Origin of the sequence: Paenibacillus sp. LHD-38 (assembly GCF_031157315.1) — a bacterium.
In the GTDB taxonomy this organism is placed as follows: Bacteria; Bacillota; Bacilli; order Paenibacillales; family Paenibacillaceae; genus Pristimantibacillus.
This window is the reverse complement of record NZ_JAVIFU010000027.1, coordinates 1-57,671: the sequence shown is the minus strand read 5'-3', so window position 1 is coordinate 57,671 and position 57,671 is coordinate 1. Positions and strand designations below refer to the sequence as shown.

The 57,671-nt window shown below is 47.1% G+C and carries 48 protein-coding genes, 2 pseudogenes and 1 riboswitch (1 of these 51 running past the window's edge); of the genes and pseudogenes, 7 read left to right on the top strand and 43 right to left on the bottom strand.

The features are described 5' to 3' along the window. From RCO25_RS21660 to RCO25_RS21605, 12 genes are all read right to left on the bottom strand, one after another. Positions 1 to 437: the start of a glycosyl hydrolase gene (locus tag RCO25_RS21660; RefSeq protein ID WP_308998214.1), read on the bottom strand. The gene continues 1,042 nt to the left of window position 1, outside the view; only the first 437 of its 1,479 coding nucleotides appear in the window; the start codon lies at positions 435 to 437; its stop codon lies off the left edge, out of view. Next, positions 434 to 1,492, bottom strand: coding sequence for an SGNH/GDSL hydrolase family protein (locus tag RCO25_RS21655; protein WP_308998213.1), 1,059 nt, complete (start codon positions 1,490 to 1,492; stop codon positions 434 to 436). Before RCO25_RS21655 ends, RCO25_RS21660 begins: the two co-directional genes overlap by 4 nt. Before the next feature lie 96 nt (positions 1,493 to 1,588). Then, positions 1,589 to 2,623: a glycosyl hydrolase gene (locus RCO25_RS21650; protein ID WP_308998212.1), complete on the bottom strand. Its 1,035-nt coding sequence runs from the start codon at positions 2,621 to 2,623 to the stop codon at positions 1,589 to 1,591. Positions 2,624 to 2,691: 68 nt separating this feature from the next. Continuing rightward, positions 2,692 to 3,693, bottom strand: coding sequence for a carbohydrate ABC transporter permease (locus RCO25_RS21645; protein ID WP_308998211.1), 1,002 nt, complete (start codon positions 3,691 to 3,693; stop codon positions 2,692 to 2,694). A gap of 26 nt (positions 3,694 to 3,719) precedes the next feature. Beyond that, entirely contained in the window at positions 3,720 to 4,619 is a 900-nt protein-coding gene (locus tag RCO25_RS21640) for a carbohydrate ABC transporter permease (protein WP_308998210.1), read from the bottom strand. Then, positions 4,616 to 7,195, bottom strand: a complete 2,580-nt coding sequence (locus tag RCO25_RS21635; RefSeq protein WP_308998209.1) for a DUF5696 domain-containing protein — start codon at positions 7,193 to 7,195, stop codon at positions 4,616 to 4,618. Before RCO25_RS21635 ends, RCO25_RS21640 begins: the two co-directional genes overlap by 4 nt. A 13-nt stretch (positions 7,196 to 7,208) precedes the next feature. After that, the gene (locus RCO25_RS21630; protein ID WP_308998208.1) at positions 7,209 to 7,829 is read right to left on the bottom strand and encodes a Yip1 family protein; all 621 of its coding nucleotides are present in this window, start codon (positions 7,827 to 7,829) and stop codon (positions 7,209 to 7,211) included. Next, positions 7,826 to 9,319, bottom strand: a complete 1,494-nt coding sequence (locus RCO25_RS21625) for an NHL repeat-containing protein (protein ID WP_308998207.1) — start codon at positions 9,317 to 9,319, stop codon at positions 7,826 to 7,828. Before RCO25_RS21625 ends, RCO25_RS21630 begins: the two co-directional genes overlap by 4 nt. A 14-nt stretch (positions 9,320 to 9,333) precedes the next feature. Further along, positions 9,334 to 10,200: a carbohydrate ABC transporter permease gene (locus RCO25_RS21620; RefSeq protein WP_308998206.1), complete on the bottom strand. Its 867-nt coding sequence runs from the start codon at positions 10,198 to 10,200 to the stop codon at positions 9,334 to 9,336. A gap of 4 nt (positions 10,201 to 10,204) precedes the next feature. After that, positions 10,205 to 11,128 (bottom strand): carbohydrate ABC transporter permease, encoded by a 924-nt coding sequence (locus tag RCO25_RS21615; protein ID WP_308998205.1) that lies wholly within the window; start codon positions 11,126 to 11,128, stop codon positions 10,205 to 10,207. After that, a complete protein-coding gene (locus tag RCO25_RS21610) occupies positions 11,128 to 14,031 on the bottom strand; it encodes an extracellular solute-binding protein (RefSeq protein WP_374992141.1) in 2,904 nt (967 codons plus the stop codon). The genes RCO25_RS21615 and RCO25_RS21610 overlap by 1 nt, the downstream gene beginning before the upstream one ends. A 210-nt stretch (positions 14,032 to 14,241) precedes the next feature. Beyond that, positions 14,242 to 15,603, bottom strand: coding sequence for an ABC transporter substrate-binding protein (locus RCO25_RS21605; RefSeq protein ID WP_308998203.1), 1,362 nt, complete (start codon positions 15,601 to 15,603; stop codon positions 14,242 to 14,244). Positions 15,604 to 16,010: 407 nt separating this feature from the next. Here RCO25_RS21605 and RCO25_RS21600 point away from each other — a divergent pair, with 407 nt between their 5' ends. Further along, positions 16,011 to 17,015, top strand: a complete 1,005-nt coding sequence (locus tag RCO25_RS21600; RefSeq protein WP_308998202.1) for a LacI family DNA-binding transcriptional regulator — start codon at positions 16,011 to 16,013, stop codon at positions 17,013 to 17,015. Positions 17,016 to 17,081: 66 nt separating this feature from the next. Here the strand turns inward: RCO25_RS21600 and RCO25_RS21595 are convergent. The 12 genes and pseudogenes from RCO25_RS21595 to RCO25_RS21540 all read right to left on the bottom strand — a co-directional run. Continuing rightward, positions 17,082 to 17,474, bottom strand: a pseudogene (locus RCO25_RS21595) (hypothetical protein); the annotation flags it as partial. A gap of 18 nt (positions 17,475 to 17,492) precedes the next feature. Continuing rightward, a complete protein-coding gene (locus RCO25_RS21590; RefSeq protein ID WP_308998200.1) occupies positions 17,493 to 18,059 on the bottom strand; it encodes a cellulase family glycosylhydrolase in 567 nt (188 codons plus the stop codon). A 123-nt stretch (positions 18,060 to 18,182) separates the two neighbouring features. Continuing rightward, positions 18,183 to 18,824, bottom strand: coding sequence for an HNH endonuclease (locus tag RCO25_RS21585; RefSeq protein ID WP_308998199.1), 642 nt, complete (start codon positions 18,822 to 18,824; stop codon positions 18,183 to 18,185). Between the two features lie 113 nt (positions 18,825 to 18,937). Next, entirely contained in the window at positions 18,938 to 19,624 is a 687-nt protein-coding gene (locus tag RCO25_RS21580) for an ECF transporter S component (RefSeq protein ID WP_308998198.1), read from the bottom strand. Further along, the gene (locus RCO25_RS21575) at positions 19,612 to 21,261 is read right to left on the bottom strand and encodes an ABC transporter ATP-binding protein (RefSeq protein WP_308998197.1); all 1,650 of its coding nucleotides are present in this window, start codon (positions 21,259 to 21,261) and stop codon (positions 19,612 to 19,614) included. The genes RCO25_RS21580 and RCO25_RS21575 overlap by 13 nt, the downstream gene beginning before the upstream one ends. Then, on the bottom strand, positions 21,243 to 22,121 hold the full coding sequence (locus tag RCO25_RS21570) for an energy-coupling factor transporter transmembrane component T (RefSeq protein WP_308998196.1): 879 nt from the start codon (positions 22,119 to 22,121) through the stop codon (positions 21,243 to 21,245). Before RCO25_RS21570 ends, RCO25_RS21575 begins: the two co-directional genes overlap by 19 nt. Continuing rightward, positions 22,118 to 22,912, bottom strand: a complete 795-nt coding sequence (locus RCO25_RS21565; protein WP_308998195.1) for a DUF4430 domain-containing protein — start codon at positions 22,910 to 22,912, stop codon at positions 22,118 to 22,120. The genes RCO25_RS21570 and RCO25_RS21565 overlap by 4 nt, the downstream gene beginning before the upstream one ends. Before the next feature lie 202 nt (positions 22,913 to 23,114). Continuing rightward, a riboswitch (cobalamin riboswitch) is annotated at positions 23,115 to 23,314 on the bottom strand. 50 nt (positions 23,315 to 23,364) lie between these two features. Then, positions 23,365 to 24,807 (bottom strand): lincomycin efflux MFS transporter Lmr(B), encoded by a 1,443-nt coding sequence (gene lmr(B), locus RCO25_RS21560; RefSeq protein WP_308998234.1) that lies wholly within the window; start codon positions 24,805 to 24,807, stop codon positions 23,365 to 23,367. A 55-nt stretch (positions 24,808 to 24,862) separates the two neighbouring features. Then, the gene (locus RCO25_RS21555) at positions 24,863 to 25,447 is read right to left on the bottom strand and encodes a TetR/AcrR family transcriptional regulator (RefSeq protein ID WP_308998194.1); all 585 of its coding nucleotides are present in this window, start codon (positions 25,445 to 25,447) and stop codon (positions 24,863 to 24,865) included. A gap of 254 nt (positions 25,448 to 25,701) precedes the next feature. Next, entirely contained in the window at positions 25,702 to 26,328 is a 627-nt protein-coding gene (locus tag RCO25_RS21550; RefSeq protein WP_308998193.1) for an FMN-dependent NADH-azoreductase, read from the bottom strand. 159 nt (positions 26,329 to 26,487) lie between these two features. Then, complete coding sequence (locus tag RCO25_RS21545; protein WP_308998192.1) at positions 26,488 to 27,147, bottom strand: response regulator; 660 nt, start codon at positions 27,145 to 27,147, stop codon at positions 26,488 to 26,490. 9 nt (positions 27,148 to 27,156) lie between these two features. After that, positions 27,157 to 28,809 (bottom strand): GAF domain-containing sensor histidine kinase, encoded by a 1,653-nt coding sequence (locus RCO25_RS21540; protein ID WP_308998191.1) that lies wholly within the window; start codon positions 28,807 to 28,809, stop codon positions 27,157 to 27,159. A 402-nt stretch (positions 28,810 to 29,211) separates the two neighbouring features. On the opposite strand from RCO25_RS21540, the gene RCO25_RS21535 reads away from it, so the two are divergent. The 3 genes and pseudogenes from RCO25_RS21535 to RCO25_RS21525 all read left to right on the top strand — a co-directional run bounded on the left by RCO25_RS21535 (position 29,212) and on the right by RCO25_RS21525 (position 30,824). After that, entirely contained in the window at positions 29,212 to 30,153 is a 942-nt protein-coding gene (locus RCO25_RS21535) for a ribose-phosphate diphosphokinase (protein WP_308998190.1), read from the top strand. Between the two features lie 137 nt (positions 30,154 to 30,290). Next, complete coding sequence (locus RCO25_RS21530; RefSeq protein ID WP_308998189.1) at positions 30,291 to 30,509, top strand: GerAB/ArcD/ProY family transporter; 219 nt, start codon at positions 30,291 to 30,293, stop codon at positions 30,507 to 30,509. Then, a pseudogene (locus RCO25_RS21525) lies at positions 30,496 to 30,824 on the top strand (Ger(x)C family spore germination C-terminal domain-containing protein). The gene RCO25_RS21530 and the pseudogene RCO25_RS21525 overlap by 14 nt, the downstream one beginning before the upstream one ends. 62 nt (positions 30,825 to 30,886) lie before the next feature. Here the strand turns inward: RCO25_RS21525 and RCO25_RS21520 are convergent. The 3 genes from RCO25_RS21520 to RCO25_RS21510 form a co-directional block, all read right to left on the bottom strand. Next, entirely contained in the window at positions 30,887 to 31,654 is a 768-nt protein-coding gene (locus RCO25_RS21520) for a DUF3891 family protein (RefSeq protein WP_308998187.1), read from the bottom strand. Between the two features lie 27 nt (positions 31,655 to 31,681). Next, positions 31,682 to 32,002 (bottom strand): chorismate mutase, encoded by a 321-nt coding sequence (locus RCO25_RS21515; protein ID WP_308998186.1) that lies wholly within the window; start codon positions 32,000 to 32,002, stop codon positions 31,682 to 31,684. 269 nt (positions 32,003 to 32,271) lie between these two features. After that, on the bottom strand, positions 32,272 to 33,594 hold the full coding sequence (locus RCO25_RS21510; protein WP_308998185.1) for a family 4 glycosyl hydrolase: 1,323 nt from the start codon (positions 33,592 to 33,594) through the stop codon (positions 32,272 to 32,274). 96 nt (positions 33,595 to 33,690) lie between these two features. Here RCO25_RS21510 and RCO25_RS21505 point away from each other — a divergent pair, with 96 nt between their 5' ends. Continuing rightward, the gene (locus tag RCO25_RS21505; RefSeq protein WP_308998184.1) at positions 33,691 to 34,641 is read left to right on the top strand and encodes an AraC family transcriptional regulator; all 951 of its coding nucleotides are present in this window, start codon (positions 33,691 to 33,693) and stop codon (positions 34,639 to 34,641) included. Here the strand turns inward: RCO25_RS21505 and RCO25_RS21500 are convergent. The 11 genes from RCO25_RS21500 to RCO25_RS21450 all read right to left on the bottom strand — a co-directional run bounded on the left by RCO25_RS21500 (position 34,628) and on the right by RCO25_RS21450 (position 49,394). Then, the gene (locus tag RCO25_RS21500; RefSeq protein WP_308998183.1) at positions 34,628 to 36,241 is read right to left on the bottom strand and encodes an alpha-amylase family protein; all 1,614 of its coding nucleotides are present in this window, start codon (positions 36,239 to 36,241) and stop codon (positions 34,628 to 34,630) included. The two genes, RCO25_RS21505 and RCO25_RS21500, sit on opposite strands and share 14 nt — an antisense overlap. A 222-nt stretch (positions 36,242 to 36,463) precedes the next feature. Next, positions 36,464 to 37,594: an LLM class flavin-dependent oxidoreductase gene (locus RCO25_RS21495; RefSeq protein ID WP_308998182.1), complete on the bottom strand. Its 1,131-nt coding sequence runs from the start codon at positions 37,592 to 37,594 to the stop codon at positions 36,464 to 36,466. A gap of 185 nt (positions 37,595 to 37,779) precedes the next feature. Continuing rightward, positions 37,780 to 39,777 (bottom strand): beta-galactosidase, encoded by a 1,998-nt coding sequence (locus RCO25_RS21490; protein WP_308998181.1) that lies wholly within the window; start codon positions 39,775 to 39,777, stop codon positions 37,780 to 37,782. Between the two features lie 36 nt (positions 39,778 to 39,813). Further along, a complete protein-coding gene (locus RCO25_RS21485; protein WP_308998180.1) occupies positions 39,814 to 40,641 on the bottom strand; it encodes a carbohydrate ABC transporter permease in 828 nt (275 codons plus the stop codon). After that, a complete protein-coding gene (locus RCO25_RS21480) occupies positions 40,638 to 41,522 on the bottom strand; it encodes a carbohydrate ABC transporter permease (protein WP_308998179.1) in 885 nt (294 codons plus the stop codon). The genes RCO25_RS21485 and RCO25_RS21480 overlap by 4 nt, the downstream gene beginning before the upstream one ends. Positions 41,523 to 41,610: 88 nt before the next feature. Further along, positions 41,611 to 42,906, bottom strand: a complete 1,296-nt coding sequence (locus RCO25_RS21475; RefSeq protein WP_308998178.1) for an ABC transporter substrate-binding protein — start codon at positions 42,904 to 42,906, stop codon at positions 41,611 to 41,613. Between the two features lie 101 nt (positions 42,907 to 43,007). Beyond that, a complete protein-coding gene (locus RCO25_RS21470) occupies positions 43,008 to 44,069 on the bottom strand; it encodes a response regulator transcription factor (protein ID WP_308998177.1) in 1,062 nt (353 codons plus the stop codon). Further along, positions 44,044 to 45,843 carry a sensor histidine kinase gene (locus RCO25_RS21465; RefSeq protein ID WP_308998176.1) on the bottom strand — a complete coding sequence of 600 codons (1,800 nt, stop codon included), beginning with the start codon at positions 45,841 to 45,843 and terminating at the stop codon, positions 44,044 to 44,046. Before RCO25_RS21465 ends, RCO25_RS21470 begins: the two co-directional genes overlap by 26 nt. 88 nt (positions 45,844 to 45,931) lie before the next feature. After that, positions 45,932 to 47,275, bottom strand: a complete 1,344-nt coding sequence (locus RCO25_RS21460) for a glycoside hydrolase family 30 protein (protein WP_308998175.1) — start codon at positions 47,273 to 47,275, stop codon at positions 45,932 to 45,934. 443 nt (positions 47,276 to 47,718) lie between these two features. Further along, a complete protein-coding gene (locus tag RCO25_RS21455; protein WP_308998174.1) occupies positions 47,719 to 48,585 on the bottom strand; it encodes a sugar phosphate isomerase/epimerase family protein in 867 nt (288 codons plus the stop codon). Continuing rightward, complete coding sequence (locus RCO25_RS21450) at positions 48,585 to 49,394, bottom strand: phytanoyl-CoA dioxygenase family protein (RefSeq protein WP_308998173.1); 810 nt, start codon at positions 49,392 to 49,394, stop codon at positions 48,585 to 48,587. The genes RCO25_RS21455 and RCO25_RS21450 overlap by 1 nt, the downstream gene beginning before the upstream one ends. Positions 49,395 to 49,526: 132 nt before the next feature. Here RCO25_RS21450 and RCO25_RS21445 point away from each other — a divergent pair, with 132 nt between their 5' ends. Continuing rightward, a complete protein-coding gene (locus tag RCO25_RS21445; protein ID WP_308998172.1) occupies positions 49,527 to 50,357 on the top strand; it encodes a helix-turn-helix domain-containing protein in 831 nt (276 codons plus the stop codon). Positions 50,358 to 50,741: 384 nt separating this feature from the next. Here the strand turns inward: RCO25_RS21445 and RCO25_RS21440 are convergent, their stop codons facing one another. The 3 genes from RCO25_RS21440 to RCO25_RS21430 all read right to left on the bottom strand — a co-directional run bounded on the left by RCO25_RS21440 (position 50,742) and on the right by RCO25_RS21430 (position 54,527). Then, on the bottom strand, positions 50,742 to 51,119 hold the full coding sequence (locus tag RCO25_RS21440; RefSeq protein WP_308998171.1) for a nucleoside/nucleotide kinase family protein: 378 nt from the start codon (positions 51,117 to 51,119) through the stop codon (positions 50,742 to 50,744). Positions 51,120 to 51,275: 156 nt separating this feature from the next. After that, positions 51,276 to 52,874, bottom strand: coding sequence for a GMC oxidoreductase (locus RCO25_RS21435; RefSeq protein ID WP_308998170.1), 1,599 nt, complete (start codon positions 52,872 to 52,874; stop codon positions 51,276 to 51,278). Between the two features lie 48 nt (positions 52,875 to 52,922). After that, on the bottom strand, positions 52,923 to 54,527 hold the full coding sequence (locus RCO25_RS21430; protein ID WP_308998169.1) for a GMC oxidoreductase: 1,605 nt from the start codon (positions 54,525 to 54,527) through the stop codon (positions 52,923 to 52,925). 128 nt (positions 54,528 to 54,655) lie between these two features. Between RCO25_RS21430 and RCO25_RS21425 the strand changes: the two genes are divergently transcribed. Then, positions 54,656 to 55,420: a ThuA domain-containing protein gene (locus tag RCO25_RS21425; RefSeq protein WP_308998168.1), complete on the top strand. Its 765-nt coding sequence runs from the start codon at positions 54,656 to 54,658 to the stop codon at positions 55,418 to 55,420. Positions 55,421 to 56,021: 601 nt separating this feature from the next. Here RCO25_RS21425 and RCO25_RS21420 read toward each other — a convergent pair. Both RCO25_RS21420 and RCO25_RS21415 read right to left on the bottom strand, forming a co-directional pair. Beyond that, complete coding sequence (locus RCO25_RS21420) at positions 56,022 to 56,324, bottom strand: VOC family protein (RefSeq protein ID WP_308998167.1); 303 nt, start codon at positions 56,322 to 56,324, stop codon at positions 56,022 to 56,024. Between the two features lie 251 nt (positions 56,325 to 56,575). Continuing rightward, on the bottom strand, positions 56,576 to 57,040 hold the full coding sequence (locus RCO25_RS21415) for a hypothetical protein (RefSeq protein WP_308998166.1): 465 nt from the start codon (positions 57,038 to 57,040) through the stop codon (positions 56,576 to 56,578). Between the last annotated feature and the right edge of the window lie 631 nt (positions 57,041 to 57,671).

The following is a 57,671-nucleotide window of genomic DNA, read 5'->3' as shown; positions in this document are numbered from 1 at the left end:
GTCAAGCTAATCGTATTAGAGCCTTCTCTCAAAAGCATCTTCCCTGCTTTGAGCTCCGTGAATCTTTCAATTGGCTGTAAAACCAACTCACCATGCGGCTCTTCATTTAAGGTGAGACCAGCCACTTTATTTCCATTTGGAGAACGGTAGCTTACCCACACATTGTATAATGCCGTTTTGGGCACTTCAACCTGCATCGTTAACTGGTCCTGCTCATCGGTAAAATCGGTGACAAATCCAGTGCCAGAGAAGCCCTCTGCTTCTTGAGAAACCACGGTTCCCGTTAGCTGCCCAACCTCAGCCTCATAGATCATCGCAACGGGCTCTTGCTTCTTTAGCGGATCAGGAAGCCCAAACACTGCAGCTGAGCCTAACAGTGCTATACCTGCAGCGACCGTGATGCCGATTACGATTCGCTTGTTCTTCACAGCGGTCACTTTATAATCCCTACCTTCGCAAGACGAAAGTTGGCGCCTGTACAATCGGGGCGGTTGCCATGAATCACCTCAAGCTCGAAGCGGTGCTGGTCAAGAGGCCATTCATCTCCAAAAAAGCTAAGTCGATACCAGCCGTCGTCTCCAACCCATGACGGTCTTTCCCGTTCCGTCAATTGCCATTCCCCATCGTTCATTCGATACCGAAATTCTGCAGAGCTTCTCCCAAAATCGAAGCCAAGCACGAGCCCTCTCCCCTCAAATGAGAAAGAGAGCTTCGCCCCGACAGCCGACGTCTCAAGCACTTGATCGATCCATTCCAGATGCGGCCATCTCCGAATCGTCCAAGGACCATTCGTTTGGATATGCTCGAAAGGCAGTGCAGAAACCTCATCCCAACACAGGTCATCAAGCGGCTTTGAAAGCAGGCGTGAAACCTGGTCGGCCTGCGTGGCGTGTTCTCCTTCCGATAATTCCTTCGCGAGAAAGGAAATGACGCTTTGACCATAGCTCAAGCTGCCTCTGCTTGTCGGATGAAGTCCGTCAAGCAGCCATTCTTCAAAGCGGAGCTTGCCTTTCCTCACCTCCTTCAGAGCATATAGTCCCATCCATATCGAGCCGATTTGATAATGTTCGGCTAAACGTTCGAATTCGCTAATCGTATCCGGTACCAAGCCATCCTGAATCGAATCATACATGCTCTGTGAATACGTGTATACGATAACAACATCGCGATGACCATCAGCAAGCAGCTGTCTGATCAGCCCTTCTCTTGTACGGTTACGCTTCAAGGTAGGCTCGCCTTCATCATTGACCGCATATTCAATAAAAACCAAATCGCAACGGGTATCGATTAAGTCCCGCTTGGCGCGAAAGACGGCTAAATCGCTGCCCGTTGCTCCGATTGCCGCATTTTCGACCGTTATGCGCGTTTCCTGAAATTCCTCCGTGAGCCAGGCAATGACCGGCTCCGGCCAGTTGTGGCGAGGCCTTGCATCGGTGATCGAGCCTCCGATAAAACCCACTGTTAAGCTTCCCTCTAGGATTTTGCGCCGCATGTGTTGCAGCTTGCTCCTGTGATTCCATATAGACAAAGTCATCAATGACAAACTCCTTAAGAAGTATTAGGCCTTACCGAGCCTTGCCGCCATACGCTAATCCCGCAGCGGGTAGTTCTGAAGATCTGGCAGCTCGTCCTTCGTTAAGGAAAACGGGTGATGGTAAAATTTAATAAGCTGATCTCGCTCCGTATGCTTCTCGGCATACACTCTGCGGCCATCCACCGTATCGTAGACAAAAGTGCCGTACCACGTGCAATTCCATGCCCAAAGGGTTTGATCCCGCAGCATGAGATCTGGATCAGGAATCGGCCCGTTTTCGGACAAAGCGATTATTTTGTTCATCTTCGTGTAAGAAAGAGCCGTCTGAAAACGCTCGAGCTGCGACTCGTAATTTCGATCAGGAGGATAAATATCTTCACCAATAATGTCGACGTATTCGTCGCCCGGATACCAATCCGCATGTTGGCCGTTCCACACCCAAATCAAATGATTCAGCTTATGCATGTTCGTCATTCGGTCATACATCAGCTTCCACAGCCGAACGCATGGGTCCGCCCCCTTCGCCCCCCACCAAAACCAGCCTCCCGATGCCTCATGCAGCGGTCTCCACAGCACTGGCACGCCTGCATCCTGCAGCCTTTTCAGCTGGGTGGAAATCGCGTCGATATCCCTTATGAGCAGCTTATAATCCTCGGAATCTTCATCAGTCATCGCCTTCTGAACGTCAAACTTCGTTGCTTTCGTATAAAAGCCGCTGCCCCATGTTCTGTCCGGCGGCAAATCAATTAAATCCTTAGGCGCATTCCAATGCCAGCAAAAGGTGACAATCCCTCCGCTTTGCCACCAATCGATGGCGATATCGGTATCGGAGCATTCTGCCCCGCGCTCTGTGCGCGAGGGTGAATAATTCATGAAATCGAAGCCGTATACGGCTGGATATTTCCCCGTAACTTCATGCAAGATTTCGAGCTCCGGTGTAGACACTACACCGATTTGCTGGCCGGTCAGTATGCGGCTTCCATAAATGTCGCACAAATACGTCATCAGCCTTTTGGCATTTTCATCAGCATTCGGATTTATAAGCTCTGGCACTACATTAAAACGAGATTGTCTCTCCGCATTCAGCATTTATGCTTTCTCACCTTTCTCGTTGTCTTCTATTCATGTTTATCATTCTATGCACAGCAAGCGATGCGCTAACCGATAATGCCGCTGCGCTCGACACTCTCAACAAAATAACGCTGAACGACCAAATACAGGATGATGAGCGGAATAATGGCTAGTAAAATGCCCGTATCAATAATCATCGCCACATGGTTCGGATCGGCCTTAACGTTGGCTCCGCTTCCCACACCTATCAATCCTGGAATCAATGCATTTGCTTGGGCAGATAACGTCGATATTTTAATCGGCATGAGAGCAGATTCACTCATGAATAAGGAAGTGAAAAAGGTATCGTTATATTGCCAAACGAAGCAAAACAATACGACCGTAATAATCGGCGGCACTGCGTTTGGCAGCATGATTTTTAAAAATGTTTTCACGCCGCCGGCACCGTCGATCAATGCGGCTTCCTCGATCTCCTTAGGCATTCCTTTAAAAAACTGACGGAAAATATAAATGAACAATCCTGCTTTCAGTCCGATCGCGGTCGCCGAAGTAATGATCGAAGGCCAATACGTATTCAGCAAATTAACGCCTTCCTTGCCGGTAAATAAATGTAGCAATCCAAGAATGTCAAAACTTCTAAAATGAAGATACATTGGTACCATCAGAGTGCTTGTCGGAACAAGTATCGTTAGGATGACCAAAGCGAACAACACGTTGCTGCCCGGGAAGGAAAACCGGGCAAAGCCGTAACCTGCCAGTGCGCAGGAAGCAGTAGTTAGCAGCGTGGTCACGATGACGAATACCAATGTATTCCCGATCAGTGGAAAATAGTTCAGGATTTCCATGGCCATCTTTATGTTGTCGAGTGTAAAGTTGACGGGCACCATGTAAATCGTTGGGTTGTAAATATCGATTTTGTCTTTGAAAGCTACAGAAAACTTCATAAGCAGCGGGTAAATAATGATGAACGATATTCCGATAACAAGTGCATAACGAAAAATGGCGTACAAGGTATCGATCGTCTTATTTTTCATTTTCAGCAGCCGATATTTATTGTCCTCAGTACGAACGGCTTGTGAAGCTTCCATATGCAGCTTCCTCCTTTGCAATTAACTCAGTTGTAATGCACTCTTCTCGATAGCAGCACGCCGATTATGACCAAAATGACGCTTATGATTATCGTGTAAATCCAAGACATTGCCGCGCTGAGTCCGAAGTTTTGCGTCGTGAATGCAGTGGAGAAAATCATATCGGTCACTGCGCTGCCTGTAAATGAATCAATAATTGTATAGATGACATTCGTCAGGATGAGCGGGCTCACTAACGGGAAAGTAATTTTCCAAAACGATTCGTAGGCGGTCGCCCCTTCCATCTTGGCTACCTCATACATCGCTCCTGGAACAGATTGCAGAGCAGCAAGGAAAATAAGAATCTGAACACCCGAGCTCGTAATAATGTCATATATTCTTGTAATGGCTTGAACGATATAGTCAACGAAAGAAATCGGCAGCCCGATATCGCTTAGGATCATGACCATTGACATGATATTGTAAGTAGAAGAGGTTTCACCCATTTCGTTGACGACGGTTGAATCGCCAACCAAATTGATTAATCCCGCCGTCTCGGCTGCCGATATCGCATTGGAGGCGAGTATGACCGGCAGAAAAAATATGGCTCGGGCGACTACTCTGCCCCGGAACTTCTGATTTAGAAGCGTAGCAGAGAATAGGCTGAAAAATAAGATCATCGGCACGTTTAGCACCATTTCCGATACCGATTGCGTCAAAATCCGATTAAAAGTAGCATCCACGAACAAGGCTTCTTTAAAGTTGGCCCAGCCCACCGGCTCCAGCATAAAACCGCTTGGATCTACCGTTAATTTGCTAAAGCTAAATCGGATGGATTGGATCAGCGGCGTCGCGAACATGAATACGAATCCAAGCAACCATGGGAAAATAAATGCCACTCCTAGAAGTGAGCGCTTGTGCCGTAAGGCTAGCTTATATCCGTTCATGAACGCTCACCCCCTACCCAATAGTTTTGAGCTTCGATCGTATTGCCATTAACGTTGACTTTTTTGTCGGTGTAATTAATGATAATCGATTGCCCATTGCTGTATTGCACCTCAACTACGCCTTCTTGATGGCGGATATGGTTCACCATTTGTTCGGCTTCTACCCCGGAGAGGACTCCACTCACTTCCTTGTACATCGACACCGCTTGCTCGTACCAGTCTTTGTAATAGGTAGAGAACAACGCGTCAAAATGAGTGAATTTCAATTTCGAAGACGATTCATAGCTCCATGCAAAATGCGGTGCCGAGCCAAGCTCGATAGACCGAAGCAGCTGACGCTGCAAATCCTGTTCGTCATCCAGGTTAACCGCGCCGCCGGAATAATCCAAATAACCGTGAATGACCATCTGATAAAAAGGAACTTCCTCATCCGTAATGACGAAACCGCTCGATGCCGTCGGCACATTAATCAGATGATCTGCGAATGGCCAAGCATAAGCATTGCCTCCGGAAAGCATCGTCTGGTCGACACGCTCTTCGATGTTTCCAAGCTGATCCTGAACAATTTTTTTGGCCGTTTCGCGTTGAATCACTCTGCTTGAGCGATAATCCGAGCTTAGCAGGCCGCCGAGGTCGCGAAGCGCTAATCCTTGCATGCCAAGCGATTCATACTTATTCATAAAAGTATCCACGTAATAAGGAAGCTTTGCCGGCGATAACAAATAGTAGGAGCCTAGCATCCTGTCCATTCGACTCAGCGCCCTATTGTATGGATATAGCTCCGCTTCTTCGCGCGTAACGAACCTTGAAGCGTCGGAGGAAGGCGCAAACCCGCCGTCGTCATGATAAATTTGTTGGAATGCGACATCCGGGAACAACATCCCGCCCGACTGTTCCAGCTGGTTGGATAAATCGATAAAATCCGATTTGTTCCCAAGCTCGCGGTCTACTTTCAGCCTAACAGGCGTTTGATGATTGACGCCGTTGCCGAACCAGCCCGTATACCGCATCATCAGCCGTTCGATTCCGTCTGATTTCAATTGCTCAGCCATTTGCGAGGCTTGCTCAAAGGAGGTCATTGAAATGACGGAGCTGTAAGGCACGCCAAGAAAGGATTTTCTTTTGTCGACGGTTCCTAGAATATCCAGATAGAAAGGAAGTTTTTGATCTTCCTTTATAGGCTGAAGCTTATCCTCCTCTACGAGTCTGTCACGGTAAAGCTCTGCCATTCCCGAATAGCTCGCCTTGTCGCCCGAGAGAAAGCTATAGCGGATTTGAATATCGCCTTTATAAATCTCTTCATTCAGCAGCTGGATCTCTTGGATGGTAGAACCCGTATAAAGTTCCAGCTCGTCTTCACCGCGCAGCGCGTAGCTGCTGTGAATATAATTGTAGGAATTTTTTTTGCCGCTGATATCAGCCGATATGCTGGCGACCGCATCGCCTTCCTCAATAACGGCAAACCATGCCGCGCTGCCTGCCTTCATTCCGAATACAGGCATTCGGGCGCTCTCGCTCACTTGGCCCCGCCTGAAGCTGTTATCGTTCGGATCAAAGCCATACACCTTCTGCACGTATTGCTCTTCCTTCACTTTGCCGTTGTTTAAATGGATCAGACTGCCCGTCCCGTCCGGCACGAACATGTAGCCTTCATTCTCTTTATCCGCAGCTCCAAAAAAGTTAAGCAGTTCTATGCTGCGAATTTGATATTCTCCGCTTTCTTTGACTTGATTGACCGGAACGGATGCAACCAGCGAGCCGCCGTCAATTCGGTATTCTAAAGGAATAACGAAATTCGGCTTGGACGATACGCCTGCGCTTGCGCCGCCATTTTCCTCATTGTCAAAAGCTAGATCTTCCTCGGTATAGCCCGCCTTCGCAAAAGCAGCCGTCATTTTGTTCAGAACGAGCTGCTTGGAGACCTGCGCGTCCAAGCGCTCTAATATTTCCGGATTATCCTCTTTCGGATAATAGCGAAGCCCGACATATTTGGCCGTAGTTTTATCAAGCTTGGAGAGCACCTTCTCTTCCATTCTGGTTTTGCTTATATATTTCGGCAAAGCATCTACGCCGATTGAAGTATCGCCAATTGTATACGTAATGCGAATCCCGTTCTCAATGCTTTCGGCCGTAAACTGCTTATTGCCGATGCTTTGCGAGAAGTTGGTGAAGGTATCCAATGTGCCGACGGCATCACGGAATAAAACCGTCAATTGCGATGATAATATCTCCTTCTCAAAGCCTGAAGCGACAGTATCCGCACTCCGATTAGGCGGATTGCTATACCAAACCTGGCCTTGCTGCTTATCCCTTACAGCCACCTCCGTCGTTTCAGCGTTAAAATACAACGATAATTCAGAGTTGTCTGCCACAAGCTTCATTCCCGGTAAGCCTTGTGATGAATCCGGCAATGCCTTTATCGCGCTTCCTGTCTCTAATTCGGTTGTCATTTTCATATAAGTGGCTGCTTCAATGGCTTTAACTCCACGACTCGTAAACCATATTGCGGAGCAGACGGCAATACAAATGGCTGCGGTACAGGCCAGCACCGCAACCAGCATTTTACGATTTTTCACGGGGCGGCCTCCTTTACGTACGGAAAATGAGTTCTCGGTAAATGTTAATGAAAAAATCCGCCATTTGCTGGAGCATACTTAACACCAGCGTTCCTAGAAATACGATGATTCCCATGACAATGACCGTCAGCGCCATCGTTATCATCGTTTTTAACGCGGAATACTGATGCACGGTCATCGTCCCCACAAACAGCAGCGCTAAAAACCATATGGTTGATATCGTCATCATCAAATAATAAAAAGCCGTTTCTTCCTTAACCATAAACCGGCTGGCAATCGTCATAGGCACGTAGATGATCACTAGTGGAACTAGCGCATAGCCTGTTGCCATCACGATTTCCTTAAACTTTCCTTCCCCATCCATCAATGTGGTAATTGCCCAGTTGGATAAACACCACAGAAAGAAAGGAAATACGATCGTCACCAGCTGCGTCAAGCTATTCAAATAACGCGGATCATTATAGTTGACGAGAAACCCGGCAAACTGATTTCTCAAAATAACGGCAATGATGACCAGCAGCAAAAAAGTCAAGGCAACCTTTACTTTTCCTTTGCTGTCATACTTCATATCCCAGAAGCCGTCGAACGGATGTACGATGACGTGCAGCGGAAACTTGATGAAATCCTGCTTCATAGCGTTTTGCCCTCCTTAAGGGTTTGCGAAGCGAAGTTCGAAATGGTAAGCTTCCTCTTTTTTCTGCGCGAGTTTACCAATTTGAACGCCAGCCATGCTGCTGCTATGACCATCAGTACCGTCAGAAATGTTCCAAAATGCTCTTTCATAACTTCCCTGCGATATCTTTTGTACGCAACAGAATAACTCTCCCGGTCTATGCCGAGCTTGAAGTATTTCAGCGCTTCGCCGTTCTTCTTTTCCATTAGCAGAGATTTGCCTATGCCTATATAGGCAATATCATAGTTACTGTTTAATCGCAGCACTTCTTGCCATAACGGTACCGCCTGCTTATCTTCGCCGTTGTAGTGCAGCTTCACGGCCTCATTTACGCTGGAGCCAAATTTCGTCGGCTCGAAGACGACGATGTTGCTTTTGCCGCGGTCAAGCACAAGCTGTTTTTCTCCCAAATGCTCGACAGCTACCGGAATTTTAAAGGTACCAGTCTGGTTTCCTTTGCCACCGTATACATAGAGCAAATCGCCCTCGTCATTATAGGTGAATACCTTACCTTGATTCGCGTCAAGGACACTGTACATACCGTTCCCTAGCACCTTTACATCGATTAGCTTCGACGGTCCGACGGAAATACGGTAACGAATATCGCCTACGACATCGAAGTAGCCAAACCGCTTCAGCACGTCCTCACCTGAAGGATTAAGCCTTTTTACCGGTTCCTTGGAATCCGGATCAATATTAGTTGCATATACAAACCCTTTGGCATCAATGTCAATATTCGAAAACTCTGTTGGAATGAACAGTACCATTTGGGCCTTCTGGGCTTTGGTCGAAAGCAAGCGCCACAACACTTCCGTATAGTCGTGCTGAACTTTGTTTGTACCGACATAACCGATAAATTGACCTTTTTCATCAAACTGCATAATGCCTTCGTAAATGCCTTGGGCTACGACATAGATCCTTTTGGCTCGGTCCACCGTCACCTTTAGCGGGATGAATTTAAAATCCTTTGGCAAAACATCGGAAGTAGGCTGCTCAATGGTTCTTAGCCATTCGCCGTCCTTCGAAAGCACGACAATACGGCCGTTATCCGTATCTGCAATATAAAGATTTTCCTCGTCGTCAACAAACAGCCCCGACGGATTTTTAAAACCTACCGTTTCCCCGTCTTTCTCGTACCCGTTAATCAAGCGTTGAACCTTCCACTGGTCGTTTAAGCTGACGATGCGACCGTTACCGCTGTCTACGACATAGATCATGCCGCCTGAAGAGACGACCATATCGCTTGGCTCGACAAAGTCGCCTATGCCAATATCTGCTCCGGATATCGAAAGTTTAGGTACGTATGCCGCAGGAGCCGGAACGGCTTCTTCCCAAAAGTTATAATTGTAGCTCTCATATGGCGTCGACGCAGCAGACGCCGGTGCAGGCGCTGCATGAATGAACAATAGGGAAGCCGCCGCGATGACGAGAAACCATTTTTTCGCTGACATGTGCGTTTCCCCCTTTAATCTTTCATTCCAGAAGTAGCCATCGTTTCAATGATTCGGCTTTGCGAGAATACAAACAGCGTAATGGGAACGCTCATCAGAATAAGCGCTACCGCTGCTGCGGCACCCGCGCGGGCTATGCCCCCTGCTACAACCTGGTTAGCGGCAAAGTGAAGCGATTTAAGCTGCTCGCTGTAAATGAAACCATTGCCGTCGCTGCCCCAAAGAATTTGAAACAGCAAAATAATAAGCGTCAACCATGCCGGTTTTACATTCGGCATGACAATGGTCCAGAAAATGCGGTATTCGCTCGCTCCGTCGATTTTTGCCGCTTCAAGCAGCACATCGGGAATTTGTTCCATGAATTGTTTCATTAAATAAAGACCAAGCGAATAAGCGAATGCCGGAATGATGACTGCCCAATACGTGTCGATCAGGCCTAACCATGACATAATCATATAGTTTGGTATAGCGGTAACGGCTGGCGTGAACATCAGTGATAGAACTACGATGCTGAACAAAAAGTTTTTACCCGGAAACTTATGCTTGGCAAGCGGATAAGCGGCAGCCGAAGCGAGCAGGACATGCCCGATTATTCCCATGCCCGTAATGAAAACGGTATTGAAAATGTATCGCGAGAACGGAACCCATGAGTTGCCCAGCAAACTGAATAAGTCAATGAAATTATTCATGGTCGGATTGCGGACAAATAGTGTTGGAGGGAACATAAAGATTTCATCCAACGGTTTGAAAGCATTGTTGATGGCGTAGATAAGCGGCACAATCATGAATGCTCCAAACGCGGTCAGTAAAACGAATAACGAGAAACTGCCCCAAAACGATCGATTGACCCGTTTTCTCGGGATTCGAAGAGAGAAGTTCATGTACTCATTCACCTACCCTGCGTAGAAGTTTTTGAACGATGAGATTCGATCCCACCATAATCATGAATAAGACAGAAGCAATGGCAGAGGCGTAACCCATTTCGAAACGGGTAGTTCCGAAATCGATCAAATGAGTAACAATCGTTTCGGCCGCATAGTTCACGCTTGGAAAACCTGCGAGAGCTATTGAAACGTCTGCAACCGCAAAGGCGGTCGTAATCTGAATGACGGCTCCGAACATGAGCTGCGGACGCATCGAAGGCAATGTGATATACCAAAGCTCTTGCCAACGGTTTCTAACGCCGTCCACGGCCCCCGCCTCGTACAGCGTTCTATCGACCGTTTGCAGTCCGGCAATAAAAGCAAGGAAGCCTGTTCCTAAGCTGAGCCACAGTTGGACGAGGATAATGATCGGCAAGATATAATCCTCGGTTTTCAACCACTGCAGCGGCTCCAGTATAAAGCCAAACTTGAGCAAAAGTCCGTTGGCAATGCCATAGCGGTCACCGGAGAAGATCATAAGCCATATGAAATATACGTTTCCGGAAATGGACGGCGCATAAAATACGAGCGTCATGACCGCTCTGAGCTTCGGTGACAGTTCATTAATAATCCAAGCAAAAACAAAACAAGCGATATAACTGATAGGCCCGGTAATGACGGCGAACAGCAGCGTGTTCTTCACTGCAATGAGAAACACGTCATCCTCTAGAAATAATCGCGTATAATTTTGCCATCCGACAAATCTTGGAAACTCGAGCATATTAAAGTACGTAAAGCTAAGTACAACCGACACCAAAACCGGCAGCACGGTGAACACGGCGAACAACACCATGTACGGCGCCAGTAAAAAATAGGAATGCTTATTGGCTTTCACTTCCCGCAACTTCAGGTTCCACCAATTTTGCACGCTTGACCCTCCCCTCATTATTGCGGTAACCCGAACTCTTTCCGTTTCGTGCTGATCTCATCCTGCATATATTGGACATAGTCCATAATGGATTCGCGAGCTTCCACTTGCCCGACTACCGTCTTATAAAAGGCATTAAATAGATGCCGCCCCGTAAAATAACCGCCTGGCACTTCCGGAACGCCTTGTACCCATTCAAATTGCGCTTTCAAATTTTCATAGTCGTCCACAGGCCATGGCAAGCTGTCTAATGCTTTAATGTTCGCTGTCGGATAACGCGCAGCGGCGCCCATTAAACCTTCCATTTCCCGTCCAAACACCGTTTGCGTCGTTTCGCTTGTCCACCATTTCATGAACTCCCATGCCGCATCCTTGTCTTTGGCTTTTTTCATCATGACAACCGCGCTGCCCCCGCTTGGAACATCGCGATTAATAGAGCCGTCCTCTTGAATCGTTCCGGGAACGGGCGCGAAGCCCCACATGCCGCGAATTTCGGGAGCGAATACGGAAAGCTGGTTATACGTGGTATAATCCGCGATCCCAATCGGCATCTGCCCTGTACGGAAGCGATTTGAGAAATCATACTCACGCTCTAATTTGTAATCCGTATAAAATTCGGTCCATTGCTTAAACGTTTCGATTCCGATCCGCGAATCGAGATCGGATTCTTTGCCGCCGTTGCGGTAAAGCTCCCCGCCGTTTTGAAACAACAGCGTTGTGTACATCGAGTTAGGCGGAATATTTTGCCCCTGCACAGCAGCCTGCGCGACGACAGGCAAACCAAATTGCATATGGTTTTTACTAAGTACGGCAAGCAGGTTCGACACATCATCCCAGGTTTGGGGGATATCTAATTCCAGCTCGTCAAGCACGTCCTTGCGGTAAAAGAGCATATTGAACGTTTGTGTTTCAGGCAACGCGTAAACTCCGCCATCATAGCTGTAAGGTACGATAGCGCTGGAACGGAACCGTTCTTTTACTTCTTCGAAATCGGCAAACTGAGTCAAATCGGCCGAAGCGTTGCGCATCGCAAAATTGACCGGCAAATCATTTTCGATTTGCATTGCGATATCAGGTCCTTGATTCGCCAGCGTAGCAGGCAGAAGCGTACCCATATTAACAAGCTTCAGATTGACATTGATGCCCGTCACCGAAGTGAAAGTTTCATCTATCATGGCCTTCATGGTGTTGGCTTGATCTCGTCCGCTTCCAATCCAAACCGTAATCGATTGCTGCTCGTCATCTTCAGAAATATTTCCGATTTGGTTGTAATCGGTGAAGAACGAGGATATGAAAGTTGATGTCTGATGCTTTAGTTTAGAAGCAAATCCCATCCCTTTCTTCGGCATTTTTTTGCCGGGTGATGCTACATAAATCGAATCGATCTCAAGCGGCTGCTGCCTTGCCTGCTGAACCCATGTGCCAAGTCCGCCTGTATTTGTTTTGTAAGCCGTCAGCCTTCTCGGAACCGTCTCTGGCTTCTCAATCATTTCGTCCAATTGCACGGCCATCGTTTTGAGAAGGGCTTCTTGGTCGCTTGATTGTCCGGATAATGTGACTAGCTGTTTGGCAATGCCTTTAAGACGTTCGCTTTCTTCTTTAAACACCCTAAGCAAGTCAGGAATTTTCTTGTCTATTTGATAATCGCGGTATTCATCTGGTTTCGTTCCCGTAATCATCAATATTTTGCGATACATTTCATTCAGATTATAAAGACTGCCTTCGACTTCTCGGATTAATGGCGCAAATTCGCCAAGGCTAACCTCAAGCCGGAGCGTATGCTTGCCTTTTTCTAAACGATACATATAGGGAGAATCGCCGCCCATCACATCAAGCCGATAAGCGCTTTTATAGCGGAAGGCAACCTTTTCCATTTCCTTAAAAGGAGTTTCGCCGTCGATAGTCAATCTTCGAGTGGAATAAATGCCTCTGACGTAATTCTGTTGTGTTTTAAAAGCAATATTGTAAAGCCCCGTTTCAGGAACGTCGACTTCCCATTCCATCCATTGACCCGGAAGACGCCAATTAAGGCCGCCGATGGTATTGATTTTTATTTTCGAAGCGCTATACGGGGTTACAGCAGCACTTGAACGTTCGCTGAGAGGATATAAGGTTGGCGATGATTTCGCGATCGAGGCTTCCCCTTCAATCGTTATCAATTGTCCATCCGTCGCCTTCATGCCATCCGCTTCATATTGTTGAAGCACTTGATCGTAGGATAAAGGCGAAGGCTGTTGAAATAATTTCAATTGTTTAACGACCATCGGTTCCCTTGTGGATTCAAGCGTAATTGTATGTTTGCCCTGTGAAAAATAAAACAAAAATGGCTCGTTCTCATAACCGTCTGAATCTTGAAACGACTTTTCGCTCCATCTGGGCTTTTCCACTTGCTTCGGTCTTAGTTCGTTGCCTTGGTTGTCTCTTACAACCTGAGACTTCTGATTGTTCCAAATACGGTCAAATTGTAAGAAGGCAGCTTCCCTGAAAGGACGTTTTCCATCAATGCTCAAATCCCGTTCGATGGCCGAGCTTTTCCCTTCAATAGGATAATAGAGCAATGACAAATGGTATAATCCCGCTTCTTGCACATCGAAAGACCACTCCACTTTGCCTGATTCCCCTGTTAAAAGAGAGTCTCCGTCCATCCCCTCGAAATCTTCAAGCTTCTTAAATTCAGTCCCTTCCACACGGGAATATTTTGCTGCTTCCAATACAATCTCTCGTTCTGGTCTCGCAGCCGCTTCGTATTGCGATAAATAATCATGATATTTTTGTTCATTATAGGACGATTCCTTGTTAGATTCAGAGCTGACTGTATCCTCCGTTAAAGCAAGATTCGGACTTCCGACTGCCTGTACCTTAGGTACTGAAAGAAGTGCAATGAATACCGCCAAAACAAAAGGGACTATCTTCCTTGCCATATTGGTTAGCCGCAAATTGCTAATCACCAGAAGTCCTCCTTACAAGCGTAAACGGTTTCTCCGCCCATAGGCGGGGAAGCTTACGTTTTATGGTGAAGTATAAGCCCATATTCCCATATATCTTCATTCATTAATTTTCCTCGTATTCATACAAGCTGGGGAGGTCACGTAGACATCCCCCGGCCTGTACATTAAAACCGCTGCGTATGATTACTTGCCAAGCTTGGCTATGGAAGCTTCTGCTTCCGGCTTATATTTCTCGGCAGTCGCAGTAACCGATTGATTATTCACAAGAATATCGGTAAGAAACTTCCCGGTAGGAAATTCAGGATAAGCGTCGTCCAGCAAAATTTGCCCAGTGCCCGTGACATGATCACGCTGCATGGCTACGTCTTCCTCATGGTTGTAAAGACCTTCCAGCCACTCTTGGCTAGGGAACTCTTCCGTTTGGGTGATGTCAAATGTTTCTTCATAAATTTGGTAAACCAGCTGCGCGTCCTTCACTCCTTTAGGAATAAATTTGGCTGCTTGACCCGGGTTAGCATAGGTTACTTCCGGACTTCCTTGCGGACCGTTTGGAATTGGCACAACGCCGATATCAAAGGTTAATTCGCCGATGTTCCAAACCGGGGCTTGAAACATAGCTACGTCGCCGTCTTTAAATGTGTTAAATTCTTCATAATTCATTCTGTCCCCCGTTTTTACTTTAACAACGTTCTCAGTATTGTATAAACGGTTTATGAATTCAGCTGCTTCAATCGTTTTTGGATCCGTTAAGCCTTGAACGCCAGTCGCTTCGTCAACGATTTTCCCGCCGTTTGCGGCAGTGAAGTTACGGAAAATATCAGTCGACCAGCCGGAAAAGCCATAAACGTCAATTTTACCGTCATTGTCTGTATCCTTTGTAGCCAGCTTGGCGATCTCTAAAAATTTATCCCAGTTCCAAAGCCCGCCTGTATATAGTTCTTGAAGATCCGGAAGTCCAAGCTTTTTGAACAAATCCCGGTTGTAGTGCATGGCTGTTCCGCCTGAGCCTGGGTTATCGAATGCGTAAACCTCGCCGGCAATCGGAGGAGCTTTTGCCATTAGGTTCTCTTCATTGTTGATGTTATTAGCTGTAGTCGTAAATTCGCTAATCGGCAGCAGTTGGCCTTTCAAAACTGCCGGCAGCGCTGCTTTATACTCCATTTGAACGATGTCGGCAAACGGCTCGCCTGTCAAAACGGTAGCCGTAAATTTCGGCATATATTCTTCAAAAGGAACGTTTACGAATTCAATTTTCACGTTATATTTTTTCTCTACTTCTTCAATCTTTGCCAGTCGCTCTTTCTCAGAGGTTGTTGTTCCAGCTGGCTTCAAATCCCACCATGCCGCGATTTTGATAACACGGCCACCCATATCTACTGGCTCCGGCGTCGCGGTAGTTTCCTCAGGAGCTGACGTTGCTTCCGTTGTAGCGCTCTCTTTTGGAGCGTTATTCGTTCCTTTATTTTCACCGTTTCCGCCGCTGCAGGCTGTAAGAATAAGCATGAAACATAACACCAAAATGGATAACCCTTGTATTTTTCTCATGACCGAACCTCCCGTTTTTACATTCATCAGTTGGTATAAAGTAATAACTTCCATTTTAAAGCGCTTGCATAAAATGCAAAAAAAAATTTCTCACCATTCATTTAACCTGCAACCACCTCTTTTTGTTTTGTTTTTTTGTTTTGTTATTTTATTGCATAACAAATGTATCACCAAAAACAAACACGGTCAATTGTTTTTTATTTGTTATTCAAAATAACATAATATCTTTTCGCTGACATGCTTGCCTTTTCTTTTGAACCGCTTGTAATCTACAAAAAAACCCGTTATATTAGATCACATAACAAAATAACAAAACGCAAATCCATTAATGTAATGACATGAATTATTCATTGATGTAGTTATCATTTCACAAACTCCGAAAAACAAAATAAGGTAGGATGACAATAATGAGGCGTAAAGTAACCATTCAATCTATTGCTGATTTTACTGGATTGTCAAAATTCGCAGTCTCAAGAGGATTATCCGGAAAATCAGGCGTAAGCCCGCAAACAAGAGAGCTAATATTAAGAGCGGCAGGACAGCTCGGATACTTTAAGGATGCACAAACTGCACCCGTTCCAAGTGAGCTTATGGACATTGAAGCGAGGAGCTGGTCAGGTACGATTCTTGTGCTTTTTCCGAATGTGCGGTATCAGAATACCGATTCTTTATATTGGGGTCCGATCTTTAACGGCATATCCCTAAGGCTTAATCAGAAAGGCATTAACATTTTAACCTTAACCGAGCCGACGGGTGACTCCATGTTCTCACTATTGAATCCAGAAGCGATCATGGGAATAATAACAGTCGGATCTATTTCGACTCCTGTTTTGTTAGATATCAAAAGATTAGGCATTCCAGTCGTCATGGTCGATCATTATGACCCGAGCTTCTATTGCGATTCGATCTTTACGGATAACCTATCCAGTATGAGAGAAATCATGAGCTCCGTCATTTCAAAAGGGTACAAAAGCTATCAGTTTTTGGGTAACATCAGAGACGCTCAAAGCTTTTATGAACGTTATCTTGGATTCCGCTCTTCCCTTGAAGACCATGATATCGAATTAAAGCAGATCCCATCACTTATGGGACCAGAGATCGAAACCTTCCATGATACCTTTAAGGCTGCGATCTTAGAGCATGGCTTGCCTGAGGTATTTGTCTGCGCCAACGATATATTTGCATTATTCGCATTGGAGACCTTGAGGGATATGGGTATGGAAATACCTGAAAATCTTGTTTTTACCGGCTTCGACAATACGCATCCGCAAATTCCGTTCTTGGCAACCGTAAATGTCGATAAGGAGCTGCTAGGCAAACGGGCCGTTGATCAAATTCTTTGGCGCATTCTCAATCCCGCCACAAGCTATGAAAAAACACTTATTCAGGCTGAGGTTATGATTAGAAATTAATGCATTTAATAGAAGGTTATTCTTTAAGAGAGATTGCTCCTTAAAGAATAACCTTTTTTTTAATCCTTATTGCAGCTCTACGCTATCTACATAAACTGCAGATGTTCCGCTGGAGTTCGTTGGTGACAGGAACTGAACGCCTATTTCTCGCACATCACCCAAATTGGATATTCCGGAAAGACTTAATGTAAGCGTTGATGCGCCAGTTGAATTTATGTTCACCGTTCCCGAATCGTACCAAGTATAGCTAGAGCCTGTCTTAATAAACAGCTTCGCCTGCAGACCGCTCCCTACGCTTCCCCAAGCGGCATGCTTCACTTTGGCGGAAATCGAGGATTTGCCGTTGAAATTGTTCGAACCGGTATATTTCAGCGTAAATTGACCACCGCCTAGCGTGACGTCAGCCTTTAACGAGCTGCTGCCGCTTGCCGCCCATTCAGTTACCGACATTGGTCCGCCCGTAACATTTAGGGCCGTTCACCCCTCCGTAATACTACTTTCAAAATCATATAGAGCCGTGCTGCTGCCGTTAAATACAGTTGCCTTTGTGGATGTGGCCCAAATCCCATTTGTTCCATTAATAACGAGATTCCCCCAAGCGGTAAGTGTTTGCCAATCGCTTGTCGTCATATCCAGCCACGAATTGCCCGAATCATTCCCGGTCCAGGACCAAGCCATATAACCAATTCCTTTTGCTTGGCTCTGATTCATAACCTCTTGGGCATTAACCTGACTGCCCAGATTATTGTTTCCGTTATTGTAGTTATAGCCGAACTCTCCTACCATGACAGCCAAGCCTAGATTTTTAATCGCTTGGAGCTCGGTTCCGATTTGGCTGGAATCGTTCCATGAGCCATACATATGAATGGAGAACATTACGTTATGATCCGGGTCATGCGTGAGAAGCGCATTGCCGTATGCTTTTATTGGTGAAGAGTTTTGTCCCCAGCCCGATCCGTCTACGATTATCGTGTTATGGATCATAAGTTTGGCAATAATAATATTTAGCGGGATATGCATAACATTTTGTTTTTTGTTATCCATTTATTGAGCTTTGCAAATCTGGATGTCAGCTATTGCACAAAAACAAAGAGGAACCGCTAGAACGATAATGATCGTTTTAGCAGTTCCCCTCTTCATACCCTTGCAGAAAAAGTTTAAATTGCATTAAGTGATACTGTCTTCGTTTTTCATAAACGCTTGCAAATCCTGATCCGCTTTGGATTGATTACATGCATGACAGGCACATACGCAATTCACGGGTGTCGTGTGCCCGCCCTTTGCGCGCGGCAGTAAATGATCAATCGTATCTCCATATTCGCCGCAAAAAAAACAGGTATGGTTGTCTCGATCCAAGATGTAACGCCTGAACTCCTTGTTACTGAACAAGCGCCGGATCGTGTGGCGGTTTACAAGTACGGCGGCATGCTCATTTACGAGAATAACCGCTAGCTCCAGTTCTATTTCCTGATACCAACGACGCCCTTTATCTGTTTTCCCCCTCATCCAAACCGTTCCTTGACGGGTCTTCTTAAGTGCGGCAGAGTCATTGGGCAGGGGAATGGTTGGCATAGGCGGAGATGTACTCGGCTTTTTGGCCTGTGCTCTTCTTAGTATTGCTTTCTGTTTATGATCGATTGGATCCGGCAAGGGCGCTGCCGCTGCTTTCGCCTTTCGGCAAGACCAGCAAGCGCCGCGCCGCGATCCCGTACTAGAACGTCTTCCCGTTCGGCGTAAAAACTCTGAGAGCGGCTTCATCTCTTTACAGCTTGCACACAGCTTGGAAGCAAGGGGTTCTGTTTCATCCATCGGTTATTCCGGGGCATACCCTAACGTAAGCGCCCGATTACTTCCCCTCATGTTTTTTCTACCATTGTAGCATTTATTAGGACTTGGCGGGAATTTACGCTTTTCTTATCATGCTATGACTCGAGTAAGCCGTATTTCCTCTTAAACCGATGCAAAATCGCGATCCAACTGCTGCCGAACACCGCAAGGAAAAACACATTTGACAAAGCATGCGCCAGATCAAAGTAAAAGCTTTGTATATAGGCGATAAAAATCAGCTTCCAGCTTAAGGCGTCGGGCAAGCCTATAATATACCAGATATTCATAATCCATCCGAACAAAAATCCCCAGACGAAGCCAAATACGAGCAAGCCTGTCTTTGTCTTTATCAGCCATGTATGACGCAGCCACCCCGCAGTAGCCCCTATCATACCCCAGCAAAACATTTGCCATGGCGTCCATGGGCCCTGTCCAAGAAAAATATTGGACACGACTGCTGCTATCGCACCGATAATAAAGCCTGATTCCGCTCCGAATACGATTGCCGCAATAATAATGACGAAGGATGTAGGCTGCACGCTTGGCAGCGGCGCGAAGGGAACTCGGCTAACCGCCGCAATAGCGGCCAGCACCGCAAGGATAACGATCTCGCGGGCCTCGATGGTTCGTCTCTCGAATCGAGCGAAAAATGGAAGCATCGTTACGAAAAGCAGCACCATGCTCAGCATGAGGTAATGCTCATCAGTTATAGCCGAAGACAACGCCATCGCCGCAACGAACAAAGCAATACTGGCGAGAAACCAAAGCTTTATTTTACCCATTGATCCATCACATCCCCGGTCGTCAGCGCTTCCGGCAGCCACTCGCGCACCGTACGGTTAATTGCTGTCGTATAAAAATAATTGGTACCAAAAAATGGAGCAGGAGCCGCTTCGGCTGAAATGGCCCCGTCAAACAGCATCGCGCAGCGCGAAGCGTGCTCCGCCGCAAATTCAATATCATGCGTGACCATGACAATCGTTTTGCCGGATCGGCATAGCTGCTGCAGCAATTCCGCCGTTCGCTGCTTGGCTATGGGATCCAGTCCCTTCGTCGGCTCATCCAAGCACAGGATATCCGGTTCTCCAAGCAGAACCAGCGCAAGCGCTGCTCTCTGCTGTTCTCCTCCACTTAAATCATAAGGATGCTTTGGCATAAGATCGGCAATCTGTAGGGCAGCCGCAACGCTTGCTATTTTATGCTCCCGCTCCGCGAGTCCGGCATAATCAGCCATCCTTTGGAGCTCCTCCTCGACGGTATCAAAGCTAAAATAGAGCAGCGGATTTTGAGCTAAATAACCGACTTTAACACCTTTCTCCCGCTTCAGCCTGCCGCGCTGCGGCTTTAATAACCCGGCCATCATTTGCAGCATCGTCGTCTTTCCAGTGCCGTTGCCGCCCAATACTGCCAAAAACTCATGTTTATATACGTTAAGTGAGAGCTTCTTCAGCACCTCAGGGCCGTCTTTCTCGTATTTGAACGTCATTTCCTCGCATGCCAGCAGCAGTTCTTTCTTTTCATTCCGCTTATTTGTCAACTCGTCCGCTTGCATGGCAGGATCCGACTGTATTCCGCCTATCCCGGCAAGCCACTGCTTCCCCTCCCGCACGGTGAGCGGAATTTCAATCGCATTCGGAGAAAGCCTTGCCGATTCGGCTGATAAATAAAGCTTGGACACGCTGGGAAGATAAGGGAGATCCGTTGACGCATCATCAGAGCTTATGAGCCGGCACAGCTCCCTTGGCTCAGCATCGTATTTCACCCTACCGCCATCAAGCATAATGATACGATCCGCAAGCGGAATAACATCCTCAAGCCGGTGCTCGCTAATGATGACCGTCATTGACATCTCTTGATTCAAGCGATAAATAAGCTGCAAAAAATCACGCGCAGCGACTGGATCAAGCTGTGACGTCGGCTCATCCAACAGCAGCAGCTTCGGCTGCAGCAGAAGCACTGAAGCCAGATTAATCAACTGCTTCTGACCGCCTGATATTTCATGCACAGATTTGTAAAGCAGATCCTCCAACCCAAAAAAATGACTCATTTCAGCCAGGCGCTTGCGCATAACCGCTTGGGCATAGCCGATATTTTCCATCGAAAAAGCCAGCTCATGCCACACCTGATCCATTACAATTTGATTTTCCGGATTTTGAAAAACCATTCCGATCTGCTCTGCAGCGGCCACCGCTGGAAGCTCCCCGAGCGGGATTCCGTTAAATAAAACGCTGCCTGAGCGTTTTCCGGTTGGCTGCGCCTCTTGTTTCAAGTGACGAAGCAATGTTGTTTTTCCGCAGCCGGACGCACCGCATAAGACGACAAAATCACCCTTCTTCACCGATAACGAAACGTTATCGAGCGCGGCTGCCTGGGTATCGGGATAATAGAACGATAATTGATCTACTCGAATGATTTCCATGTCCTTCTCTCCATTCCTTCAAGAACAGCTGGCGTTAATAAAAAAGCGCAATAGCAAGCAAATGAAATGCCTTCTCCTCTGCGGAAATCAATCGATTCCAGACGCGGGTAGATGGTTAATACGCCGAAGCCCTGCATCCAGCCCCACACGCAAGCTGTTCCCAACACGATTAAAAATCCAAGCACATACCAATCTCTTTGATCCATTCTATGGATTACGTAAGAGCTTCGTTTGGCTGCGCCGTACCCTCTCGCTTTCATAGAATCCGCTGTCTGCAGCGCCTCCTCCAAAGACCAGGTCAACAGAACGCGAACGAGCAGCATGCCGTCCTTGCTTCGTTTTTTAAGGCTGCCCTCATGAATGGACACCCCCTTCATCCGCTGCACAGTCGTAATTTGCTCCAGCCTGCGTAAGAAAAGCGGCACGAAGCGGATCGACATGGAGGTTAGCAGCGACGTGCGCGGAGCGACTCTCGAGAACAAGTACATCCATTTATCTGTGGTGACGATTTGTTGAAAGGAAACGAAGGCAAGCAAAATACATAATAACGAGAGCATCATCGTCACGCCATACAAGATCGCTTCCAGCGTTATCGGCTGATCCATAAAATAAAATAGAATATGCCTGCCCCGGTGGGAGAACAGCGGGTTGAGAACGGCAACGGAGCCGCCCATAAGAACATAATAGGGAAGCAGCTTAAGCAGCCGCTTCCCTTCTCCATGAATGACAATAATAGCCGTAATCGCAGCAAGCGAGGTCATGAGGAAAATCGGATGAAATAACAGCATGCTGAATGTAATGACACCCGCATAATAGCTGAAGCTGGTAACCGGATGAATGAAGCTGAAGGCATTGTTCATTCCACTTCAGCTCCCAGATCCTTGCCGAGATCAACGGTATACAGCCATTCAATGACATCGCCGTCTTTGAGCTTATAGGCGCCTGCGCTTTTGTTTGGAAACTCGCCGTTCACCCTGTACATCCACCCGCTCTTTGCGCCGAGATCGAATTCATACAAATTATCAATGCCTTCAATATATGCAGCCGCCTTTGCGCCTCTATATTCCATTTGAATTTTGTTTTTCCGGGTGGTTCTCTTCAGCACCTCAAGCACGGTATCATCTTTCTTTAGCTCGACGGAAGTAGCTGCAAGCACAGTGCCTGTTTCTTCGTCCGCTACAATGGATAATGTAACCGAACTAATCGGCTGCGCAGTTTCGGCCGGTGAGGCAGACGATGCCTGGACAGGCTTTTCCGCCACTTGCGGCTTTGGCGAAGGCGTCACCTTCTGATCACCAGTTCCCGGTGAAATCGCCGGCGTCGCCTGTTTCACAGATGCAGCAGGTTTCTCGCTTGCGTTATCCTTTTCTGGTTTTTTATCCGCGTCAGGATCCGCGGTGGCAGGCGTTGATGCCGTCGGTTCCGCAGACGTAGACGGACTGGCCTCTTCCTCTTCCTTACCACCGCCGCTTGGCTGACCGCCGCCGGCATCATCGGATTGTTGCGTCACTTGTGAAGCATTGCCCGCCTGCGTTTGATTGCTTGACGTATTTCCATTAGTTCCCGAATTCGTGCAGCCGACTAACGCGCCCACGATTAGCAGCCAAATGAAGAAGATGGGTAACCATCGATTGCTGTTCTTTGCCATCATTGCCTTCCTACTCCCTTTATCCATTTCTTATTTCATGCACACGCTTCCTCGTCTCACTGCCGTTTGGCTGCAAAAACAAAAAAAAGATCCCCTGCTTAGAGGGGATCTGCATGTCAAATGAAAGATTAGCAACTGCATATAAAATAAACATCATGCGCTTTGCCTAACGGTCGCGCTCGCCATTCTTACCCCCGAAGAATGAGAAGCAAAATAAGAAAAGGCAGGTCTCCTGGCTCGTGCGTCAACGCGTTTCTCTACCTTCCCATCCTAACGGCAGACAGTGGTAAATTCAGAGAAACACTCTTCACATACAGTGGCGGGACCGCGCCGGCGTGATACCGGACTTCCCTATTAAGCAAACAAAAGCTAGCTTCCGCTTGCACCTTCTCTTAACAAATATTCGATTATTTAATCAATCATATCGGGATTAAGGGGGTTTGTCTATACAGGATTTAATGCTGCTTGGCCACATGAACCCGTTTAATGAAGAAAGCGACAATTAGACCAATGACCGCAACGACCATTGCAAAAACAAACGCATCCTGAATGCCCGCCGTTAATGCTAGGGGTGCATTTGCCGGATCAGCCGGATCCGTTACATCCTTCATAAAACTGTTCATCCCAGCAGTCATAATGCTAACCGCTACCGCTGTGCCTATGGCACCCGCCACTTGCTGCAGCGTGTTCATAATTGCTGTGCCGTCCGGATACAGTTCACGCGGAAGCTGGTTGAGGCCATTGGTTTGCGACGGCATCCATACCATCGAAATCCCTATCATCAAGCAAGAATGAAGCACGATGATGAGCGCGAGCGTCGAAGCCGTCGTAATACCGGTAAAGAACCAAAGCACGGCTGCAAGGATAACAAGCCCCGGAATGACGAGCCATTTTGGACCGAATTTATCAAACAAGCTGCCCATTACCGGCGACAAAATGCCGTTGATGAGTCCGCCCGGCAATAAGACCAGACCAGCCGTGAGAGCGCTAAGACCCAACCCGCTGATCAAATACATCGGTAAAACGAGCATAGAGGATAAAATAACCATCATGCAAATAAATACCATCAGTGTTCCCACAACGAACATCGGATGCTTAAAGGCTCGCAAGTTCATCATCGGCTGTTTCATCGTCAGCTGGCGAATAGCAAAAACGATAAGCGCGACGATACCAATGATCATAAATGTTACAACCTTCGTGCTGCTCCACCCGCCTTCGCCTTCACCTGCGCTGCTGAATGCAAACACGATGCCGCCGAAACCAATGGTCGAAAACACAAGTGAGAAAACATCGATTTTCGGTTTAGTAATCGTGGACACATTTTGCATATAGAAGATTCCAAAAACAAGGGCTATGACTAAGAAGGGAAGCGACAGCCAGAAAATAAAATGCCAGCTCAGATTTTCAATGAGTAGTCCGGCAATCGTCGGTCCAACCGCGGGGGCAACCATAATAACAAGCCCGATTACACCCATCGCCGCTCCTCTCTTCTCAGGCGGGAAAATAATAAGTATCGTATTAAACATAAGCGGCAAAAGCAGTGCCGTCCCGATGGCTTGAATGACACGCGCAGTCATGAGCACTTCGAAGCTTGGAGCAAGCGCTGCTACAAGCGTGCCTAGCACCGAAAAGCTTACCGCAGCTATAAACAGCTGCCTTGTTGAGAACCATTGAAGCAATAAGCCCGAAACCGGAACTAAAATACCAAGTGTAAGCAAATAGCCGGTCGTCAGCCATTGTACCGTCGGTGCGGTGATGTTAAAAACGCGAATTAAATCGCTTAGCGCTACATTTAGCGCCGTCTCACTGAACATGCCGACAAAGCCGGCCAAAAGCAAGGAAATCATAATCGGAAATACTTTATATTTCTGCTCCGTTTTTTGCTGCGATACTGCCATTGTTGCTTGCAAGCATTCCACTCTCCTATATCTATCTAACTTTATTTATGCCTTCTCAGAAAGAAGGGCATTTGTTAATGACGTAAGGTATACACTTTGCTGCGGTCAGAAGCGGCTGTTTATCCCGATTCGTCAACGTCAGTATTAGCGCGCCTTCCAGCAGTGAAACAACGACGACGCCAATTTCTTTTGCTTTGGCTTCAGCCATTCCATAAGCGACAAGCCGTTCGGAAATGACTGCTTGCCAAGCGGCAAACACTTCCTGTCCGGCGGCTCTTAACTTCTCGCTGATCGATGAGGTTTCCACCGCCATCCAGAAGCTAAACGGCATATAGCCTTGGTAATCGTATTTCTCGGCATCTTCCGCCATATCGATAACGAATGCCTGCACGGCTTCTGCCGGCTCGTCGTAGGCGGAAAATTTACGATTCCATTTCTCGATAACAAGATCGCGCGTGCAGTTGATGCACTCAAGCGCCAGTTCTTCTTTACCATCGGGAAAATAATAATACAGTGAGCCCTTCGGACATGCGCTCTCTTTAATAATTTGGCTTAAACCAGTAGCATGATACCCATTTGTAAAAAAAAGTCTTGCTGCCGTTTCAAGAATGGCATGCCGTGTATTTTGTTTTTCTGACATTCATTCACTCCTCGATTATAACGATCGGTCTATATAATATAAACATCGATCAGCGTTTGGAGTCAACCATTTTTTATTTACAAAAAGCTCTCTGCAACAAGCATAAACGGCTGTCGCCGTCCTCTCCTCTGTGGCAAAAGCAGTCGTTTCGCGGAGATAAATAAGCACATTTATATGTGAAAACATATAAATTCTTATATATTAAAAAAAGACAACCGGACGAATGTCCGGCTGCCTTGGCTTTACAGCTGCTATTAGAAGCTTGCTGCTACTTTTTTCGCTTGCTCAAGTCCGGCTGCAACAATGGCTTCCGCTTGATCAGGCAGTTGGTTGTGGCCTTCGATAATTACGCTCTCCAGGTTTCTTACGCCGAAGAAACCCATAACGTTGCGAATGAAGTTGAAGGACATTTCAGCCCCAGCAGCAGGACCCTCGGAGTAAATACCGCCGCGTGCGTTAAGCAGCGCTACTTTTTTGTCTGTAATCAAGCCGACTGGGCCTTCAGCTGTATAACTGAATGTTTTGCCTGCTTGAGAAAGGTAGTCGATGTAAGTGTGCAATACTGCTGGCACAGTGAAGTTCCAAAGCGGAAATGCGAATACGACTTTATCTGCAGCAAGGAATTGATTGATATATTTATCGGATACCGCAACTGCCGCTTGCTCTCCTGGTGTCAGGTCGTAGCCGCGGGCTGCTTTAAAGTTACCGTTGATCATATCCGCATTCAGGTATGGCAATTCTTCTTTAAACAAATCCAGCTCAACTACAGCATCCTCAGGATGGCTGGCTTTGTAGCTATCTAGAAAAGCGTGATATAACTTAACGCTAGTGCCCTGTTCGATTCCGCGGTCGTTTGCTTTAACAAATAAAACTGTACTCATGATTTGTTTCCCTCCACAATGTATGATTTACTTTTGGTAAGTACCTTTATTGTATATAGTTTAGTGGAGGGAAACATCGGTAAATAGACCGAAAAAAACATAAAAATAAACCGCTCAAGGCCGAGATCCAGTCTTACGACTATAGTCTTAGACGGTTATCTAATCGTTTTCTTTCATTAGATGCACCGCGTATAAAGCAGCTTGTGTTCTATCCGTCATATTCAGCTTGCTTAAAATACTGCTAACATGTGTTTTTACCGTTTTTTCCGCCACCGTCAGGTTTCGGGCGATATCTTTGTTGCTCATCCCCTTGGTAAGCTCCTGAAGCACTTCAAGCTCTCGCGGGGTCAATAATTCGATTAATTCCCGGGCTGGCAACTCCTTCGCCGGTGCATTTTCCGGTGCCACCTCCGCAAGCAGCGCACTCGCGATGTCCGGGTGAAGCTGTATATTTCCTTTATATGCGCTGCGGATGGCTTCGGCGAGCTGATCAGGCTCGACATCCTTCAGCATGTAACCGATAGCGCCGGATTGCAGCGCAGGGACGATATGGCTGCGATCCGAAAAGCTCGTCAATACGAGCACTTTGATTTCAGGATTTTGCTTAGCGATCAGTGTGCTCGCCTCTATCCCGTCCATGATCGGCATGTTCAAATCCATAAGAATGATATCCGGATTTAACTCGGCTGCCTTCTCGACTGCTTCCTGTCCGTTATGGGCTTCTCCGACCAATTCGAAATCCGGCTGCATCGTTAGAAAAAAAGAAATACCCTTTAGTACAATCTGATGATCGTCAACTAATAATATTTTGATCTTCACGTTTGTTCCTCATTCCTCATCCCACATTTCCATATCTGTCGCAACCGGAATTGTCGCTTTCACGATGGTGGGCCGCCCTTTCGCGCTTATGATCGACAGCTCGCCGCCTAGCGTTTCCGCCCGCTCCCTCATCGTCAGCATCCCCATCGTCATCTTGCCTTTTCGTTTCTCAGGCGAAAACCCCCGGCCTTGGTCTTTTATTTCAATGCTTGCGAACTGCTCCGATTTTATTAGCCGAACATGTACAATATTGGTATCTGCGTGCTTCTTTACATTGTTCATTGCTTCCTGCCCGATCCGCCAGAAGGCTTCTTCTATCGCGCGGGGCAGCTCTCTTACGCCTTCAACCTGCTCGAATACCGTTAAACCGATGTTCTTGCCATACTGCTTCAACGCAGTAAGTAATCCATGCTCTAAGCCTGCCGGACGAAGCTGCCAAATGAGCGTTCGCATTTCCTTTAGCGTTTCCTGAGACAGCTGCCTTATTTCTTGAAGCGATCGTTCTACGATCGGCTCTTTGCCCGCAAGAACCGTTTCTGCGCCTTTGGCTAGAAAGGATAATGAAAATATTTTTTGGATGACCGAGTCATGCAAATCCCTTGCCATACGGTTTCTCTCTTCCATTCTAGCCAATTCGCGCCGCTGCTCGTACACCCGTAAATTTTCTACGCTTAGCGTAAAATGATCCCCTAAAGAGTATAAAAAATCCTCGAGATAGTCATCAAATTGCCTGCCGAGCTGACTGCTAATAAACAATACGCCTATCGGTTTGCTTCGAACACGGAGCGGAATCGCCACGGCCGAGGAGAACGGAGGAATACCGATGGACAACAAAGATGAGCTCGGCACCTGATGGCAATTGGACAAAGTTACAATCCGATTCTCGCGAAAAGCTGTGCTTACCGTTCCGCCTTGATCGATCTCCATGGAAAGCCACTCTTTTTTGACATGCTTATCCGTATAATGCGCCCGCAGCGATAATTGCTGTTGCTCGTACATAAACAACGATACATGCTGCCAATTGAAGGTATCGCCAATATGTCTGACGGCTTGAAGCGGCAAATTGTTAATATCCTGAATGGCATTTATTTTCTGAATAACATCGCCCAGCTTGGCATAATGACTGGCATGTTTCTCCTGTACCTGGTAAAGCCGTATCCGTTTAATTGCCGTGCCGATCTGATAGGCTACCGCTTGCAGCAGGGCTAGCTCCTCCTCGGAGAAATGAACCTTGCCGGACTGCGCGACATTTAACAGCCCGAAACGGTCTGAGCCGGCATGAAGCGGCACTGTCGCATGATGGGAAACGCCCTCCGTATCACCCAACTCATTGTTAATTGCATATGTAATTCTGGAGCATTCGATAATATTAACCGCTTGCTCCAGCTTTTTTTGCTTGAATCTCTCTACGCACCAGCATCCTGATCCGCACATGACCGCTTGATTATTTGCCCGAAGTCCCTCCGGCAAATTCTGCGCTGTCACGCATAAATCTTCGCTATGATTATCGATCATAAAGATCCAGCCGGTCGTAAAGCCCGTTACTTGAAGCAGCTTGGCAAGCACGTCTTTCAGCATTTCTTCCATGTCGTTGGTGCTGTTCAGCGTCTCGGCGATTTCCTTCAACGCGACCAGCTCATAAGCCCTTATCTCTGCGGACATGCTCCCACTCCCTTCTAAGCACACATTATACACGTACATAATTAGCAAAAAAAGAGCCGTCTCCTCATAAATTTCTCTATTCAAATGACGGCATTTTTAATGATCAACGTTTCCGGTAAGGCTTTTTGATTAAAAGTCGCCTTTCATTATTCGTTACAATATGATAAACAGTACAGCAAATATTTGTTCTCCTATGCTTTGTTTGTTATGATTGAGCAAAGAATACCGCTTATCGATGAATTTTGCTTACGAAGTAGGTTTGCTGCACAAACCTAAGCCCATGCTTACGAAGTAGGTTTGCTGCGCAAACCTAAGCCCATGCTTACGAAGTAGGTTTGCTGCGCAAACCTAAGCCCATGCTTACGAAGTAGGTTTGCTGCGCAAACCTTTAAGGAGGAACAAATGCAAAAGGTTAAAATTTTTTCCGGCACCTCGAACCAACGGCTGGCCGAAGAGCTTTGCAAGGAACTTGAGCTCCCGCTCGGAAATGTCGTTATCTCGAGGCAGCAGAGCGGAGAAATCCATGTATCCTACGGAGAATCGATTCGTACCTGTGACGTTTTTATCATTCAATCGCTCTCGCATCCCGTTAACGAGCATTTGATTGAGACGCTGGTTATGATTGACGCCGCAAAACGCGCGTCAGCCAAAACCATCAATATTGTCATGCCTTATTACGGCTATGCGAGACAAGAAAGAAAATCAGCGCCGCGCGAGCCGATTTCGGCTAAACTGGTTGCAGATGTGCTGACTACAGTTGGCGCTAACCGCATTATTACGGTCGATCTGCATGCAGATCCGATACAAGGTTTTTTCGATATTCCGGTCGATCATCTAACAGCGCTTGATTTGATCATAGAATATTTAAGAGCCAAGAAGATTAAGAACCCGGTAGTCGTATCTCCCGATGCAGGACGTGCAACAACAGCCGAGAAACTTGCGGGACTTCTCGATTGTCCATTCGCCATCATGATCAAAAACCGTCCTGCGCATAACCAATCCGAAATTACGCATATTATCGGCGACGTTGAGGATATGACACCAATCATTATCGAGGACTTAATCGATACAGGCAGCACGATCGTGAACGTTGTAGAAGCGCTTAAGAAAAAAGGCGCTCATGATTCTTACATATGCGCAACGCACGGGCTTTTCTCCGCCAATGCGCTCGAGAAGCTTGACCATCCGAACATTCGCGAGGTCGTCATTACGGACACGATCGCAATCGGAGAAGAACGATCCGATAAGTTTATCGTATTGCCAATGTCGCCGCTGCTGGCTACAGCGATTAAAATTATTACAGAAGGCGGCTCGATAAACACCTTGTTCAAAGCAGGTATCTAAAACCATTCGCATGCTTTCTTGCTAAACTATCTATCATTTACCCCCTTGCTCTGTGCAAGGGGGTATTTCTTATGCCGTGAATAACCATGGAAAACCGTGGCAAAATAAGAGGCAAATGAGAATGGGAAAGCGGGAAGGTGAACACACCGCATGAAAGAACAGCCGAGCTGGTAGCTGTTATTTCATGCTGGCTGCCCTTTGTTTATTTATTCACCTTAAAATACACCCATTGGCTTAATTTGCTGCCTCTCTTCAAAGAAGGCTTGCTGCCCGTCCTATCAGCGGTCAAAGCCACTATGTATCCTAGCCTCGGTCTGGCAGCCACGTTTATTTTATATCCCTATGCGGAAAAATAAAAACGAGAAATTCATCTTTGATATTCACATTAAATCGAAGGTGGGACTCTCGGAGCATCTATTCCCTTTTGACGTAGAGCAAAACGCGGATAAGTTGGAAAAGCTGACTTCCGAGCTCATGCAGCAGCAAATCGAAGCGCTTGTTCGCAAGATACAAAAGCATAAAATTGACCCCATCGGGCTAGGCTATATGCCAGAGCTTTTCAATACAAACAATATAAGCAGGTGGAAGATGATTGGGGCGAAGCCTTCTCCAAAGCCGAGCTGCGCATTAAGGTTGATTTAATCATTAGGGCTATGGGGCCGATTAAATAAATGAGGATGTAAAAATGAGGAGTTCCCCTATCCATAGGGAAACTCCTCATTTTCATTCGGGATTATGATTTGGGCCGGAAAAATAATTTATGCTCTTGAAGCTTCTCTCGCCTATAGGCTTCAGCGATGCCATATCGCGCAATATCCGGTTTGCGAACCTCCTTGAAGGAAATGGCGGTTTCTACTGCTCCACGGAAAGGAAACGGATCGAGCTCTATCGTCGATTCACCGATCCACTCGGGAATCAATTGCGTTTGCCCCGAGCGATCGAACCAGTACGATAGTCCATTTGCAAACCACTCGTAATTCTCTCGCAATGTTCCTGGCTGCTCCATGCATGCGAACAACGACAACTCATCACAAAGCAGCAATGCCTTTGCATGCAGCTGAAGCAGCTTTACGTCAAGCTGCAAACGCTCTATAATCGCACTCTGCCGGGCGAATTCACGTTCGACGAACGTAACCGTATCCTCGTTTCTAAACTGTTCAGCAAGCGTCGTGTACAAAATACTGCCGAGCAGCGAGGCATATTCACTCGTTTCCTGCACACGGTCAAGTCCCTTAGAGTAAAAGATAAAGCGAATATTTCCCGGAAAATCACGGAATGAAAAAGGAGCGTTAACCGCATCATTCCAAAGCGGAATCCGATCCAAATCTATCCAACTGCTGTCATGCTCATAAGCAGCCAGGTTTAGCTCTTCCCTGCGCTCGGCACTATGGAACAGCGAGTCCTGCCACGCAGAAACAAGATCTCCCGAAATTCGGGCGTGATCTTGCTGAGCAATCATGATGAATGCATCTTCCTTCTCGTAAACGATCATCGATATCATCCCTTCCCACTTGAAGTAAACGGCTGATTAACAGACCTCTATTTGTCCAATTGGCGTATTTTTCTGATGGGACAACTCTATTTCTTTATGTCTGGCAATGACTAAATCCATCAAGCATCTGTATATGACAGCTGCATAGTCGGGATTCAAATCTCGATCCGCAGCAAGATTCGTAATTTTATCAAACTGTTTGGACTCACGGCCCGGATCTTGCGCTGCAAGCTTGTGAGTTGCTTTATAAATACCCACTTCTTCCGTTAATTGAAACCTTTTCGCGAGCAAGAAAATAATCTCGTTATCTAATTGATCAATGCTTTGTCTTAACTCATCTAGTTTGGAAGCCTTCATGTGCCTCTCCCTTATCTGTCATTTTTATTATAATTGTACCATCTCCGTGACCGAATCGGCTATGCCGTTTCATCAAACCGATCGTTTAACTGTCACAAGCGTAAACGGCTGTCGCCGTCCTCTTTGGCAAAAGCTGACGTTTCGCGGTGATATATAAGCACATTTATAAGTGAAACTTATAAATTCTTATATATTAAAAAAAGAAAGCCGATATTCTCTGCTAGAGAACCTCGGCTTACCATTGCTTAAAATTAGACTCGAAGATTTGTTTAGAAACATTGTTTAGAACCATTAAACTGCGGCAATAAGTCCGCATGCGCCTCAAGCATTTGTTCCAGAGCCGTATACGCGACAGCTTTATTCACGATAGCAGGATCTGCGTCAATCGCTAGTTTCGCAATCTCCCTGCTTCCTGTAACGGCGGCTTCGGCAACGAGCTCGTGAACGTCGGAAACCGCTCGGCATAGCTCGAGAAGTTTGTCCGGCAGAGCTGGAACAGCAAGCGGCAAAATGGTGCGGTTTGACACTTTAACGGGCACCTCAACAATACGGTCTGCCGGCAGCCCTGGAATTGCGCCTTCATTCTTTACATTCAAAATATCAAGCGACAGCTCTCCGCCCGAATGCAGCGCCAGCTCGAGTAGAACAGGATGCTCCCAGCTTCCATGCTCGAACAAGCTATTCCAATTCACTCCGCCAGCTCCGATCTGCCGCAATTCCTCCATCCTCCTGCTGCGCTCTTCAGCAGAGCCGTGGTACGGAGGACTCGTCGTGTAATGAATATCCCTCTGCGGCGGCAGGTACTCCGCATGATGATCCGCATGACCGGCAGCGATCGCACCGTATTCTTCCAGCCAGCGCTTCATGATTCGCAGCTCTCGCCGGGTTTCTTCGTCCTGCTCCGCCCAGCTGCCTTCCTCAATATATGCCCTCAGTCCCGGAAGAAGATCCTCACCCGTAGCATTGTCCGTTATTTGCAGCAGCCATGCAAAATGATTCAGTCCCGCAGATACGATAGATACGTCAGCAGCCTTTCTGCCGAGCAGCTTTGGTAAAAACGTGTACCCTTCCGCTCCCCGGTATGCAATGTTGCAAAAACCGGCGATGCGAATCGTCGAGTAACGCGCAACAGCAGTCACCACGCGAGGCATTGGATTGGTAACATCCAAAATCCAGGCTTCCGGACACAGCTCCTCCATGTCACGGCAAATGTCCATAAGCAGCGTGATCGAACGGAATCCATTCATCAAGCCTCCCATCCCGCCGCATTCTCTTGCTTGGTCAGCCATGCCTAACGCCGATAAAATGTCATAATCAATCTGCCAGCGGTGCGCACCCTGCACAGACGCGGATATGATTACAAATTGCGCGCCGGCCAGCGCTTCGCGGCGATTGGAGGTTGCAGAGGTACGCATGGCGACCTTTAATTCGCCTGCGATATGTCTTGCCGCAGCAGCCATAGCTTCCGCCGCTTCGAGATTAGGGTCAACTAGTACGAGCTCGCAGCCTGTTAATCTTTGCTTCACAATAATGTCTTCCAGAACGGTGGGTGCAAATACGAAGCTGCCACCGCCAATCAATACGATTTTCATAAAATAATCGCTTCCTCCCATGGGAATGGTTTGCAAATTTATTAGAGTAAGAGAGATAATACAGTCAGGAAATCATTCGTCTTGGAAGGAGCTATTATGAGCCATCCGCTCTCCACGCCTAATCAATCGTTTCCAAACTATAAAGAACAACTTTTCCTATACGGCATGCATACCTATCAGGTGAAACAAGGCCCCGTATGCGAGCCTCATCTGCATCATCGTTTGCTCGAAATCAATTTGGTCTTGAAAGGCGAGCAAACCGCGCATATCGGAAATAAACGGCTTGTACAGCGGGAAGGCGACATCTTGCTCATTCCTCCCATGAAGCTGCATAACTTTCTGGCCGAGCAGCCGCAGCCGATGAGTTATTTTGTCATCCATATTCAAAATGTAGACAGTAAGCTTCTGTATGCGTTCCGGAAAAGCGGCGAGCATCTGTTTACGAGCGAGCATCCGCTTAATCAGCTGCTGCGTCCGCTGCTCGCGGATCTGCTAACGAGCCTTCAGCAGGGATCTTCCACGCATCGCGTGTTTATGCTCTGCAACACCATGCTCGTTCATTTGGAAGAACATATTAGCAAAGAAGCTCCAATCGCCTCTTTCGATACACCGGAACAACCGCTTGCGGATCATATCGCAAGAGAAATCGAAGCCTTGCTCAGCACATTCAAAGAAATAGGGGCAGACTCCTCCACAAGCAACTGGCTGGAGACCATTTCAGCCAAGCTTGGCATCAGCCGCAGACATAGCGGCCGTGTCTTTCAGCAGGCGTACGGGATGTCCCCCCGCCAATATTTATCGATTATTCGGCAGCAGGAAGCCATGCATATGCTTGTTATGCAAAACGTCCCTCTTGAAGAGATTGCTTATCGAATCGGCTTCGAGAACGCGCAGAGCTTCATTCGGCAGTTTGCCAAATGGACGGGATTGACTCCTGGCGCATACCGCAAGCAGCAGCATTCAACAATCAGCTATTTAACTCCGCTCGAAGTCGAGTCTTATTCGGGTGATAGGCAGCGCCCACATGCGAAAGCTACCTTAGAATAAGTTCAGGACGCATGTTCAGCTGCACACCACGATCCCCATACCAATCGAAACGTCGTTCCTCACCTGCCAGCTTCCAGCGCGAAGGGCAGCGATCTTCAAGCCAATCAAGCGGCTCGGCAGAAGGCAGGGGCTTCGCTGCATGCTCGAACGCTCTGCGGATCGCTGCCTCCTGCTCCGCTCCGATCGCGCTTGGATCCGCGGAAACAAACAGCGGTGTCCCGCTCTCTGAAAGCAACTCCAGCCATTGTTTGTTCAAGCTCCATGGAACATCCTGCGTCAAGCCTACGCAGTCCGCATCTGCGGCAAAGAAGGTATTATGCTGCGGCATGCGGAAAGCTAGCGTGTTGACTCCCATTTTGCGGGTGCGCTCCCACTCCTTCCCGCTCGTATCATCTCCGGTTCGCTGAATTTCAACTACGCCTGCTGCTAAATGGCCAACCGTATTACAGCCAATAATCAGGCTGTCTCCGGATGCTTCGGTAATTTTCTCGTACAAAGCAACGATAATTTCAGCAGTCGTCTTCGTTTGGTCAGAGAAGGCTAATCCATGCGAGCTTAATGAGGCTCCCATTTCAAACCCCCATTTGCCGAATATATCAAAGGTAGAGAAATCATGTTTGATGAGCTCATAGCCCCAATCATGCAGCTTGCGGATTTCATTGCCTACGTAATCGAGCACATCCGGTTCGCTTGGATCCAAAAAAATACCGCCCTGCTGGCTCCCATATCGTCTCCAGTGATAAGGAATGCTGTTAGCGACTAAGAGCGGCCGGCACCAAATACCAGGACGAACCCCAAGCTCTTTCATATCGCTGGCTAGCTGCTGCATATCGGAAAACAAATAATTAGGCTCCCAAGGCCCGCCGTTACAGCTTCCGCCTCCGCTGCAAAGCTGCCAGCCGTCATCAATGACCATAAAGGGACGGTTTTCTGTCGAAGACGCCCAGCTCGACACACGCTCCGAATCTGCTAGCATATCTGCCGTCGAGCTTTTTCCGTAAGCATAATACCAATTGTTCCCGCCATATACCGGCTGCTGGGGCAGCAGCGGTTTGTTGCACATCGTTTGACAGAAGGCTGTCGCTGCTTGAAATGCCGTCTCGTTCTCTAAGCCCCGTCTTGTCACGATTACTGCTGCTTCCAGCGTCCGTGCTCCAAGCAGGACGCCAGCTTCTCCACAGCGCACATCGAGTGTTAGGCTTATGCCGCCCGCATCCGCCTGCCAGTAGCAAAAGGAGCTCGTTCCTGTTTCTACGCCATAGCCGTCCGTCCGTCCGCCCCCTGAAAGCAGAAAGTACCAAGGCATTTCGCGTTCTGCAACCAGTCCTCTCCACTCCATGTCACCGTATCCGCGTTCCCAGTGATCGCCTAATACTTGCACGGGACCGCCAAGCTCTCTTTTCCATCGTAGGTGAAGACGCCTTACCGGCGTTTGGCCCGCATTTAATTGAACGCTCATCCTTCCTGCTTCTACCTTACAAGTAACGACTATCTCTCCTGCGCACCATTCTCGCGAACGATAAACACCGCGAATCCAGCCGCCGTCCAATTCAATTTCAACATTGTCCGGATTGGTTAATAGATCTATAAATTCCATCATAGAACACTCCTATTCCTATTTAGCCATCTAATAACCCGAGTATAGTACGCCCCGTAGTTGAAATGAATAACGAAATGAGCCTCGTTCCGAATAAAAAATGAACCAAATGGGACATATACTATGACTGCTTATTTAAACATAGATAGCTCTCGCCGTCCGATACCGTAAAACAAAAAAGACCGGCAGCAGCCATTATGATGGCTGTAACCAGTCTTGTATATATTACACGGTTTGCATCGCTGATTTCCGCAGCTCTCTGCGAACATTCGGTACTACCTTTGCCGCCAACAGCTCTATCGATTCTGCTACCTTAGCATAAGGGATTCCGCCGATATCGAACTGGGCCATAAAGCGATTATGCCCAAACAGCTCATGCTGCGCTAATATCTTCTCCACCAGCTGCTCCGGGCTTCCCACTGCCAATGCGCTGATCGGGTTTGCCATCAGCTCGAATTGCTCACGCGTGAGCTTTTCGCCCCTGGCATCCCCGCCCATGAACCGGCTCACATAATTCGCATAATAGGGATAGTATTCGTTTTTTGCCTGTTCGGCGGTCTTCGCGATATAGCCATGACTTGTAATCGCGACCTTAAGCGCATCCGGCTTGTGGCCAGCCTGAAAGCCTGCGTTTCGGTATACATCAACGAGCGGCTTAAACCGCGCAGGGTCGCCGCCTAGTAACGCGAGTGCCATGCCTGCCCCTAAATTTCCGGCCAGCTCCGCGCTTTGCGGAGTGCCTCCGACTCCGACCCAAACGGGCAAGACAGGCTGCACTGGACGTGGTGCAATTTCCGCATTTTGCAGCGCTGTCCGGTAATAGCCGTCCCAAGTTACTCGCTCGTTCTTGTTCAATTCCAGCAGCATGCCAAGCTTCTCTAGAAACAGGGCCTTATAGTCAGTCAGCTCAAAGCCAAATAACGGGAAAGACTCGACATACGCTCCGCGGCCCGCAATGATTTCCGCTCTCCCGTCCGACAACAAATCCAAAGTCGAGAAATCCTCAAATACCCTAACCGGATCAGACGTGCCAAGTACAGTCGTTGCGCTTGTTAACCGAATGTTTTTTGTTGCTTGCGCAACTGCCGCAAGTACAACAGGGGGAGATGAAATCACAAAGTCCAATCGGTGATGCTCACCCACGCCAAAAATATCGATGCCGGCCTCATCGGCGAGCCGTGCGGCCGCTATAATCTCTTTTATTCGTTCTCTCGCATTTGGCATTTTTCCATTAACGGGACTTGGACTAAGATCACCCAACGTATAAATACCAAATTCAAAATCGCCAGGCTGCTTCTCTGTGCGAAGTAAGCCTTCTGAATGTGTATCCTCTTTGATGACAAACACCACTTTCATACTAATCTATTCAAGCGCTGAAACATAACGCTTTGCTCGCACCTAAGTTACTTATAGTAAGTAATGATACATAAGTAATTTAATTCCGTCAAGTATAGCACAATGGTATCAAAGTATGTTTTTGAGCATTAGCATACGCAAAAAAGGTTGAAGCAAGTCATGCTCGCCTCAACCTTATTCTTTCATTACTCTTCAATAATTGCAAAACTCCAAGGCGCCAGATCCAATGACTCTCCACTCGATATGCTTCGGTCTGACAACAGCTCTTTGCCGCTCGGATGACTATAGTTAAAGGAAACCGCATTTTCGGAGTAGTTGAAATAATATCGGATGGTCTGCTCGTTGCCATTGACACCCGTTTTCACGATAACCGGGAATGCAAGCTCCTGCTCCGCGCCCCATAATCCCGCTTCACGAACCGCGCCGCTTAATACTCTGCTCACGATTTCTGAGCTTGGCATGCATCCGATATAGGTTGCCGTCCCTTTACCATATTCATTTCGCGTAACGGCTGCATATTCACCCCACTGCGCATGCTCATAATAAGCCAGCACCTCGGCCGTCGTTGGCGTGATGAGCTCCATCCACATCTCAACGGAGCCAAGCTCGTCGCTCTCCTTAATCAGCTTCCCTTTCAGGCCAACCTGATTTGGCTTCACGAACAAGCTGTATGTGATCCCGCATGCCTCGTTAATGATGCCAGGCTGCGCAGTATCGCGAACTTTTACGACCTCATCTGTAAATCCGCATTTGAACGTATAGATGACATGGCCGCCCCCGCTAACATAAGCGTTAAGCCTCTCCAAATCTTCAGTAGGTGCCGCGTAGAGCGCTGGAACAATAATCAGCTTATATTTATCCAACTGCTCAAATGACGGCTGAATAAAATCAACCTCGACATTTAATTTATACAATTCATCATACAAGGCGCGAACGACGTCATTATAGATTTTTCCGTCTGGCAGCTTAAACCATTCCATCGCGGACAACGCTTCATTGCTTACCATAACGGCAACCTGATTGCGCTTCTTCAAGTTAACGAGTTTTTCGCTGAGCCTAGCAAAATCGGCTCCGACCGTCATCGCCTCGTTATAAACCGGATTAGGCTTTAGATCATGGCTTAATAGACCTTTCCAGTACGTTTCAAATGAATTATGGATGGAATGCCAGTGCCAATAAGCGACCATATTCGCCCCGGATGCGAGATGGCTGAACGCTTGCAGCCGCAATTGGCCAGGATACGGCGTCCAATGCGGAAACGCCTGCGCTTGCGTCTCGAGAACCAAGTAGTTGCTGTTTTTCAGAGAACGCGTCATATCGCCGCCAAATGAAATCTCAATCCCCGTTAAATCATCCTGAGAGGGATGATAAATATCGACGCCTGCAATATCGAAGGGCTCAGAGGCAGCAAAATGATCAACGGAAGGCTGGACGCCAAACGAATAACCGCGCCATTCAAAATCAAAGTTTTGCGTGACGAATTGTCCCGGCTGCTTATATTCATTTACAAGGGCAACCTGCCATGCGAGAAAATCATTCACCAGCTTACGCTGGAACTTTGCGAACTCCGCGCCAAGGCTGCCATTGATCGTACCGACAATGGAAGGGAATTCCTCCCAGCTGTTGATGCGATTGCTCCAATAATCCAGTCCGAACAGCTGATTCACGCGCTCAAGCGTGCCATAGCTCTCCCGCATATATTTAACGAATTGCAGCTGGACATTCGGCCCCGCTGTTTCATAATGCTTCGTTTCATTATCCGTTTGATAACCAATAACGGCTGGATGAGTGCTCACGCGGCTAATCAGCTTGCGTATAATCCGCTCCGAATAAAAGAGGTAGGCCGGGTTCGTAATGTCCATAATTTGACGCGCACCGTATTTGCCAGGTCCTTTGGCGGTAATCGCGAGCACGTCTGGATGCTCTTTTACCATCCAAGCAGGCACGGCATAGGTCGGCGTTCCGACAATCACGGCAATGCCGGCCTTATGCATAGCGTCCAGCACCTTATCGACGGAAGAGAAGTCAAACACGCCGTTTTGCGGCTCATGCGTGCTCCAAGTCGATTCAGCAATCCGAACGACGTTTATGCCTGCTTCTTTCATCATCCGAATATCTTCATCTAATCGCTCATAAGGCATATATTCGTCGTAATAGGCAACGCCGTACAACAATTTTTCCATCGTAAGAGCTCCTTCTTCAGCTGGATTTGACGTAGGTTAACCTTTTACGGCACCTTCGGCAATGCCGTGCATAATAAATTTTTGGAAGAACGAATAAATGATAATGACTGGAATTGCCGTCAGCACGAGCGCGGCCAAGATGAGCGACCATTCCTTATTATACTCACCGAACAGCGTGTTAGTAGACAAGATCAGCGTATAGTTGTCAACGTCCGTCAGCATGAGCAGCGGCAGCAGGAAATCATTCCATATCCAAAGGAAGTCCAAAATCGCGATCGTTACCGTAATTGGAACAAGCAGCGGGAAGATGATTTTGAAAAAGGTTTGATATTCATTGCAGCCATCGATTTGAGCAGCTTCCTCCAGCTCTCTCGGAATCGATTTCACAAAACCGTGATAAAGGAAAATGGCCATATTGACGCCGAGACCAATGTATATAATTGCAAGACCGTACGTACTGCCCTGAACAGACAAGGCTTTGGCCATTCTTGTCAACGGAATCATTATGGAATGAAAAGGTACGAGCATCGATGAAATAAACAAGAAGAAAATAATGCCGCTGATTTTCCCGCTCGTCCGGGAAAGCTTATAGCCGGCCAATGATGCGCAAAGGATGATTCCCCCAATGCCGAGCACAGAGATAATAATCGAGTTGAGCGTGCTGTTAAGCAGATTGAGCTGGCGGAAAGCATTCACATAATTATCGAACTGAAAGCTTGTGGGAAACGAAACAAATGATTCGAACATTTCGCCTTGCGTCTTGAATGAATTGATGACAGCTAAATAAATTGGAAAGAACGAGATGGCTGCTCCAATAGCCAGCAAAACCGTAATAAGAATGGAGGTTGATTTTTTCTGATTCATGCTTCTACCTCTCTTCTTTTCATGACTTGAATTTGGATCAATGTAAATACGAGAATAATGATAAAGAGAATGACCGATTTGGCACTTGCATACCCGTACCGAAAGTTATTCGAGAAAGCTTCCTCATAAATATTCATCGTAATGACCTGCGTGCTCCGTCCAGGACCGCCGCCTGTTAAGCCGTACACGACCTCGAACACTTTAAAAGCACCGTTTAAGGTAAGGAAGAAACAAATCGTAATCGCATGTGTAATCATCGGAAGCGTTACATTGCGGAAGGTTTGGAAAGCGGTTGCGCCGTCAATGACTGCTGCTTCCTTCAAGCTTTGCGGAACGCCCTGCAAACCGGCTAAATAGATAATCATCATATAGCCAACGCCATTCCAAAGCGATACGGTCAATATCGAGAAGAAACTGATTTTTGGATCGCCAATCCACGCTTGGTCCAGGAACGTAAGCGCTGTCTTCTCCGCCAGCTGAGGCAGCACCTGTGCAAATACAAACGTCCACATGAATGCGCTTATGATTGTACTGATCATGTTTGGCATAAAGAAGATAGTACGGAAGAAGCCTTTGCTCTTTTTTCGAGATTCAATAAAGACGGCTAGCAGCAAAGCAAAAACATTTTGCAGCACCACCATAAACAGTACATACTTCAAAGTAAACAGGATCGATCCAACAAAATCCGGATCCTCTTTAAGCGCCTCGATAAAATTTCCGATACCAATAAAGCTGTAATTTTGATTTAAGCCGTTCCAATCCGTAAAGCTGTAGAACATTCCCCCGAGTGTCGGAATAAGCAAGAAGATGGCATATAATATAAAAGCAGGTCCGACGAATGTTAACAACGAGATGTATTTTTTGTAGCTCTTGATCGGCACAGTATCCGCCCCTCTCCTATGTGTCTCTAAAAATAAGGGATGAAGAGAAGACGGCTTTCTTTCTCCCCTTCATCCTCGGTTCCATTGATTACTTATTTACTTTATTAAACGATTTCCAAGCCTTATCGAGCGCCTTAATGACGTCGTCTTGTGAAATTTGACCCGCATAGTAAGCTTGCAAGCCTTTACCTACCTCGTCTTTAACCGATTGTGGAATAGCTGGATCTTGGTATGATTTTCCTTCTTTAACATACGATGTTGCGTCATTTACCCACGGATAGCTCTCGTACGTGTGGTTGGTTGCAATTGGATTGAACTTAAGTGCTTGGAAGAAATCGTTAGAAGCGGTGTCATCCAATACGTAGTTGATGAAATCAAGAGCAACTTCTTTGTTTTTAGTCGTTTTGGATACAGCCAATGAAGTCGAAGCGCTTAGATTGATCAACGTTGCTTTCGGATCATCATTAATTGGCAATGGCGCTACGCCGAAATCAAGATCCGGGTTAGATTTAAGAATCGTTTCCGCGTACCAAGGACCTTGCAGCCACATTGCGCCTTTTTCTGTTGCAAATGCCGCGGCGCCGTCATCGCCGCCCACTTCTGTTGCTTTTTCCGTTCCGTTTGCGTTAATGAGGTCAAAGATGTCAAACATCGATTTCATTTCCGAGAATGAGCCTTCATCCTTATTCATACGCTCGATGAAATCAGCATCCTCCGTGTTGATGATTGCGCCTGCAGCAAGCGGCAGAAGCAGTTGAGGAATCCAAGCTTCTTTATAGGAAAGCACGAATGGCGTGATATTTTTCGCTTTCAGCTTTTCTACAACCGCTTTCATTTCTGTCAGCGTCGTTGGAGGCACTAGACCGTTATCAGCAAATATTTTTTTGTTGTACAAGTATCCCCACGACAAAGTTTCCAAAGGAACGGCTACAACCTTGCCGTCAGTCGTCGTAACGGATGGTTTTACGCTGTCAAGCAGCTTGCCTACGAACGGCTGGTCGGACAAATCTTCCAAGTAACCTGCTTTATAGTAAGATGGAATCTCATTGATTGCATGAATCGCGAAAATATCCGGGGCATCGTTGGATGCCAAACGTGTTTTTAAAATTTGCGCGGCATTATCGGCAGTCGGCATTTCAAGCTGAACCGATACGTCGATGTTTTTCTCGGCTTTCTCTTTTGCGACAAAATCTGCAATGTATTTATCGTAATGCTCCTTAAACCTTGGCTGAGCAATAAACATTTTGAGCTTGACGCTCTTTGCTTCGCCGCCGGTTGCTGCCCCTTCATTTGTACTGCCCGTATTATTTGCATTGTTTCCACAGCCAGCTAGCAGCGATGTAGCAAGCACGGTAATAAGCAAGCCTTTAATCATTTTTTTCATCTAATTTGACCTCCCAGAAGCTTGTTTTGTTTACGCTTTCATTGTATCTAATTTTTGAAAGCGTTTAATTGGACAGAATTAGACTCTTTCCTTGGACAATTTTAAACCTCGCCGTTCTTCCTCATTTCACCCGGTGCAACCCCAAAATGTTTCTTAAAGACACGGTAAAAATAAGTAATATCCTCGTAGCCCGCCATTTCGGCAATCGCTTTGATCGGTATGCTCTCGTCCAGCAGCCATTCCTTGGCTTTCACCATCCGCAAATGAAGCATATAATCGGTGACGTTACGTCCATACTCCTGCTTGAACATTTTGCTCAGATATTCCTTGCTCACGAAAAAAGCCCTTGCCAGTTGGTCTAGTGTTACCGGTTCGGTATAGTGTTTATCCATATAAAGACGGACTTCGTCCAGATTTAATTTATTTTTGAACTTACGCTGCTGCGTAAGCTGATCGATTGTTGTGACATAATGATGAGTAAGAAACGAAGCCGTGTTGGCGCAGGACTCGACCGTTTCTTGTCCATATGGAGCGTGCAGCCCCTCGCTGTCTTGCGAGTTGGCAATCTTCAATTCCTTAAGCAGCAGGAGCAGCTCCTGTACTACCTGTTCCAGCATTGCGGGTTTCGTAATGCCGTTATGCTCAAGCTCATTCTTCATTTGGATAAGCGTTGCCGTTACGCCTTCCGTATTTAACTCGTTAAAATGAGTCTTCAGCAGCTGTTTGTGGGCAGCAAGCAAATAGGATATATCAAGATCCAGCGCCAAAACGCCTCGCTCCGTTTGTTCGGACTCCAAGCTGTTTTTGCAATTGTACAGCGCCAAATCCAGCTCCTTGGGATCAACTGGCTTAAGCAGGTAGTCCATCGCTTTATAGCGAAGCGCATGCTTCGCGTATTGAAAGTCATCGTAGCCGCTAATGACGATCGTCTTAATCTGCGGGTACTGGTCTTGAAGCAGCTGAAGCAGCTGGACACCGTCTGTTCCCGGCATCCGCATATCCGTAATGACAATATCCGGTTGAAGCTCCTTTGTTTTACGAAGCGCTTCTTGTCCGTCCTCCGCTTCACCGACGATTTCCATGCCAAGCTTCTCCCAGTTGCCGAATGCCTTAATAATATCCCTTGTCCAGCTCTCATCATCCACGATCAATACTTTTATCATGAAGCTCACCTCCTGATTCATTAGGAATGGTAACCGTAACCTTCGTCCCCGCTCCGAGCGTGCTTTCTATCGCAATTCCGTACGCGGAACCAAAGTGCATCCGAATGCGGGAAGCGACATTTTGAATGCCGATCCGATTGCCGTGCGTCCATACTTGCCCGTTCTGGTGATCGAGCCGCCGTTTGAGATCAGCAAGCTTGTCCTCGCGGATTCCAACACCGTTGTCCTGAATGCGAATACGCACGGCAGCAGGCTCACATATAACGGATACGCTCAGCTCCCAATTGCCCGGTTTATTCTCGAGCCCGTGAAAAAACGCGTTTTCCACAATCGGCTGAAGCGTCAGCTTCGGTATGGAGCAAGCCATTGCCGACTCGTCGATTTCCGTTGTATAGCTGAGCTTGGATGAAAATCGCTGCGATTGAATAAGCATATAGTTGTTTAGATGCTCGATTTCCGCTTTTAAGGATGCAAGATCATTGGGGTCACGGATGACATAACGGAACATATCGCTTAACGAACGAATAATTTCATAGCTCTCTACAGGCTTTTTGGTAAAAAGCATGCTTCCGATCATTTGAAGTGTATTTTGCAAAAAATGCGGATTGATTTGGGCTTGCAGCGCCTTAAGCTCCGCTGTCTTCTTCTCCAAATTAATACTGTATTCCGTTTTGATATGCTCTCGTATGCGGTAGGACATATTATACAGCTTCGTTTCTAGCAAGCCGATCTCATCCACGCGATTGCTTTGCGGCAGCTCGGTTTCCTTGATAATGCCGAGACCTTGCATCGATCTTGCAAGCGTTACGATCGGCGTCGCTGTCCGCCAGGCAAGCAATATCGCGATCAAGATCGAAATGACGATGGAAATCGCGCCTACAATTATTCCAAAATGCATGGTCGATTGTGCGCTTTTATTTATAAAGCTGGTTGGGATAATCGTAACCAGCTTTAAGCCGACGGGATCGATCGTATTATAGAAGACATATTCCTCCGGCGATCGGAAGTAACCTTGATCCTCTTTCGTTCGCTTGATTTGATCCATGATTTCTTGCGACGGTTTCTCGCCAAACGGCTGATATAGAACACTTCCGTCATCGCCGGCGATAAGAACTTTATGCTCCTCGCCCCTTCCAATTAAATTAAGCGTCTGATCCAGCATGGACCATCGGATTTTCAGCGAGATACCGCCTAGCTTCTCACGGTTCTCAAAGCGGTTAATGCTTCGAATAAGCTGGAATTCGCTCTGATCGCCGCTCTTCGTTTGTATAATGAAATCCTTATTTTCCTCAAAGAGCTCCTTGTAAGGAGAAGGGATCCCGGTTGACGACTCAAGATCATATTGGTTGGAGCTGATGGTAAACAATTTACTCGGCTCTTTCAGAAACAGCTCGACTCCGATAACATGGTTCCCTGCGGAGTAAAATAAATTGCTCAGCGTGTCCATAATATTTTTTTGAGCGGCAAACTGGTTATATAGAAGCGAGCCCTCTATACTCGACAAATATTCGCTGAGATGGGGACTGATCAGAACGGTATAAACGAGATTGTTTAATTGCGCAAACTGCTCGCCCAAATAGATACCCGTCCATTTCATATTGGATAAATTCGTGCTAATAACTTCGGTTTCCATCGACTTCCGGTTATTCTCGGCTGCCAAAGCGGTAACGGCTACAATCGGTATAACGGATAAAATGATCATTGTAAAAATCAATTTATTGCGGATGCTTCTCCGAAAGGGATCCGACAACGTCCTCATAAGCTTAGAAAACATGGCGGCGCGCCACCTCCTTCTATTCTTCCTGCCCAATGGCGCAAAAAACTAACGCCCTATCTTGCTGGCGTTAGTCGGTATGCACTCGTTATCCGCACGGGATTACGATCGTATGAAAGGATTCGGGCTCAAGCTGGAACAGCTTCACCTTGCCGCCTACGGCTAGGCGCAGTTCTCTTTGTTCTTTGAATGGATTCGTCAGAACCAAAACATGCGTGCCGTCGGGCTTCTTGAAGACGATCGCATTGCCTGCCCACGATCCCATTAAACCGGCTCGTCTATCATTCCGCGTTGTAAAATGTGAAAAATGCTTCATCACATAATACTCCGGATTTTGTGTTACGGATCTTGTTTCTTTGTCGATGGTAAGCATGGCATTTTGCTCCCACCCCCATGTGCTTCTTCCTTTCGGCTCAAGCGCCATATTCCAATAAATATAAGCGTTAACACCGTTCGTGAAATAATGCTGATAAAGATTGAACACATATCTTGCATAGAACCATGTGTTTTCGCCATCGCCGCATTCGTTCTCCGTTTGCATGTAACGAAGCTCCGGATAGCTCTGAACCGTCCGCTGAATCGCATGCTTTCCTGCCCATTGGTAACCTACGCCTTTCACATACTTATAGGCTTCCGGATCGCTTAGTACCGTATTCGCGTAGCCGTTGAAATCCGTTTCCTTTTTCTTCAGCCATTCATCCCAAGCCTCGGGCGCGTTGATTGTGCCCAGCCAAATTTCCGTATCCAGATTATGCCGCTCGAAGGATGGCCCCAAGTAATCACGAATAAACTCGCGAAGCTGCTCACCCGTCCAAACGCAGGAAGGAAACTTCTGATCCGCCACTACCTCGTTTTGAACATGCACCTGGTGTATCGTAATCCCCTCAGCTGCATAGGCTTCGACAAACCGAACAAAATACAGGGCATACGCCTCCAAGATATCCTTTTCCCAGCGCAGCGTTCCGTAATTGTAGGATTTCGGAAATTTCATCCAGGTTGGCGGGCTCCATGGGGAAGCAAACAGCTTCAAGTCAGGATTTTGCTTCAAAGCTTCTTTAATATAGGGAATCAGATACTCCCGGTCACGATCTATCGAAAAATGCTCCATGGCCAAATCGCCGTCGGTTTCATTTAAGCTGTACCACTCCAACGCGTAATCGCTTGCGCCTATCGGCAGCCGGCAAATACTAAAGCCATGCTCGCCGTCCGGATGGAAAAGCGCGTGCATCACGCGGCTTCGGTCATCCTCAGATAACTGCTGGAGCGCCGCATAACCCAGCTCGTTAAAGCAGCCCCCGAAACCCTCCAGCAGCTGAAATTGTTCGTCCGTAATCGTCAGATTGGCATTTTCTATTTCCGATTCAAGAATAGGCTTCTCTAACCAAGGCATGGTTTCCGTGCTTGAAAACCATTGTATCCTGTTCTGCTTCATAACCGCAAATCCAACTCCTTGTAAGCGTTTTTTTCATTATAACCTCTAAATGAAAGCGTTTAATTGGACAAAATTAGTTCCTGCGCTTGGACAATATTAAACCACCGGATGATTTGCAGCATCGTTGTCACGCCTATTGTGTCGAAAGCAGCTTTATTTATGTATGCAGCAGACAATTATTGTGAGCAGGCCTTACCTATGACGCAAGCGGACGGAGCTTTAGCGGCGAGGTAGAATCCTTTGCGTTAGAAGTAACGGTAGAAGGGGATGATGAGTAGTTCTCCAATATTCGGTATGCAAGCGTAAACGGCTGTCGCCGTCCTCTGTGGCAAATGCAGTCGTTTCGCGGAGATATATAAGCACATTTATATGTGAAAACATATAAATTCTTATATATTTCAAAAAAACCCGACCGGACTTGCTTTGTCCTAGTCGGGTTTTCCTTATAATCGTTCCTGCCGCCAAAGCTGCTTCACCAATTGCTTCAAATAGAGAGACTGAGACCAACGGTCGCTTACCTCGGTTTGCCTGGAAGCTGCCTCATCCACTGTGATCGCGTATGGCGCTGGCCCTAGCTCGATTACAACAGGAAATTTATCGCCTGGACGCCTGTTTCCCATACGCCAGTGCTTCATTGCGCTTTCCCACCATCTTGCAAAATGGGGAAGCATCGGGTGCTCTCCCGCTGCGCCGGGATCAATTTGAATCTGTTCCCCGTTTGAAATACGCGTATGGATACTGTACGCGTTCGGCAGCAAGCCTTGCAGCATTTCCTCTGCTTCGGGAGATATCGTATGCAGCTCGCCGGCTACCACATAATGCGAATAGTCAATCGTCAGCCTGAGTGTTGGAAGCGCCTCTAAAATTTGCTTGGTGCGAATCAAATCCTGCGTTATGGTGCCGCGATGCGTTTCGACAAAAACCGGAATACCCGCCTGCCTTGACAGCGCATCGATGCCGGACAACAGCTCCAGCGCCTGGTCTCCGATCAGAAAGGGTCTCATCACCTGTGCGTTTATATAGCCGACATTGCCAAAAGCAACCGCGCTCTCCATAAATTTGTCCATATCCTCAATAGAAGACGGGTATGCGTTCACGCTGAAGGACAAGCTGTACTGCTCAAGCAGCTCCTTCCAGTGTGTACTTTCATCCGTGGCTGGTATGAACGCGTTTATGCCATCAAAGCCGTTTTCCGCAATTAACTTCACCTTTTCCTGAATGGTTGACGCATGTCCCGCTGTTCCTGTTAATCCATTCATTCCCCACCAAGACATCTCGACTAGCAATTTATCCTGTTTTGTATCCGTCATTAGTGTGGATACGCCATATCGAACTCCACTCCGCACGGCCCTCCGTCAGTATTGATTTCCAGATCGACCAGCGTTCCATCCTGACGATGCAGCGGGCGGTAATGATTGCTGATATGTGTGGCAGAAGCGTTTGCATAATGGCAAATAAAGGCGCGTCGGAATTGATCCTTCGTCTTATTTCTGTAAGAGCCGTGGATAAGATTCCCGTTGAAAAACAATACATCGCCTTTATCCATAATAACCGGCATCGCTTTTTGATCCTTTGGCGGCTTCACATAATGGGTTGTGAAGGATTCCGTTGAATCCGCAAGCTCCGGGCAGCTAATCTCATGCTCGCTTGTTTTCGGTACGATTAGCAGTCCGCCATTCTCCTCTGTGGCCGCATCAATCGCCGTCCATGCCGCAATACAATTGCCCGGCTCCACCTGCAAATAAAAATTGTCCTGGTGCAGCGCCTGGCCGCGCGAGCCTGGCGGCTTGTAGTAAAACATGCTTTGAGCTGCCAGCGCCTCCTCTCCGTACAAATCGGACAATACCTCCATAACCGGCTTATGAAGCATATATTGCTTGGCGGTTTCATCGAATCGATGCGGATGCATCACACGCGGATAACGTTTCAAAGGATCATCCGTGCTCCCATTTAAATCAGGCTCAAATAGCCCGGGAATTACCTGATGGCTGATTTCCTCGAATTTCTCTTCTATCGTACGAACATCCTCTTTCGAGAAAAGTCCTTTCACTATCAGATAGCCTTCTTTAAGAAAATGATTAATTTGCTCTTCGTTCAAGACATTCAATGCTCTGGTCATCGCATTTCGCTCCTTTGGAAACATGGATTCTTCTTGACATAATCATAGAACTTTCGTTATTTTTAGGGAAGCAAGATTACTGCTAAAAAGTAACGGTATTCTGCTATTTTTATAAATCAGGGGGACCGTTTAATGACCAGGTACAGCAATCCAAAATCCGATCAACTTTCATCTTATACCTCTATTATAAGCGGTCATTTCGAGGAATCCGATTCGTACAAAAATCGAAGGCCAAATGGGATGAAAGAATGGCTTCTCTTCTTTACGTTAGAGGGCGAAGGGTATTTGCGTACGCCTGGGGCCAAGAAGTTCTGCAGCAAGGGTCAAATTGCGCTGCTTCGTTCCGGTATTCCGCATGAGTATGGGACAACAAAAGGGAGTCGTTGGAACTTTTACTGGGTGCATTTTCATAAACTACCTGAAATCGACTACCTGCCCAATGACGAGATCATTATCGCGGCCATTCCCGAGGGCACTATGCTAAATCGGGTACAGCAAGCGATTAGCGATATTTTAACGGATTCAAGGGAGCAAGCCAGCTTCTGGCATATGCTTTGCGAAAACTCACTGCGCGAGGTCATCCTGCTCGCTGCCCGGCTTCTCGAACAGCGGCTCGATCCGAGAATTGAACTTTCTTTGCAATATCTTTCACGGAATATGAATCAGACCTTTCACCTCGAGGATTTAGCCCGCAGCGTTGGACTTTCTCTATCGCGGCTTTCTCATCTCTTCAAGCAGGAGACGGGCGAAAGCGTCCTGGAGCATCTGAATCGCCTGCGGCTCCAGCAAGCGGCGCTATTGATGGAACATATGGGACGCACGGCGACAGAAGCCTCGCTCGATGTCGGCTTTAATAATTACAATCATTTTGCAGCGTTATTCCGCAAAACCTACGGCAGCAGCCCAAGAACGTACAAGAAAGAAAAGACTACCCTACATGTGAACTTAAATTGCAATGAGTAAGTTCAGTTCCAGTAATTAGTTGCAGGTTGAGGAGGAAGTAGTCCAAGAGAAGAGGGCCGAGATGAGCCTGAAAACTATTACATTCCAAAAGATATATTCGGATTTATGGGTGAACTTATAAAGTTGCTGCGAGAACATTACAACTTGAGCAAAACGGAACCTTTGCCAACAGTCAAGTATGAATATAGTTTGCGCAAAAGTATGTTCGGAAAAGACGCATATCTCTTTCAATACTGTGGCAGGCATTTTGATAGCAATGTGCTCAATTCATCCCTGAGGTAGGTTGCATTCGTGCGAATACGGTAAAATCGAATGAAGCGCTGTATGAGTATTATCTTCAGTTTGCCCGCACAGTGAAGACTGCTAACAGCCGCGCAAAAATCACTATACGTTCGGCCTCCTATCAGCATTTAAAGCCAAACCGCGACCTGGCGCAATTAAAGCCATAGGTAATAAACCTTCGATGACAATGTCTGAATTGGATTTTACTGTCCTTTCCATCTCTAAGTAAGTCACTCTTCCACGGGATAGATAGTTATTTAAATCATTTCGTACATCATCAATTGGATTCTCAGTAAAATCCCTTAGTATGCGGCTCGCCGTTGCAATATGCATGCGCTGCAGTACATTCATGACATGCTGGAGTAGAGCATCCGCCAGTTTCTGGCCGAGCTCGAGCCTAAACAGCGGGTCGCTATTTTCAGGCAAATGGAAAGACAGCACAAAGAGAGGAACAGCCTGCTGTTCCTCTACCATTAACATCTGAAGACCACCCTCCACCCGTCTGTTCGCGGCATCTCGCTGGAATCGCTCGGGTGGGTGCAGTTTAAGGATATTTGGTTCACCTAAATACGGATCAGAACTCTATTATCCGCAACTTATAGATCGCATCCCGCGTCAAGCGTAAAATTGTGATATTTATTTCAATTGTCCAATGATATGATCCACCGTACGAATCGCCAAGGCAATTGTCGTAAGCGTTGGACTGGTCCCTCCTAAAGTCGGCAATACACTGTTATCAGCTACATAGAGGCCGGATACCCCGTGGACTTGACCATAATGGTTAGTTGCTGAACTGGAAGGATCTTCGCCCATTCGGCACGTTCCCGACTCATGCGCATCGCTTCCAGGAGGCAGAAATTCGATTCTGGTCAACCGGGCTTGCATGGCCGCGGAAGCCTGCTTCACGCCTTCCGACGTTTTTTTAATGACAAATTGATCCTTTGCGCTGTAGGAGAAATTCACTCGAATCCGCGGTACTCCGTAATCATCCAGATTGCTCAGATCAAGCGTGACTTTGTTTTCAAACCGCGGTTCAACCTTGCCGAAACCGTTCATAACGATCTCCCGCTCCGCCTCCAAAGGCGATTCTTTATATCCTCCGCCCCACATATGTATTCCAAAGGGCTGATCGTTCGTTTGCGGGACCCAAATGGAGACCCCTCCTACACCATTCGAAATATCTTTGATGTTCACTGTTGCTGCGCCCTGCACAAAAACATGAGGTTGTAAATAATGGCCGATAGCTCTTCCCGGAATACCCGAATGAAGTAAAATACGCGGAGTTTCCAGCGTGCTTGAAGATAATACAACCGTCTTTGCTCGAACGATGTACGGTGTTTTATCCGGGGACATGACTTTGATACCTGTCACTTTCCCTCTTTCGGCAAGCACTTGAACGGCACGGGCTTTAACAGCCAGATCAAACGGTTTACGTACCAAGCCTAAGGCAAGAAAAAGGATAGAACTGAAAGACCCGTAGGAAGGCACCGCTTTTTCTGGATCCAAATCGACAGCCGCCGGAGCTGGTATTACCTCGGGAAAGCCATTTTCCCGAAGCCGATTTAAAATAACTTCATTCATAGCAGACGCCTTGGAATGTAACCGGTTAACGTTCATGATCTCTTCCGCGATATTGAAGTATTTCTCCATCTCTTCTGCCGTTACGGGCCATCCTGACATTTCGGAGGCAGCCATTCGGGGACTGGCCGTCCCCCACACCAAGGTTCTCCCCCCTAATCCTAACAGTTTTTTGGCGCCTGAAAATTCAGGAAGGAATTTCCCGATCTCCACCACCACTTCAGGATCGGACCAAATGGCTTGGGTAAAACCGGCAGTAGGAATGTTATCTCTATGTGTCGGTATCAGAAGATCTCCGGCTTCAATGACCCCGATCCGTTTCTCATTTCTCCCCCATTGTTCACATAGTCTCCAGATCGCTGCTCCACCTCCAGCCCCTGTACCGACGACCAGAATATCGTATTCGGTTTCAGCCATTTGCGCAAGCGGGGCAAGAGGAATCCAGGGCGGCGGACAATTGAAAGGTTCAAAAGGAGTATCGGTGATCCGGTTTTGGATCGGTATTGCTATGGGAGGGAGTTCTACTTGTCTGCCGGCGATATGGAGATCGGGACTTGCAATAGGTGTATTAAGGGAAATGAGCGTCTCTATATCTACCTGATATTTCGTCGCAATTGATCTAAGCGTATCTCCAGCATCCGCGATATAGATCCTCAATGCTTTCACATCCTATCACTTAAACGTTGGAATTGCGAACATACCGCTTTAGCCTTGCCCGATGATATAATCTGCCGTGCGTATCGCCAAGGCAATTGTCGATAATGTTGGGTTGGTACCTCCGATGCTCGGCAAAATGCTGTTATCGGCCACATAGAGACCGGATATTCCGTGTATTTGACCGTATCTGTTGGTTGCCGAAGTGTAGGGATCATTCCCCATACGGCAAGTTCCTGCATAATGGGCGTCACTTCCCGGAGGCAACAGTTCGAGACTGCTCAAGGGGGCTTTCATGGCTAGTGAAGCTCGTTTCACGCCTTCCGTCGTTTGGTCAATTACAACTTGATCCTTCGCGCTGTAGGAGAAATTCACCTGGATACGCGGTACCCCGTACTCATCCAGATTGTTTATATCGAGCGATATCTTGTTCTCAAACCGCGGTTCGGCATTGCCATAACCGTGCAAGTAAACCTCTAATTTCTCTGGTTCAGACTCTCCCGGTCCCCACAAATGTATACCGTAAGGACGCTCCTCCGTCTGCGGGACGAATATTTGCAATCCCCCGATAAAGCCCGGAAATTCATTGCGATCTACGGTTGCCACGCCTCTTACAAAAGCATGATCCGTCAAGTAATGGCCGATCGCTCTGCCCGGAATTCCGGATTGAAGCAAAATACGCGGAGTTTCAAATGTGCTCGCCGATAAAACAATGGTCTTCGCCCTGATCGAATAGGATGTTCTATCCGGAGTCAGCACTTTGATGCCAGCCACTTTACCTTGTTCGGTCAATACCTCCACGGCGCGGGCCTTCACGCCCAAATCGAAGGGTTTATGGTTCAAGGCATTTCCAAGAAAGGAGATGGAACTGAAAGCTACATTGGAATGTATCACTCCGTAGGATGACGGTTGAAGGTTTATGGCCATGGGAGAATCGATGACATCGGGAAATCCGTTTTCTTGGAGCCGCTTGAGGAGAACTTCTTGAAGCGATGAGCCCTTAGTAAATTCTTGATTAACATTCATGGCTCTTTCGGCAATGTTGTAGTATACATGCATTTCTTCTAACGGCACGGGCCATCCGGCAATTTCGGAAGGATCCATACGGGGGCTGACCATTCCCCAATATAAAGTGCGTCCCCCCAGGGCAAATACCATATTTCCAGCAGGGAATTCAGGAAGAAATCTTCCGATATTTCTCCAGACATTCGGGTTGCTCCATACATTTCCCGAATGATCGCTAGTTGGGATATTGAACACATGGGTCGGCAGCACGAGATCACCTGCTTCAATGACACCAATCCGTTTTTCATTCCCCCCCCACTGTTCGCATAGCCTCCAGATCGCGGCTCCCCCTCCGGCCCCGGTGCCGACGATCAGAACATCGTATTCGGTTTGAGCCATTTGCTCCAAAGGCGTTAGAGGAATCCAATGACCTCTGAAATCCAATGGCGGCTCAGACGGAAATGGAGCAGGACGGTTGTTAAAGAATCTAGTTACAATGGTCGAAGAAGGGAGTTTTACTTGTCTTCCTGCAATGTTGAGATCAGGGCCGGTAATATGCGGGTTTAGGAATATTAGTTCATCGATATGGATATGATGTTTTACCGCAACCCTTCTGAGCGTTTCTCCAGCATCCGCTATATATAACCTCAATGCGTTCACATCCTTATGGTTAAATCTTTATACTATGTATGAAAAATTCGTTTGTTTATTACCGTTTTGTTATTACAAATCGAATTGACGCATAAATTAATTTATTTGGATGGGAGCGGATAAACTTAATGAAAGTGACAATTGGAAATAGAACGATGGTAGAGATAAAACCGATTCAAGTGACCATTTGGAATGAATATATGCAGGAGAAAACGGAACCAAGTGTAACTAACGTATATCCAAGAGGGATACACACTGCCATTTCTGAAGGCTTAGCGCCATACGGCTTCCGAATCCAAACAGCCACGTTAGAACAACCGGAGCATGGTTTAACGGATGAGATTCTTAATCAAACGGATGTCTTAATCTGGTGGGGGCATAAATTTCACGATAAGGTTGAAAATGTGATTGTTGAAAGGGTTCACAACAAAGTACTTCAAGGGATGGGGCTGATCGTGCTTCACTCGGCTCATTTTTCAAAAATATTCAAGAAATTGATGGGTACGAGCTGTAATTTAAGAGTGAGAACAGACAATGAGAAGGAAGTAATATGGGTTGTCAATCCTGCCCATCCGATCACGCATGGAATCGGTCAGTATATTGTGCTGCAGGAAGAAGAAATGTACGGCGAGTTTTTTGATATTCCTGAACCTGATCAACTCGTGTTTGTCGGTTGGTTCGAAGGCGGGGAAGTGTTCCGCAGCGGGTGTTCCTATTATCGCGGGTTAGGCAAAGTATTTTACTTCCAACCGGGACATGAAACGAACCCCACTTATTACAATAAAGAAATTATGAGAGTGATAGCTAATGCTGTGCGTTGGGCTGTGCCTGTGCATGGAGCTGAGCCGGTATATGGACCTACAGAACCTGTCATAGAGTTTAGGAGCAAGTAATTTTCTCGTTACCTAAGCGCTGAGATTAGTGCCCACATTCGCTTATTCGCTAAACAGCGAACCTATACCGTGGACGTTCGTATAACATTAATTCGTATATATGCGTAATCCAAGAGCTTTGCATAACAGCGAAATTCATGATGAACCTCCCGAGACGTTTCGCACGAAACTGGTTGGAATGCAACCTTGCAAACGATGCAAGAGTTTATCTACGCGTTATTCCTTTGAAACCGCTTTGGAAGCGGTGGAGCAAGCAGCCCAGCGAGGCGGACTTACGTCATCCGTCGCTATCCCGCCGGGAGCAACGGTCATTCTTCACGACATGACACTACCTCCAGATTCGGTCGATATCTCACCTGGGTATCGCTGTGCTGCCCCCAAGCACGATGCCGATGCCTGCTGCCGCTCCCGAAACGGCTCTGAAAAACAGGACAGCGTCTGCCGGCCGAATACAAAAAAAAGACACGGTATAAGACGCTTACGCCCGTCTGTTCCGTGTCTTTACTTCAGGTTATGCCTCACCGCGGCAAACTACTCCTTTTTGATCAAAGAAAATCAAGTATTAGACTGAAAATCAAGTATTAGACTACCGATCGACCATTCAACGGAGTATGGTTAGGTATTTAAGTACAGGTACTAGGTAAGCGTCAAACCCATCATCCTTCATGCGTTGATTGATCTCGTTTACCCGATCCTCGCTTTCTTGAATGAAGCCGATATGAAGGGTATTGGGATAACCGACTTGATTACCTTTCATCAAGGTAAGCACTAACCCACCGTCGTCAAATAGTGCAGCGAATGCATTGCCGCGTGTGTTCCCGATTTGCAATCCGAAATATTTGACCAAGAAATCTACAATAGCTTTAACGTCAGTGATCGTGAGATTAAGATGGTTTAGTTTCATAGGTTACTCCTCCTCTTTCTTAGTGATTTATTCTTCAAATTTTCTTACCCCCTAAGAATACCAAATTAATGCAAGTGATAATCTTTTAGTTTTTTATATGTTGTTTTCATGTACAAACCCGTCACATAACTTTAATCTTTAATTCTAATCCCCCTCCAATTTACTGCGGTAAACTGCCCGTTAGCTTAATGAAGAGGAGCAGCTGCCGCAGCAAACTCCTCCTAGTTTGTTCACCTATCGTACCCGTTAGTTTAATCCGTTATTGGGTCAAGCTGAATGATCTCCGACGAATCGTTCCACCAAACCTGCATTTTCACGGGGGTATCTGGATTGGCTAATGCACCGTTTCCACCCGAGGAGCCAAGGTTGTACACATGGTCAGCCTCATCAACGCCAGGCAGTGTCCCACTTCCATCCCCGCCTCCGACTGTGTCATACTTGTAACGGAGTTGACCCGACGGTCTTGGGTCCTTCCCGATATATTTCATGAAGATTCGTGATGTGTGATTCTCCTCCCCCTTCGGTTTATAAACGATATACATAGCCGCCCAATTCTCCGAATGCCCACGAAACTCTTGAACGTATTCCATTTCTCCACCTGCCACAAGATCCTGAATATTATCGCGTTCCATTCCAATGTATGCATCATTCTCCATCTGTTCACAGCCGCTAAGCAGTAGTACGCATGCCAGCAAAATCACTAGGATCTTTCTCATTTGACGCTCGTCTCCCCCTACCTCTTATTTAATGCAGAATCTAAATCATTTCGAGGAAGTCCAATCCTACCAAAAGATAGATTCTTCTCGGCAATAATGCCTTCCAATATTACAAATACGTAAATTGGAAAAACTTGTCGCGTTATCCTGCCCGTTAGCTTAACAAAGAAATGGAGCAGCTGGCGCAGCAAACTGCTCCTTGATTGTTCAACTCCCTTGGTACGATATGTTTTTCTCACGAATGCTCGCTTATTCGCAGGATTTCAACCGGTTGGTAAGGACTGAAAGACAAGAAGGGGAACGCCGTGTTAGACTTCGGCAACATGAAGGCGCACGGGAATAAAGGGGGATAATTGTCGCCCCATATACTTCCATTTACTGCACGCATTCTCCACGCCGCCCTTGGAGGTTTTCACTCCCATGTCTTAACGGGTCAGTGCCCTCTCATTCCTTCGTTACGCCTATCCAAGGGGTGGAGGCCGGTCTTGCTATCGTTACGGGTCGGTGCCCTTTGGTTGAATATATCCGGTACTCCGTGCTTTCTTTGAAATCCTGCGAATAAGCCAAAACTCGTACAACGAAACGGTAGAATATAAGTTAAGCTGCTAGCTGAATAGGCAACGTTTTAGGA

Bases quoted from the DNA above. Each gene is read 5' to 3' on its own strand.
- RCO25_RS21655 (WP_308998213.1), bottom strand. From the start codon at position 1,492: ATGCGGCGCAAAATCCTAGAGGGAAGCTTAACAGTGGGTTTTATCGGA.
- RCO25_RS21650 (WP_308998212.1), bottom strand. From the start codon at position 2,623: ATGCTGAATGCGGAGAGACAATCTCGTTTTAATGTAGTGCCAGAGCTT.
- RCO25_RS21645 (WP_308998211.1), bottom strand. From the start codon at position 3,693: ATGGAAGCTTCACAAGCCGTTCGTACTGAGGACAATAAATATCGGCTG.
- RCO25_RS21640 (WP_308998210.1), bottom strand. From the start codon at position 4,619: ATGAACGGATATAAGCTAGCCTTACGGCACAAGCGCTCACTTCTAGGA.
- RCO25_RS21630 (WP_308998208.1), bottom strand. From the start codon at position 7,829: ATGAAGCAGGATTTCATCAAGTTTCCGCTGCACGTCATCGTACATCCG.
- RCO25_RS21625 (WP_308998207.1), bottom strand. From the start codon at position 9,319: ATGTCAGCGAAAAAATGGTTTCTCGTCATCGCGGCGGCTTCCCTATTG.
- RCO25_RS21620 (WP_308998206.1), bottom strand. From the start codon at position 10,200: ATGAACTTCTCTCTTCGAATCCCGAGAAAACGGGTCAATCGATCGTTT.
- RCO25_RS21615 (WP_308998205.1), bottom strand. From the start codon at position 11,128: ATGAGGGGAGGGTCAAGCGTGCAAAATTGGTGGAACCTGAAGTTGCGG.
- RCO25_RS21610 (WP_374992141.1), bottom strand. From the start codon at position 14,031: ATGGCAAGGAAGATAGTCCCTTTTGTTTTGGCGGTATTCATTGCACTT.
- RCO25_RS21605 (WP_308998203.1), bottom strand. From the start codon at position 15,603: ATGAGAAAAATACAAGGGTTATCCATTTTGGTGTTATGTTTCATGCTT.
- RCO25_RS21600 (WP_308998202.1), top strand. From the start codon at position 16,011: ATGAGGCGTAAAGTAACCATTCAATCTATTGCTGATTTTACTGGATTG.
- RCO25_RS21590 (WP_308998200.1), bottom strand. From the start codon at position 18,059: ATGGATAACAAAAAACAAAATGTTATGCATATCCCGCTAAATATTATT.
- RCO25_RS21585 (WP_308998199.1), bottom strand. From the start codon at position 18,824: ATGGATGAAACAGAACCCCTTGCTTCCAAGCTGTGTGCAAGCTGTAAA.
- RCO25_RS21580 (WP_308998198.1), bottom strand. From the start codon at position 19,624: ATGGGTAAAATAAAGCTTTGGTTTCTCGCCAGTATTGCTTTGTTCGTT.
- RCO25_RS21575 (WP_308998197.1), bottom strand. From the start codon at position 21,261: ATGGAAATCATTCGAGTAGATCAATTATCGTTCTATTATCCCGATACC.
- RCO25_RS21570 (WP_308998196.1), bottom strand. From the start codon at position 22,121: ATGAACAATGCCTTCAGCTTCATTCATCCGGTTACCAGCTTCAGCTAT.
- RCO25_RS21565 (WP_308998195.1), bottom strand. From the start codon at position 22,912: ATGATGGCAAAGAACAGCAATCGATGGTTACCCATCTTCTTCATTTGG.
- RCO25_RS21555 (WP_308998194.1), bottom strand. From the start codon at position 25,447: ATGTCAGAAAAACAAAATACACGGCATGCCATTCTTGAAACGGCAGCA.
- RCO25_RS21550 (WP_308998193.1), bottom strand. From the start codon at position 26,328: ATGAGTACAGTTTTATTTGTTAAAGCAAACGACCGCGGAATCGAACAG.
- RCO25_RS21540 (WP_308998191.1), bottom strand. From the start codon at position 28,809: ATGTCCGCAGAGATAAGGGCTTATGAGCTGGTCGCGTTGAAGGAAATC.
- RCO25_RS21535 (WP_308998190.1), top strand. From the start codon at position 29,212: ATGCAAAAGGTTAAAATTTTTTCCGGCACCTCGAACCAACGGCTGGCC.
- RCO25_RS21520 (WP_308998187.1), bottom strand. From the start codon at position 31,654: ATGATATCGATGATCGTTTACGAGAAGGAAGATGCATTCATCATGATT.
- RCO25_RS21515 (WP_308998186.1), bottom strand. From the start codon at position 32,002: ATGAAGGCTTCCAAACTAGATGAGTTAAGACAAAGCATTGATCAATTA.
- RCO25_RS21510 (WP_308998185.1), bottom strand. From the start codon at position 33,594: ATGAAAATCGTATTGATTGGCGGTGGCAGCTTCGTATTTGCACCCACC.
- RCO25_RS21505 (WP_308998184.1), top strand. From the start codon at position 33,691: ATGAGCCATCCGCTCTCCACGCCTAATCAATCGTTTCCAAACTATAAA.
- RCO25_RS21500 (WP_308998183.1), bottom strand. From the start codon at position 36,241: ATGATGGAATTTATAGATCTATTAACCAATCCGGACAATGTTGAAATT.
- RCO25_RS21495 (WP_308998182.1), bottom strand. From the start codon at position 37,594: ATGAAAGTGGTGTTTGTCATCAAAGAGGATACACATTCAGAAGGCTTA.
- RCO25_RS21490 (WP_308998181.1), bottom strand. From the start codon at position 39,777: ATGGAAAAATTGTTGTACGGCGTTGCCTATTACGACGAATATATGCCT.
- RCO25_RS21485 (WP_308998180.1), bottom strand. From the start codon at position 40,641: ATGAATCAGAAAAAATCAACCTCCATTCTTATTACGGTTTTGCTGGCT.
- RCO25_RS21475 (WP_308998178.1), bottom strand. From the start codon at position 42,906: ATGAAAAAAATGATTAAAGGCTTGCTTATTACCGTGCTTGCTACATCG.
- RCO25_RS21470 (WP_308998177.1), bottom strand. From the start codon at position 44,069: ATGATAAAAGTATTGATCGTGGATGATGAGAGCTGGACAAGGGATATT.
- RCO25_RS21465 (WP_308998176.1), bottom strand. From the start codon at position 45,843: ATGTTTTCTAAGCTTATGAGGACGTTGTCGGATCCCTTTCGGAGAAGC.
- RCO25_RS21460 (WP_308998175.1), bottom strand. From the start codon at position 47,275: ATGAAGCAGAACAGGATACAATGGTTTTCAAGCACGGAAACCATGCCT.
- RCO25_RS21455 (WP_308998174.1), bottom strand. From the start codon at position 48,585: ATGACGGATACAAAACAGGATAAATTGCTAGTCGAGATGTCTTGGTGG.
- RCO25_RS21450 (WP_308998173.1), bottom strand. From the start codon at position 49,394: ATGACCAGAGCATTGAATGTCTTGAACGAAGAGCAAATTAATCATTTT.
- RCO25_RS21445 (WP_308998172.1), top strand. From the start codon at position 49,527: ATGACCAGGTACAGCAATCCAAAATCCGATCAACTTTCATCTTATACC.
- RCO25_RS21440 (WP_308998171.1), bottom strand. From the start codon at position 51,119: ATGTTAATGGTAGAGGAACAGCAGGCTGTTCCTCTCTTTGTGCTGTCT.
- RCO25_RS21425 (WP_308998168.1), top strand. From the start codon at position 54,656: ATGAAAGTGACAATTGGAAATAGAACGATGGTAGAGATAAAACCGATT.
- RCO25_RS21420 (WP_308998167.1), bottom strand. From the start codon at position 56,324: ATGAAACTAAACCATCTTAATCTCACGATCACTGACGTTAAAGCTATT.
- RCO25_RS21415 (WP_308998166.1), bottom strand. From the start codon at position 57,040: ATGAGAAAGATCCTAGTGATTTTGCTGGCATGCGTACTACTGCTTAGC.